Origin of the sequence: Mesorhizobium sp. WSM3868, from assembly GCF_002294785.1 — a bacterium.
GTDB lineage: Bacteria > Pseudomonadota > Alphaproteobacteria > Rhizobiales > Rhizobiaceae > Mesorhizobium.
The window spans coordinates 54,026-110,456 of sequence record NZ_NSGB01000002.1 but is presented as its reverse complement, the minus strand read 5'-3'; the positions used below and the strand labels follow the sequence as shown (position 1 = coordinate 110,456).

Genomic DNA, 56,431 nt, shown 5'->3' with positions numbered 1-56,431 from the left:
CCACTGGAGAGGGGACCCGACCTGATGACGTTGCGACCGCTGCCCGACAGGAAGCCGTTCCTGACCGCCGCGCTTGCCCTGGTGACCTTAGCCGGGCTGGCGGCGGCCGCGATCTCGGCCGAACCGCGCGCAAAAGACCTGTTCGGCGCCAAGAAGCTGCCGGCGGTGGCGCAAGCGCAATCGTTCGGCTTTTATTCAAGAGGCTGCTTCACCGGCGCCGTCGCCTTGCCGGTGGACGGGCCGAGTTGGGAGGTGATGCGCCCCTCGCGAAACCGCCGCTGGGGCCATCCGGCGATGATTGCGCTGATCGAGAAGCTCGCGCGAGACGCCCAGGGGGATGGCTGGCCGGGGCTGCTGGTCGGCGATGTCTCGCAGCCGCGCGGCGGTCCGATGACGACCGGCCACGCCTCGCATCAGATCGGCCTCGATGCCGATATCTGGCTGACGCCGATGCCGCGGCGGCCGCTGACCATGGCGCAGCGCGAGAGCATGAGCGCGACGCTGATGGTCGACGAGAAGACGCATCTGGTGAAGGACGCGCTGTGGACGCCGGCGCATACGCGGCTTTTGAAGCGTGCGGCGAGCTACCCGGAGGTCGAGCGCATTCTGGTCAATCCGGGCATCAAGAAGAAGCTTTGCGACACGGTCACCGGCGATCGCTTCTGGCTGCGCAAGATCCGGCCGTTCTGGGGCCATGACTATCATTTCCACATGCGCATCGGCTGCCAGGCGGGCTCGCCCGGCTGCAAGGCGCAGGAGGCGACGCCGGCCGATGACGGCTGCGGCAAACCGCTTGCCTGGTGGTTCACCGAGGAGCCGTGGCGGCCCAACAAGAACCCGGATGCGCCGAAAGCGCGCGATCTGATGACGATGGCCAATTTGCCGAAGGAGTGCCAGGCGGTGCTTGCAGCGCCGGACGCGCCTTCTCTGGAAGCCGTTACCTATCAGGGCGGCGGCGCGGCAGCGGTGGCGGCGGCCAAATCGAAAGCGACCGAGACGGCGGAGACGATCTCCAGCGATGCGGCGACGCTGCCGGCGGCGGCGAGTTCCTTTGCGCCGACGCCCAAAATCGGCATTCCAGTGCCACGGCCAAGGCCGGGGAACTGAGGGCCGCGCCACGGCGTCCAGATTGTCGAGGCCGGCGGCGTCCCTCATCCGCCTGGCTGCCGCAATGCGGGCTTTCTTCTTGCGAAGCTGGCGATTGGCGAAACCATTGGCGACAGTGCCCCTCTCCCCGTCACTGACGGGGAGAGGATGCCGACAGGCAGGTGAGGAGCGGCGCCGACGCTCGAGATAGGGACCGAAGCCGCTTTCCCTTTGCAGGACCATGCGCTAGTCAGCGACGGAGCGGGAACGAACGGGACAAAAAAGCATGGTTGGCGAAGACGATACAGCGCTGCGGTTTCCGGTCCTGATCGGTGATATCGGCGGCACCAATGCGCGTTTCTCGATCGTGCTCGACGCCAATTCGGAAGCGACCGAGCCGCAAATCGTCCAGACGGCCAATTTCAAGACCATCGACGAGGCGATCCAGGCGGCGGTGCTCGACCGCTCGTCGATCCAGCCGCATTCGGCGGTGCTGGCGGTGGCCGGGCCGGTCGACGGCGACGAGATCCGACTGACCAACTGCCCCTGGGTGGTTAAGCCGCACCAGATGTTTGCCAATCTGGGCTTGAGCGAGATCGTCGTGCTCAACGATTTCGAGGCGCAGGCGCTGGCGGTGGTGGCGCTGGGCGAAGAGCATATGGAAAAGATCGGCGGCGGGACGCCGGAGCCGAATGCCGGCCGGGTCGTGCTCGGCCCGGGGACGGGGCTCGGCGTCGCGGGGCTGATCTACGCGCTTCGCCGCTGGATACCGGTGCCGGGCGAGGGCGGGCATATGGATATCGGCCCGCGCACGCCGCGCGACTTCGAAGTGTTTCCGCATATCGAAAAGCTCGAGGGTCGCATCTCCGGCGAGCAGATCCTGTGCGGCCGCGGACTGGTCAATGTCTATCGCGCGGTGGCCAGGGCCGACGCAAAGCCGACGTCTTTCACGACGCCGGCGGAGGTTACGGCGGCCGCGCTCGCCAAATCCGATCCGGTGGCACAGGAAGCGCTGGAACTGTTCGTCACCTGCCTGGGCCGCACCGCGGGCGATCTCGCGCTGGTGTTCATGAGCCGCGGCGGCGTGTTCCTGACCGGCGGCATCGCGCAAAAAATCGTGCCGGCATTGAAAGCCGGCAATTTCCGCGCCGCGTTCGAGGACAAGGCGCCGCACAGCGCGCTGATGCGCACGATGCCGGTCTATGTCATCACCCACCCGCTGGCGGCGCTTCTCGGGCTGGCCGCCTATGCCAGAACTCCGTCGCTGTTCGGCGTTCAGACCGCCGGACGGCACTGGCGGGCATGAGCGCGCCCGGGTGCGGGATGGCAATCGGCCGCGACGAAGTTTCGCCATAGGCAAGCCGTAGCCGGAGCGATAAGAGGGTGCCGAAATGCTCCCTGACCTTTGACGAGAACCCACGAAGCGCTGCCGATTTGACATTTCAAAATCCAAACAAGCTAAAGGCCCGGCCCGGCGAGGTCACGGCGGTACTGCGCCGTATCATCGCCGAGAACGGCTATGACCATCGCTGGTCCTACGCGATCGTCATCGTCTGCTCGTTATTGGTTTCCGGCGCGACCGCCTTCTCGGCCTGGGTCATGGCGCCGATGGTCAATCAGATATTCTACGAGCGGAGCAGCGACGCCGTCTGGTGGATTTGCGCCGGCTTCATGGGCGCCTTCCTCGTGCGCGGCTTCGCCGGCTACGGCCAGGCGGTGATGCTGGCCACGATCGGCAACAATCTGGTCGCCCGCTACCAGAAGCGCAGCTTCGACCAACTGATGAAGCTCGGCGTCAATTTCTTCAACGACACGCGCTCGGGTCGACTGGCGGCGCAGCTGGACGAGAATATCGGCGGCATCCGCGACCTGCTGTCGCTGACATTGATTTCGATCACTCGCGACGCAGTGACGCTCGTCGGCCTGGTCGGCCTCATGGTCTACCAGGATCCGGTGTTGTCGCTGAGCTCGCTGCTGATCGGGCCGCCGCTGATCTGGGCCGTCGTCTACATCACGCGCCGGGTGCGCAAGATCAATCGGGAATCCGTGCTGATCAATTCTCGGCTGAGCGGGTCGGTGCAGGAGGCCACCCAAGGCATCGCCATCGTCAAGGCCTTCACCCTGGAGGACGAGCTGGCGCGCCGCATCGGCATCATGGCCGACACGGCCGAACAGCGCAGCAACAAGATCGCCCGCGTCTCGGAACGGCTGTCGCCGATTTCGGACATGCTGGCCGGCCTCGCCGTGACCGCCGTCATCGCTTATTCCGGCTATCGGGCATTGTATCTCGGTCAGCCGCCGGGCGCGGTCTTTTCCTTCATCACCGCGCTGATCTTGGCCTATGATCCGGCGCGGCGGCTGGCGCGCATGCAGGTGGCGATGGAACGCGCGCTGGTCAACGCGCGCATGATCTATGAATTGCTCGACCTCGAGCCGAAACAAAGCGACGCGCCCGACGCCGCCGAAGCGAAGATCATTTCCGGCGAAGTGACCTTCAACAATGTGACGTTCGGCTATAGCGCCGACATGCCGGTGCTGAGGGATCTGAGCTTTACCGCCGCCGCCGGCAAGGTGACGGCGATCGTCGGCGCTTCGGGCGCCGGCAAGTCGACGCTGGTGGCGCTCTTGCAGCGCTTCTATGACGTCGACGAGGGCAGCATCGAGGTGGACGGCCAGGACATCTCGAAGGTGACGAAGCGGTCGCTGCGCCAATCGATCGCCTATGTCTCGCAGGCGCCGTATCTCTTCGAAGGCACGATCCGCGACAACATTCGCTACGGCCGGCTCTCGGCCACCGATGCGGAGATCGAGCAGGCGGCGAAACAGGCCGCCGCCGACGAGTTCATCCGCCAGCAGCCGCAAGGCTACGACACGCCGGTCGGCGAAGGCGGCTCAACGCTTTCCGGCGGCCAGCGCCAGCGCGTCTCGATCGCCCGCGCAATCGTGCGCCAAGCGCCGATCCTGCTGCTCGACGAGGCGACCTCGGCGCTCGACAACGAGGCCGAAGCGCGCGTCCAGGAAGCGCTCACCCATGTCATGGAAGGCCGCACCACCATCGTCATCGCGCATCGGCTGTCGACCGTGGTCAATGCCGACCGCATCATCGTGCTGGAAGAGGGGCGGCTGGTCGAGGAAGGCACACACGCCTCGTTGATGGCCGACCCCCACAGCGTCTATGCCCGCTTCCACCGGGTGCAGGGCAAGAAGGGGCTGGGGCTTGTCGATGACGCCAAGCCGACCCAAACTCCTCTGCCGCGCACGCGCGCGAAGAAGACCGTCGGGAGAAGCGCATGAGCGAAACGGGCGATATGGGCCTGGTGGTGGTGGGCGCCGCCGGCCGGATGGGTCAGACGCTGATCCGTGCCATCCACTCCATTCCCGGCGCGCGGGTTGCCGGTGCCGTCGAGCGGCCGGACTCGCCGCATCTCGGCAAGGATGCCGGCGAGCTCGCCGGCATCGGCACCATCAATGTACCGATCGCCGACGACCCGCTGCCGGCCTTCGCCAAGGCCGACGGCGTGCTCGATTTCACGGCCCCCGGCGCAACCGTCGAATTCGCCGGCTATGCCGCGCAGGCGCGCATCGTCCATGTCATCGGCACGACCGGCTGTTCGGCCGATGACGATGCGAAGATCGCCGCGGCGGCGCGCCACGCGACCATCATCAAATCCGGCAATATGAGCCTCGGCGTCAATCTTTTGGCGGTGCTGGTGGAGCAGGCGGCGCGCGCGCTCGATGCGCAGGATTTCGACATCGAGATCCTGGAGATGCACCACAGGCACAAGGTCGACGCGCCGTCCGGCACGGCGCTGCTGCTCGGCGAAGCGGCGGCCAAGGGCCGAGAGATCGCGCTCAATGTCAACAGCGTGCGTGTGCGCGACGGCCATACCGGCGTCCGCAAGGCCGGCACGATCGGCTTCGCCAGCTTGCGCGGCGGGTCGGTGGTCGGCGAGCACAGCGTGATCCTGGCCGGCACCGGCGAGCGCATCACGCTCGCCCACCAGGCCGAGGACCGGGCGATCTTTGCCCGCGGCGCGGTCAAGGCGGCGCTCTGGGGCCGAGGCAAGAAGCCGGGCCTCTATTCCATGCGAGACGTGCTCGGCCTGGGCTGAGGCGGTTCTTTCTGCTTTTCTTCCACAATTCCGGGCTGAAAACCGCTACACACTTTTCCTGGAATTGCTCAAATCCAACCACGTATCAGGAGCAAACATGTCGGGAACTCTCGTGCTCGTGCGCCACGGCCAGAGCGAATGGAACCTGAAGAACCTGTTCACCGGCTGGCGCGATGTCGACCTCACCGACCAGGGCAATGCGGAGGCGCTTGCCGCCGGCGAGAAGCTCAACGCGCGCGGGCTGAAATTCGACATCGCTTACACCTCGGCGCTGAAGCGGGCGCAGAAGACCTGCCAGCACATTCTCGACGTGGTCGGCCAAAGCAAGCTCGAGACCGTCCGCGACCAGGCGCTCAACGAACGCGACTATGGCGATCTCTCCGGCCTCAACAAGGATGACGCGCGCAAGAAGTGGGGCGAGGAGCAGGTGCACATCTGGCGCCGCTCCTACGACGTATCGCCGCCCGGTGGCGAAAGCCTGAAGGACACCGGCGCGCGTGTCTGGCCCTATTACCTGCACGACGTGCAGCCGCATGTGCTGCGCGGCGAGACGGTGCTGGTCGCCGCGCACGGCAATTCGCTGCGGGCGCTGATCATGGCGCTGGACGGCAAGTCGGGCGAAGAGATCGTCAAGCTGGAGCTCGGCACCGGCGTGCCGGTGATCTACAAGCTCAACGCCGATTCCACCGTGGCAAAGAAGGAAGTGCTGGAGGGGTGAGGGATTCCATTGTTCCGGCCCCGCTCGGAACGGGTGGCCGTCTCGGGACAACCGCTTCAGGCTGGAATTCCGTCTCGCCGTTAAAGACCAGCGTCGGCGCCGCCCCTCACCTGCCTGCCGGCATCCTCTCCCCGTATAGTGACGGGGAGAGGGAAACTCCGGCCGCCGATTTCGCCAATCGCCAGCGTCTCAAGAGGACGCCAACGCCGCGGCCAGCCCCTTCTCCCCGTCCTATACGGGGAGAAGTGCCCGGCAGGGCGATGAGGGGCGGGGGCGACGCCGACAATTGCCGTCCGTGCCTGAAATGAACCCCAGCTGCCCTCTGGTCAGTCTTGAGCTCCTCGAAAAAACCGCGTTGACACGCTTCGTTTGCCCGCTTACATGAGCGCCCACCAGCCCAGATGGCGGAATTGGTAGACGCGCACGGTTCAGGTCCGTGTTCCGCAAGGAGTGGAGGTTCGAGTCCTCTTCTGGGCACCAAATTCCCGTTTCAGACGATCTGACGCGATGAGCAAAAAAGCCCGGATTTTCCGGGCTTTTTTGTGCTCTGCAACTCGTCTCGAGTTGAACCGTTTCTATCTTGTCGGTTAAGCCGAGGTTCCGTGATGCCCGCGCCGTTCAAGGAGTGGAAGGTTCTGCCGCATGGCAGGCTCTCTCCTGTCGACGACGATATTCTGACGGTGACGGGCGACATACCGATGCCGGTCGGCAACCTGAAACGGCGCATGACCGTGGTGCGATTGCGCGACGGACGGCTCGTCATCTTCAGCGCCATCGCGCTCGATGACGAACAGATGCGCGCGATCGAGGCCTTCGGCCAGCCGGCCTTCCTGATCGTCCCTAACGACCATCACCGGCTCGATGCAAAGCCATGGAAAGATCGCTATCCCACGCTTCAGGTGATTGCACCGGCGGGCGCGCGCAACAGCGTCGAGAAGGCGGTGCATGTCGATGCGGCACGCGGCGACTTTGGCGATCCCGACGTCAAGCTCGTCACCGTCCCCGGAACCCGTGATCGCGAGGCGGCGTTGCAAATCGACGGACCGAACGGCACGACGCTGGTTCTCAATGATATCGTCGGCAACATCCGCGACGCGTCCGGCTTTGCAGGCTGGGCATTGCGCATGATGGGATTTGCCGGTGATGAGCCGCGTATACCCTGGCCGGTCAAGCTGACGATGGTCGGCGACAAGGCGGCACTCGCAGCGCAATTGAGACGATGGGCTGACCTGCCGGCGCTCAAGCGCATCCTTGTCTCGCATGGCTCCGTCATCACCGATGATCCGCAGGGGGCGCTGCGCAAGCTGGCGAGGTCGCTCGGATAGCTGACAGCGTAGCGGCCGCCTGCCCTTCCGGCCAGTCGCTGAACAAACCGCTTCAAACCCGCTGCCGCGGACGCTACGGTCCGGTCATGGCCCCCTCCGTCAGCCCGACGATCGCCGCCCGCCGCGACCAGATGTTCCCGGTGCTCGCCGATGCGGACATCGAGCGCATGCGCCGCTTCGGCGTGCCAAGAGCCTACGGCGCCGGCGAGCATATCGTGACGGCCGGCATGGTCTCGCCCGGATTGGTCGTCATCCTGTCGGGCAAGGTCGACATCACGCAGGCCGGCGGTCTTGGCCCGCGCGAGGCGATCATCACCTATGGTCCGGGCAATTTCATCGGCGAGCTGGCGCAGCTTTCGAGCCGGCCGTCGCTCATCAATGCCGAGGCGACCGAGCCGGTCGAAGCCATCGTCATCCCCTCGCAGCGGCTGCGCGATCTGATGGTGCAGGAGGCGAACCTTGGCGAGCGCGTCATGCGCGCGCTGATCCTGCGCCGTGTCGGCCTGCTCGAGAGCGGCACCAGCGGGCCGATCGTCATCGGCCGTCCCGGCAATGGGGATGTGCTGCGGCTGCAGGGTTTCCTCACCCGCAGCGGCCTGCCGCACCGCGCGCTCGATTCCGACACCGATCCATGCGCCAAGACGCTGATCGAGCGTTTTCATGTCGATCCGCACCATCTGCCGATCGTGCTCTGTCCCAACGGCAAGCTGCTGCACAATCCCGGCGAAAGCGATCTCGCCCGCTGCATCGGGCTGCTGCGGCCGCTCGACACCGGCAAGATCTACGACGTTGCCATAGTCGGCGCAGGGCCGGCAGGATTGGCGGCCGCGGTCTATGCGGCCTCCGAGGGGCTGTCGACCGTCGTGCTCGACTGCCGCGCCTTCGGCGGGCAGGCGGGGGCATCCTCGCGCATCGAGAACTATCTCGGCTTTCCGACCGGCATTACGGGCATGGCGCTGATGGCGCGCGCCTACAACCAGGCGCAGAAGTTCGGGGTCGAGATGGTGATCCCCGATGAAGCCAAATTGCTCGGCGCCTCCGACAACATCGCCGGCTACCGGCTGGACGTTGGCGACGGCGAGATCCTGCGCGCGCGCACGGTGGTGATCGCCAGCGGCGCGCGCTACCGCCGCCTCGACATCGCCAATATCGCGCAGTTCGAGGGCGCGTCCGTGCATTACTGGGCCTCGCCGATCGAAGCACGGCTCTGCCGGGACCAGGAAGTGGCGCTGGTCGGCGCCGGCAACTCGGCCGGCCAGGCGGCCGTCTATCTCGCCAGCCAGGTGCGCAAGGTGACGCTGTTGGCGCGGCGCGACAGCCTCGACGCCACCATGTCGCGCTATCTGGTCGAGCGGATCGTGGCGCAGCCGAACATCGAGGTGCTGACGGAAACCGAGGTTGAGGCGCTCGACGGCCATGACGGCAACCTCGACCAGCTGTGCTGGCGCAACCGGGTCACCGGCGTGGCGACGACGCGCGCCATCCGCCACCTCTTCCTGTTCATCGGCGCCGACCCGAACACCGACTGGCTGGCGCGCTGCGACGTGGCGCTCGACGCCAGGGGTTTCGTGCGCACCGGACCGGATGTGGCGCCGGGACACGGCCCGATGGAGACGAGCCGCAGCGGCGTGTTCGCCATCGGCGATGTGCGCTGCGGCTCGACCAAGCGTGTCGCAGCCGCCGTCGGTGAAGGCGCTCAGGTGGTGGCGGCGCTGCATGCCCATCTTGCGCGGAACGGCGGGCGTGCTGCTCAGCCCGAAAGGAGACCGTGATGGACGAATGCAGGCATACGGACGACATCAAGGATGTGGTGCCGAGCGCCCTCGGCTGCGAGGAATGCCTGAAGAGCGGCTCCTGCTGGGTGCATCTCAGACTCTGCCGCACCTGCGGCCATGTCGGCTGCTGCGACGACTCGCCCAACCGCCACGCCACCAAGCATTTCCACGCCACTCAGCATCCGGTCATCGAAGGCTACGATCCGCCCGAAGGCTGGGGCTGGTGCTATGTCGACGAGGTGTTCATCGACCTCGGCGACCGCACGACGGCGCAGAACGGCCCGATCCCGCGCTTTGTCTAGCGTGCACGGAATACCGTGAGCCTCTTGCCGGGTCGCTTACTTCACCGAGCTGGTGACGGTCCTGTCGATGGCGTCGTGATCGCGGTCGTTGCCGGCAAGCGCGCCGATGATCAGCAGGCTGACGATGATCGGGACGAACAGGATCGCCACACGCGCCTGCACGTAGAAGATGGCGCGCCATTCATTGCGCTTTTCGGGGCTGTCGTTCATCGCGCTCACTCTGTCCTGCCTCCCGAGGGCAGGACATAGTAGCGAAGCGTTAAGCAACCTTTTCCGCAAACGTTAACCGGCGATTTCGAACCGGCCAATCTGCCAATCGGATCAGGCAATCGGCAGCGCGAACAGCCGGCCGCCGGCCGGCACGACGTCATCGATGCCGGCGAGCCGCAGGCAGTGCCAGGCCATGGCGTGGTTGGACGAGGTGACGGGAATGCCGATGCGTTGCTCCAGTTCCGCCACCGCCTCGGCGACGCGCAGGCTGGTGCAGGAGATGAAGATCGCTTCCACGCCGGGCGCCGCCGCCATGCGCTCGGCCGCGGCCTCGATCGAGGCGAGCGAGATGCGGGCCGCCTCGCGGTCGTCGCGCCGGTCGAAAGTGGCGACGGCGGCGATATCGAGGCTGCGTCCGGTGAAATAGATGACGAGACCCTGGTTGATCTCGGGGGCATAAGGCGTCAGCAGGCCGATGCCCTTGGCGCCGAGCGCCTTGAAGGCGGCAAGCGCGCCCGTCACCGGCGTGGTGCAGGCGACGCCCGGCCGCGCCTTCCTGATCTCGGCGAAGACGGCTTCCTCGCCGAGCGTCATGGTGGCCGAGGTGCAGCCGAAGCCGACGACGTCGAGCGGAATGCTGGGCAGGATGAGGTCGACGGTCGGCGCGATGCGCGGGCCGATGGCGCGCAGCGTGTCGGGGGTGATGTCGTTGTCGTTGAAGAGGCGGGCCTCGTAGAAGGCGACGCCCGGAATGCGCACCAACGCGCGGAACTCATGCTCCAGCGTCTGGTCGGTGGCGAGGATCGCAAGCCCGATCGCCGCGCGCGAGGCAAGGCCGCCGTCGAGTTCGGACGGAAGCACGCCCAGATCGACCGGCTTGGGATCGACGGGCTTGGGATCGACCGGTCCCGAAGATTGAGGGCGGGTAGCAGCCGCGCTGATGGACATGGCATTCCCTTTCTTGGGCGATCGCTCCGGGATCATGCTCTCAATTCAAAAGACCGTCCATCGAGATGGCCGGCTTGCGGCCGGCGATCAGGTCGGCGGTGATGCGCGCCGAGCCATGCGACATGGTCCAGCCGATATGGCCGTGCCCGGTGTTGAGATAGAGATTGCCGAGGCGGCGGCGCCCGAATTCGGGCAGATTGTTCGGCGTCATCGGCCTCAAGCCCGCCCACATCTCGGCGCGGTCATAGTCGGCGCCCTCGGGATAAAGCTCCTGCGTCACGCCCTTCATGAAGGCGAAATCGGCCGGCCTGTGGCTGATGTCGTAGCCGGCGAATTCGGCCGTGGCGGTGACGCGCAGCCGGTCGCCGAAGCGCGACACGGCGACCAGATTGTGCTCGTCGATCGCCGCGATGGCCGGCGGCCGAGGCCGGTTGCCGATCGGAATGGTCAGCGAATAACCCTTGATCGGGTAGATCGGCAGGTTGATCCCGACGGTCTTCGCGATCAGCGGGCTGTAGGAGCCGAGCGCCAGCACATAGGCGTCGCCCTTGACGCTGCCCTTGTCGGTCAGCACCTGGGTGACGCCATCGCCCGAGGTCTCGATGCCGATGATGGTCGTGCCGGTGCGGATTTCGCCGCCGCGCTCGACGATCTTCGCGGCAAGCGCCCGGGTGAACTTCGCCGGGTCGCCGGTCTCGTCGGTCGGGCAATGGATGCCGCCGGCGATCTTTTCCCGCGCGGAAGCCAGCGACGGGTCGAGCGCGACGATGGCGTGGCGGTCGAGCACCTTGATCAGCTGGCCGTCTGATTCCAGCAGCCGCATGTGCTCGACGCCTTTATCGAGCGCCTGCTGGCTGCGATAGAAATAGAGGATGCCGCGATCGTTGCGGTCGTAGTCGATCTGCTCGTGGGCAATCACCTCGTGCAGCACGCTCTGCGAATATACGGCAAGCCGATGCTTGAGCAGCGTGTTGCGCCTGGCCTTCTCGGCCGTGCATTCCATGAGGAACAGCCACGACCAGCTGTAAAGCCTCGGATCGGCCGACAGCTTGAAGCGCAGCGCCTGATCCTTCAGCACCAGCGATTTCAACAGGATTAATGGCGCCCTGGGCGACGACCAGACGAAGGAATGTCCCGGCGCAATCATGCCGGCATTGCCCCAGCTGGTCTCGGCGGCGACTTGGCTCTGGCGCTCGAGGACGACCACCTCGTGCCCGTCCTTCTGCAGCTGATAGGCGGTGGTGACGCCGACAACGCCGCCACCCAACACGATCACGCGCATCACGCCTCCGGAGATCGCATGTTGTTAGGCAGTTTAGTCGGTGGATTGCGGTCTGCAATGGCACAGGCACCGAGATGTCGGCGGGACAGCGCCCCTCTCTGGCCTGCCGGCCATCTCCCCCACGAGGGGGGAGATCAGATGTCACGGCGGCTTTCGCAAATTACCGGCGTTGCAGGAAGGGTGAGGCGATGAAACAGCCAATCTCCCCCCTCGTGGGGGAGATGTCCGGCAGGACAGAGGGAGGCGCGAAGGATCACAACGATTGATCCTCGAAGGCACTCACCCCCGCAACGCCTGCTCCAGATCCGCGATCAGATCATCGCCATCCTCGATACCGGCCGACAGGCGCACCAGCGAGTCGGTGATGCCGATCGCGCCGCGCTTCTCCGCCGGGATCGAGCCGTGCGTCATCAGCGCCGGATGCTCGATCAGGCTTTCGACGCCGCCGAGGCTTTCGGCGAGCGTGAAAAGCTGCGTGCGTTCGAGGAAGCGTTTTGTGCCGGCAAGGTCGCGGTCGAGATCGACGGAGATCATGCCGCCGAAGGCGTGCATCTGGCGCTTGGCGATCTCGTATTGCGGGTGGCTGGCGAGGCCGGGATAGACGACGCGGCGCACGTCCTTGCGGGCTTCCAGCCACTGCGCGATCTTCAGGCCGTTGGCGGAATGGCGCTCCATCCGAAGCGCCAGCGTCTTGATGCCGCGCAGCGCCAGAAAACTGTCGAACGGGCCGGAAATGGCGCCGATGGCGTTCTGCAGGAATTTCAGCCGATCGGCCAAATCCTTGTTGTCGCCGACGACCGCCACGCCGCCGACCATGTCGGAATGGCCGTTCAAGTATTTCGTCGTCGAGTGGACGACGATGTCGATGCCGAGCTCCAGCGGCCGCTGGATGTAGGGGCTGGCAAAGGTGTTGTCGGCGACAGTCAGCAGGCCTTTGCGCCTGGCCAGCGCCGCCAGGCCTTCGAGGTCGACGACGCGCAGCAACGGATTGGTCGGCGTCTCAACCCAGAGCAGCTTTGTCTCCGGGCGGATCGCTCTCTCGACGGCGGCGGGATCGGTGAAATCGGCGAAGCTGACCTGCAGACCGGCGGAACGCTTGCGCACCCGCTCCATGAGCCGGAACGAGCCGCCATAGATGTCGTCGGTGGCCACCACATGGGCGCCGGCGTCGAAAAGCTCCAGCACAGTGGCTATCGCGGCCAGGCCTGAGGCGAAGGCGAAGGCCGCGGTGCCGCTTTCGAGATCGGCGACGGCGCGTTCGAAGGCGAAGCGCGTCGGGTTCTGGCTGCGGGCATACTCAAAACCCTTGTGCACGCCGGGCGACTGCTGGCCATAGGTGGAGGTGGCGTAGATCGGCACCATCACCGCGCCGGTCAGCGGATCGTGGCTCTGGCCGCCATGGATGGTGCGGGTGGAAAAGGCCAAGCGGTTCTTGCCGTTCGAAGTCATTTTGCGCGGCGCCTCAGATGGTTGATCAGGTCGATACGGGTTATCAGGCCGATGAATTCGTCGCCGTCGAAGACGATGGCGACCTCGTTGCGGTCGAAAACGGGCAGCAGTGCATCGAGCGCCTGGCTGGCCTGCAGCGTGTGCAGGTTCGAGGTCATGGCCGTGCGCACCGGCGCGTTGAAGCGATCCCAGCGGCCGTCATAGGGGCCGTCGACCTTGGCCAGGATATCGCTCTCGTCGACGATGCCGACGAGCTTGCCGTCCTCCAGCACCGGGAGCTGCGAGACATCGGAGCGGCGCATGCGGCCATAGGCGTTGAGCAAGGTTTCCTCGGGGCCAACGGTCACGATGTCACCAGTGCGCGGCGAGCGCATGACGAGGTCGCGCAGGTCGCCGTGCTGCTCCTGGTCGGCCAAGCCCTGCTCGGCGAGCCAGATGTCGTCGAAGACCTTCGACAGATATTTGTTGCCGCTGTCGCAGACCAGGGTGACCACGCGTTTGGCCGTCGTCTGATCGCGGCAGTAGCGCAGTGCCGCCGACAGAAGCGTGCCGGACGACGAGCCGGCCAGGATGCCTTCCTTGGACAGCAGGTCGCGCACCGCCAGCATGCTCTGCTTGTCCGGAATGGAATAGGCTTTCTTGACCAGCGACAGATCGGCATTGGGCGGCACGAAATCCTCGCCGATGCCTTCGACGGTCCAGCTGCCGGCTTCTGTCATCTTGCCGGTCTTGATCAACGGCGCCAGCACCGAGCCGACCGGATCGGCAAGCACCATTTCGGTCTTCGGCGAATGCTTCGCGAAAAAGCGGCCGACACCGGTGAGCGTGCCGCCGGAACCGACGCCGACCACCACCGCGTCGACATCGCCTTCGAGTTGCGAAAAGATTTCCGGGCCGGTGGTGCTTTCGTGCGCCAGCGGATTGGCGGGATTGGCGAACTGGTTGGCATAGAAAGCGCCGGGAATTTCGGCGGCGATCTTCTCGGCCATGTCCTGGTAATATTCGGGGTGGCCCTTGCCGACATCGGAGCGGGTCATGCGCACCTCGGCGCCTAAAGCGCGCAGATGCTGAATCTTCTCGCGCGACATCTTGTCGGGCACGACGAGGATGATGCGGTAGCCCTTGGGAATGCCGACCTGGGCGAGGCCGAGGCCGGTGTTGCCGGCGGTGGCCTCGACGATGGTGCCGCCGCGCTTCAGCCTGCCATCCTTCTCGGCGGCCGCGATCATCGACAGCGCGATGCGGTCCTTGATCGAGCCGCCGGGGTTCTGGCTCTCGAGCTTGATGAACAGCCGGCATTTGCCGGTGTCGAATTTGGTGAGCTCGACCACCGGCGTCTGGCCGATCAGGTCGAGGACCGAGGCGTAAGGCGGACGCAACCGCGACAGGGCGCTTTCCGCGCCGTCCGGCGCCGCTTTCCTGTGCACGCTCATCTCGGACCCTCCATGGGAAGCAGTTCCGACGGGATCGGCCGTCACCAGTCTGCGCATGATGGCTGCCGAACTCCATGCCGGGTTCGCAGATCACACGCCTTTGTCTTTTCCAGCCCTTTTCATCCGGAAAGAAGATAGATCGTGCCATTCCGGCGACGAGTGGCGGAATGGAATTTCACGGACCGGCGCAGCACCGCCTCTCAATGTTGAAAGCCGGCGGGACAGCGCCCCCCTCTGTCCTGCCGGACATCTCCCCCGCAAGGGGGGAGATTGGAGCTCGACCCTTGGCGCCCTTGCTTGCAAATGTTGGCGATTGGCGAAAGCCGACGCGACATCTCCCCACCTGTGGGGGAGATGGCCGGCAGGCCAGAGGGGGGCGCCGTAGAGCGCCGACCTCAGCAGAAATTTCACCCCAGCAACTGCTTGCTGAGCTTCGCGCGTTGCGCGCGGATGTCGGGATGGCGTCGATCTCGAAGAGGTGCCCGGCGTCAGCGGTCCGACGGCGGGAGTCTGCGCGCGTCGCTTCGACCGTCCAACCGGACGCGCGGCGCCATCTTGCCGGTCGGATCAAACGCGCGGGCGGTTTGCCCAACGGAGGCCGATCAGCGCCAGTAAATTCCTGATCAGTCGCATCGGCGAAATCCCCGCGCAAAGTCGATCCTTCACCGGAACGCGCGCGCAGTAAAGGAGTAGAAGGAAGCGAAGCAATCGCTCCCGCTTTTACTTGCGCCCCGAGGGCCGCTCCTACTCGGGACTTCCTGCAAAACCGGGTCGGTCTGCATGTAGAATACGGCGGCGCTCGCGGGAGATGTCATGACAAACTGTTTCGCGGCGACTCCAATCGTGTGCCTTTGCCATGGAACCGCCAGACGCTTGCCGCATTTCATGCCTCATTCGGCACTTACGGCGGGTTGTCTATAACGGAGCCCACCCCTAAAAGATGAATAGAACCAACCGCACCGCGCTTGTCGCGGCAACGATCGCGGCTGGCCTGATGGCTGGCGCCTCTTCCGCCTCTTCAGCCGCCGCACAATGCGGCCGCGCTTCCTGGTACGCGCTGCATTCCAGAACCGCCTCCGGCGAGCGCATGAACCCCGCCGCGCTGACTGCGGCGCACCGCAGCTTGCCGTTCGGCACCAAGCTCAGGGTCACCAACAAGAACAACGGCCGCAGCGTCGTCGTGCGCATCAACGATCGCGGCCCGTTCGTCCGGGGCCGCGTGCTCGACCTCTCCCGCGGCGCCGCCACCCAGCTCGGCTTCATCGGCTCGGGCCACACCGCAGTCTGCATGGCGCGCGTTTAAGATGTCGGTGTCCGGCAAGAGGGAGCCGGACATATTTCCTACACATTGCGGCAGCGCACAGTGAGCCGGCTCCGCCATACGTGGCGAGTTTTCAACAGTTTGGACCAAAGCAGCATTCGTCACTCCAATTGACGTATTGCATCGCAACAATATCTTGTTAACCTCACTGCGAGACATTCAAGGCTCGGCGCTGCTCGTCGGCCCTTTGGTCGTCAGGCAGCAGCGGGGTTCTTGATGTTCTACCAGCTCTACGAACTGAACCATGCGGCGCTGCAGCCCGCCCGCCTTTACGCAGATGCGGTGCGGTTTTTCTATTCCAACCCGCTCAATCCGGTTTCGCATACGGCGCTCGGCCGTTCCGTCGCGGCAGCCGCGGAACTCTTCGAGCGCACGACGCGCCGCTACGGCAAGCCTGAATTCGGCCTGACCAAGGCGGTGGTCGACTGGAAGAGCGTCGACGTCGCCGAACGAACCGTGTGGTCGAAGCCGTTCTGCAACCTCGTCCGCTTCGAGCGCCAGCTTCCCGCGGGCCGCAAGCCAGATCCGAAGCTCCTGATCGTGGCGCCGATGTCCGGCCATTATGCAACGCTGCTGCGCGGCACGGTCGAGGCGATGCTTCCGCACGCCGACGTGCACATCACCGACTGGGTCGACGCCCGCATGGTGCCGCTGTCGCAGGGCAGCTTCGATCTCGACGACTATATCGACTATGTCATCGAGATGTTCCACGCGCTTGGTCCCGATACCCATGTGATGGCAGTCTGCCAGCCCTCGGTGCCGGTGCTGGCGGCGGTGGCGCTGATGGAAAAGCGCGGCGACCCCTTCGTGCCGTCAACCATGACGCTGATGGGCGGGCCGATCGACACCCGCCGCAATCCGACCGCGGTCAATCTGCTCGCCGGGGAAAAGGGCACCGACTGGTTTCGCGAGAACGTCATCATGCAGGCGCCCTGGCCGGTGCCTGGATTCGGCCGCGATGTCTATCCCGGCTTCCTGCAGCTTTCGGGCTTCATGAGCATGAATCTCGATCGCCACATCATCGCCCACAAGGACTTCTTCATGCACCTTGTGAAAAACGACGGCGACAGCGCCGAGAAGCACCGTGACTTCTACGACGAATATCTGGCGGTGATGGACCTGACGGCGGAGTTCTACCTGCAGACGGTCGACACGGTGTTCGTGCGCCACGCCTTGCCGAAGGGCGAGATGACGCATCGCGGCGAGGCCGTCGATCCCCAGGCGATCCGCAATGTCGCGCTGTTCACCGTCGAGGGCGAGAACGACGACATTTCCGGGCTCGGCCAGACCCAGGCCGCGCATGAGCTTTGCGTGAACATCCCGGCCGACCGTCAAGCCCACTACATGCAGCCGGCCGTTGGCCATTACGGCGTCTTCAACGGCTCGCGGTTCCGGTCGGAGATCGTGCCGCGCATTCTGGACTTCATCTCCAGCTACGGCCGCCAGACCCGCCTGGCGGCGAAGCCGAAGCTGGTCCGTTCCGCCAAGAGCTGAGCGGGAAGCGGACGCAACTCGGCGCCGCTCAAAGCGCGTGACCTTTCCGTGCAACCAATGTTCAGGGCTGACCGGCGACGGGCGAGTTCTTGAGTCGTCCCAGGCCGCTGTTGCCAAACTGCCGCTATGCGGGCCTGGCGGGTAACCATGCCACCAAACTAGCCGTTGTCTTCAATTGACACGGACTGTAAATCCCCCTTAACGTTTCGTTAATAAACAAGGGCGGACCCCGGGGGACAATGACTTCCTCACCGATGGCGCGGATGCTGCGTTTGTGTGCAGTCGCAGGGCTGGCGATCTCGGCCCACTGGGCGGTTCCGGCATGGGCTGCCGGCGCCATGGCCACCGGCGGCCTGACCTCGCAGCCGATCGGACATTATGATTTCTGCAAGACGCATCCGAGCGAATGCAACATTCGCCCGGCCAATCTCGCGCCGGCCAAGCTGACCGATGCTCTGTGGCGCAAGCTGATCAACGTGACCGCCAAGGTCAACGCCGCCGTCAAGCCGATGAGCGATCTCGACAATTACGGCAAGGACGAGGTCTGGACCTATCCGGACAACGGCTTTGGCGACTGCGAGGACTATGTGCTGGAGAAGCGGCGCCAGCTCTACCGCATGGGCATCTCGCTTGCGGATCTCTTGATCACCGTAGTGCGCAAGCCCGACGGCGAAGGCCATTCCGTGCTGACGGTGCGCACCGACAAGGGTGACTACATCCTCGACAATTTGACCGACAAGGTCCAAGCCTGGGACGAGACCGGCTACCGTTATCTCAAGCGCCAGGCGATCGACAACACCGGCCGCTGGGTGTCGATCCGCGATGGCCAACAGCTGCTGGTCGGCTCGGTGCAGTAGATCTCCGGAACTACCTTCTCAGCGCCGCACGAATCGACGCGCTGAGGCGGCGCAGCTCCGCCTCGTCCAGCTTCTCGATGCTCTCGGCCAGAAGATTAGCCAGCTCGGTCGCGGCCGGCGACAGGCCCGACGTATCGATCCTGACCCGTGGATGCGAGGTTTCGGCGAGGCGGGCAAGATCCTCGGCATCGTCCCAGATGATGTTGAAATAGCCGATGATCTTCTGGATCAGCGTCCAGGTCGGCGCGCCGCGGCGGCCATGCTCGAGCGCCGACAGATAGGCGGCGCTGACGCCGATGGCCTGCGCCATCGCCTTCTGGCTGACGCCGCGCTCGGCGCGCAGCGCCCTCAGCCTCTCGCCGAACGGGGTCACTGTTGCGTCCTCATGGCCGGCGTCCTCATGCGCGCGTCCGCCTGAGCCGCACATAGAGCGCGCCCGAGCCGCCATGGTTGCGGGCGGCGTGATCGTGGCTCGAAACCAGATGCCGGAAAGCCGGGGTCGACAGCCAGTGCGGCACCGAGCGGCGCAGGATGCCGTCGCCGCCGGACGATGAGCCCTTGCCGGTGATGACCAGCACATAGCGGATGCCGCCGGCATGGGCGCGGTGCAGGAAGGTGAGGAGCAGCGAATAGGCCTCGTCCTGCGTCATGCCGTGCAGATCGACGCGGCCCTCGATCGGCAGCCGGCCTTTTTTCAGTTTCTCGTGGGTCTGGTCGTCAAGCGAATGCGCGACGTGCTGCGGCTTCGGCTTCGCGGCAGCGGTGGGAACGCCATTGGCCGCCGTGGGCGCCGGCGCCGGCGTCGGCTCGACAATATCGGGAATCTCGACCGCGGCCTTGCCTTTGAGGGGCCGCGTCGTGCGCGCCACCAGGTTCCAGAGGATGCGATCGTCGTCGCTCAGCGTGTCGTGGCGGCGGTTCACGCGTGCCCCCTGTCGACCAGCCCGCGCGGGACCAGCGCATAAAAGTCGGCCGCGTTGCGCACGACGCCGGCGATCTCGCCCGCGGCATCGCCCGAGCCGGCGAAGAGATCGCCTCGCGCCGCTCCGGTGATGGCCGAGCCGGTGTCCTGCGCGATCATCAGCCGCCGGAACGGTTTTCCGCCGAAAGCGGTGAGCGTTGGCGCAACGATATGGAAGGGCGTGCCGAAGGTGTGCAGCAGCCGGTCGACGGCGACCGAGCGGCCGGGCGTCAATGGCACCTTGGCGGCGGCAATGGGACCGAGCTCCGGGTCGTCGACCGGCGCCTCACGAAAAAAGATGTAGGAGCGGTTCTGCCAGAGGATCTCGTCGACCCGCTCAGGATGCGCCTTGAACCAGGCGCGGATCGACTGCATCGTCACTTTTTCCAGCGGGATTTCGCCGGTCTCGCTCAAGATCCTGCCCGGCCCAGTGAAGCGCTGGCCGGATTTTGCGGCATAGGTGACGCGGCAGAGCCGACCATCGGCCATCTTCAGCCGCGCCGCTCCCTGCACATGGATGAAGAAGGCATCGACCTTGTCGGCGAGCCAGGCAATCTCGAGGCTCCGCCCGGACAGCGCGCCGCGCTCGATGGCGCCGCGATCGAAATATTCGACCGGACCTGTCGTCGTCGCGCGCGCGAAGGCGAGATAGGGATCCATTCCGAGGGGCCGATTTTTATCGTCGATGTCGACCAGATCGGCGGGACGGGAGAGCAGCGGCACCGTGAACCGCTCCGTCCTCACCGGCGAGGCCTCGACCTCCGGCTCGTAGAAGCCGGTGACGAGGCCGGCGCCGCCGCTTTCGGCCGCCACCAAAGCGGGAGCGAAATGGCGCTCGAAGTAGGACCGCGCCTCCGACCGATTCGCCGGCGAAACGGAGCGCGCCTCAGTGTAGGCCCCGGCGAAAGCGGCGAACGCGACGCCGAGCGAACCGGTTCGGTAAGGCTTGGTCAGGACGTGGAAAGCCGAACGTTTGAACGCCGCGAAGGCGGCGAGGTGATCATCCTCGTCCCAGCCGGGCAGGTCGCCGAAGGACTTTTCTTTGAATGCCGAAGACAGCGACATGACAGCCGCCACCTAGAGCCGGATGATTTCAGGCCGGATCGACCTGAAATCTGAATCCGGCTCCATATTAAAGAGATGGAGCATGATGTCGTCCGAAAACCGCTCCACACTTTTCGGCATCATGCTCTAGGTCAATCTTCTTCTTCCGTGGCGACCAGCTTCCAGTTCGGATCGCGCGATCGGGTATCGCGGAAGAAGGTCCAGACGTCCTTGACTTCGGCGACTTTTTCCGGATCGCCGTCGATGACGGCGCCGACCTTGTCGCGGGTCGCCGAGATCAGCTCGCTGACGATGCGCAGCGTGATATGCGCCTCGGTGCCCTTCATCTCGGCGGCGACGACATCGACCTTGTCGATGCCGACGAAGGAAGACTGGATCTTTTCCGCTTTCGCCTCGCGCTCGCCGATCGCGGCGACGAAGCTGTCATAGACCTCGCGTGACAACAGGTTCTTCAGCGTTTTGCGGTCGCCGTCGGCAAAGGCCATGACGATCATCTCGTAGGCCATCTTGGCGCCGTCGATAAAGGTCTTCGGATCGAAGGACGGATCGTTGTCCTTGATCGCGCGCAGGCCCTTGTTGAGATCGCTGTCCGGCTTGGCGAAAGCGTCGATCGCGGCATAGGTCTCCGCCGCCGGTTCCCCCGGTATGCGCTTGCGCGGCAGCGACACCACATTCTCGGACTTCTGCGCCGCGTCCTGCTCGCGCGTGCGGCTTGCCGAATAAGGATCGAAGGGCGGGCGTTCGTTTCCGGTGCGACGGCCCAGCACGTTGCGAAGCTGGAAGAAGATCACAACCGCCGCAATCAAAAAGAAAATCGTGCCGAAGTCGAAGAAACCCATATCTTCCGCCAATTCGATCCCTGTCCAGGCCGGACCACCAGAGCCCCTAGAATGGCGGCGGTCGCATAGCGTTCATTACCCAAAGCATATAGAACGGCGGGCGCAATCATTCAAATCAAAGCCAGCCATACCTATCTAAAGGTCCTAGTGCCAGCGGCGATTTCCCGCGAGGCCCGCAAAAGAAGAAAGCGACCGGTCTCAATTTGCGCATTTCGTTCATTCCCCTGTTCCTGCTCCTGCTGCCGCTTCTGGAGATCGCCGGCTTCGTCATCGTCGGCCGCGAAGTCGGCGCTTTGGCGACGATCGGGCTCGTCATCCTCTCCACCATTGCCGGCAGCCTCCTGCTTCGGCACCAGGGATTCGGCGTGATGGCGCGGGTGCGGACGGAAATGGATGCCGGGCGCGATCCAAGCCGCCAACTCGCGCATGGCGCGATGATCGTGCTGGCGGCACTCCTGCTCATCATTCCGGGCTTCATCACCGACATTATTGCCATCCTGCTGCTCCTGCCGCCGGTGCGCGATCTTGCCTGGCGCCTGCTCAAGAACCGCATCGTGATGGCGACCAGCTTCAGCAGCGGCTTTTCGGCCCGCCGCCGCGACAGGGTCATCGATCTCGATGACAGCGACTTTTCGCGCCAGGACGACTACAAGCGCGGGCCGGATCACAATTCCCCTTGGCGGCGGCTGAAAGACGACTAGCTCTCTTCAGGGTCCGCTCGAATAGCTGTCTCATGCGCGCCGTCGCCCCGAAACGGCTGCGCAGTTTCAGGCGGCGCGCAAAACTTGTCTTGTCCTGCCGAGCATGATAGCGAACCCCCGATTTCAATCCGGTCAGCAATGCTGCCCAGGCAAAAGGACAAAGGCTAATGGCCAGCAATGATGATGCCGCGGCAGCCGCCGCCAACGGCAACGGCAAACAGGAACAGCCCTCGCTCAACGTGCTTGCGCAATATGTGAAGGACCTGTCGTTCGAAAGCCCCGGCGCGCCGAATTCGCTGCGCGGCCGCGACAAGGCCCCTGGCATCGCCATCAATGTCAACGTCAACGCCAACCCGCTTTCGGACAAGCAGTTCGACGTCAATCTCACATTGAATGCCAAGGCCTCCTTCGACCAGGAAGTGCTGTTCAACGTCGAATTGGTCTATGGCGGCGTCTTCGCCATCAGCGGCTTCCCGCAGGAGCACATGCTGCCGATCCTGTTCATCGAATGCCCGCGGCTGCTCTTCCCCTTCGCCCGCCAGATCATCGCGGACGCCACCCGCAACGGCGGCTTCCCGCCGCTGATGCTCGACCCGATCGATTTCGCGCAGATGTTCCAGCAGCGCATCGCCGAGGACCAGGCCGCAAGCAAGGTCCAGGTGAGCTGAGGAGACTCACCACCCCTCGTATCGAGAGCCCGGCTTCGCGCCGGGCTTTTTCGCTAAGGGTTGCTCGGGTCAAGCTCGGACATGACGAAGGGATGGGCGGCTCGGCTAATCGCGTCGGTTCAGGGAGCGCCCCCCGCTCAACCCGCAGACGCCACCTTCAGCCACAACGCCTTTTCGCCGAGCGTGCCGACAAGCCCGGCATGTGCCGCCCGATCCGCCTCGGTGAGGCGCGGCGGCAGCGCGATCGGCCTTGCGCCGATCGAGATATCGATATCGGCGACTTCGCCGCTGCCGTTCATCTGCACGGCCACGGTTTCCAGAACCAGCGCCGCCTGTTTGCCGCCGATGAGCTCGATATAGACTTCGGCCAGCAATTCGGAGTCGAGAAGCGCCCCGTGCTTGGTGCGGCGGGTATTGTCGATGCCGTAGCGGCGGCAGAGCGCGTCCAGCGAGTTCGGACCCATCGGATGCTTGCGGCGCGCGATCGCCAGCGTGTCGACGATGCGGCCGGGATCGATGGCCGGATGACCGAGCCGGCTGTATTCGAGGTTGAGGAAGCCAAGGTCGAAAGTGGCGTTGTGGGCGATCAGCTTGGCACCGTCGGTGAAGGCCAGCCATTCCTCGGCGATTTCGGCGAAGGTCGGCTTGCCGGCCAGATCCGCCGCGCTGATGCCGTGCACGGCCTGCGCCTCGGCGTGAATGGCGCGGCCTTGCGGATTGATGAACTTGTGGAAGGTGCGGCCGGTCGGGAAACGGTTGACCAGCTCGACGCCGCCGAGCTCGATGATGCGGTCGTCGCGCAAATCGAGGCCGGTGGTTTCGGTGTCGAAGATGATCTCACGCATTCGAATCAGTCCGCTCTAAAGAGCAGAATCACAAACCGGAACAAAATGGCAATGGGGACTGCTGACGGCGGCCGTCAGGAAGCGTTTTTGCCGGACTTATCCCCGGTCAATTCGCTGACGATGGCTGCCACCGCCGCACGTGCGGCATCATAACCCTGGCCGGTGTCGACGATGAAATCCGCCTGACGGCGTTTCTCGGCGTCAGGCACCTGCTTGGCGAGGATGGAAGCGAATTTTTCTTCGCTCATGCCGGGTCTGGCGAGCACGCGGGCGCGCTGGATCTCGGCCGGCGCGGTGACGACCACGACCTTGTCGACCCGGTTGCGGCCGCCGGTCTCGAACAGCAACGGGATGTCGAGCACCGCAATCGGCGCCCCGGCCGCACGATGGCGGGCCAAAAAGGCGTCGGCGTCGGCCCGCACCAGCGGGTGGATGATCGCCTCCAGCTTTTTCAGCGCGGCGGAATCGCCCAGCACTGTCTCGGCGAGCCTTACACGATCCACCACGCCCGCTTTTGTCGTGCCGGGAAAGGCTCGTTCGACCAGGGGTGCTGCCTTGCCGGCATAGAGGCGATGCACGGTCTCGTCGGAATCATGCACCGGAACGCCGGCCTCGGCGAACATCTTTGCCGTGGTCGACTTGCCCATGCCGATCGATCCGGTGAGGCCGAGCACGATCATGTCAATGCGCTTCGATGTCGGCGACGATCATGCGCCGCAATTGCGGCGTCACCTGCGGCCGCTTGCCGAACCAGCGCTCGAAGCCGGGCACGGCCTGGTGCAGCAGCATGCCGAGGCCATCGACGGTCTTCAGGCCGCGCGCCCTGGCGGCAGCTAGCAGCGGTGTCTCCAGCGGCACATAGACGATGTCGGTGACGATGGCGTGGCCAGGCAGACCGGCCGGATCGGCGGCGAGGATCTCGTTGCCATGCATGCCGAGCGCGGTGGTGTTGATGAGCAGGCCAGCGTCGGAAAGCAATTCGCCGACCGCGCCGGCGCCATGCGCCGAAACCCCGGCGCCAAACCGGTCGGCGAGTTCCTCAGCCCTTGCCAGCGTACGGTTGACGATGCGGATGTCGTTGATACCCCGGTCCTTCAGCGCGTGGACGACGGCGCGGGAGGCGCCGCCCGCGCCCAGCACCACGGCCGGACCATTCGCCGCCCAGCCGGGGGCATGTTCATCGAGATTGCCGGCAAAGCCGAGAGCGTCGGTATTGCCGCCCCACAGCACGCCGTCTTCCAGCCACAGCGTGTTGACCGCGCCGATGGCTTCGGCGGCCTCGTCGCGGCGCGCGACCAAGGCGAAGGCTGCTTCCTTGTGCGGGATGGTGACATTGCCGCCGCGATAGCCATTCTCGTCCAGCGATTTCAGGAATGCTGCGAAATCCTCCGGCCGAACGTCAATAGCCTGGTAGCTGCCGTCGATGCCGTATTCCTCCAGCCAGTGGCGGTGGATCTTCGGCGAGCGCGAATGCGCGATCGGGTGGCCGGTGACGAAGGCCCGCTTCTCAACCATCGATCGCTCCCAATGCGCGCAGCTCCTTCAGCACCGGCAACAGCGGCAGGCCGACGATGGTGAAATAGTCGCCCTCGATCTTCTCGAAGAGTTGGATGCCCTCGCCCTCGATCTGGTAGGCGCCGACACTCGCCAGCGCCTTGGCGCCGACGCGCGCCAGGTGGCGGCCGATGAAGGCGGGATCGAGCTTGCGCATGGTGAGGCTGGCGATGCCGACATGCCGCCACAGCACTTCGCCATCTCGGCAGAGGACGACGGCGCTGTTCAGCTGATGGGTCTTGCCTGACAAGGCCAGGAGATGCCTCCGCGCGCCTTCCATATCGGCCGGCTTGTGGAAAATTTCGTCGCCAAGCGACAGCGTCTGGTCGCAACCGAGCACCAGCGCGCCCGGCCGGCGCTCGCTGACCTCGGTCGCCTTGGCTTCGGCAAGGATCGAAGCGACATCTTCGGGAGAGACACCGCTGTCCTGCAAGGGCGCCTCGAGCGCGCGCTCGTCGACATCTGCCGGCACCGCCTCGATGTCGAGCCCGGCATTGATAAGCATTGCCTTGCGGAACGGGCTGCCCGAAGCGAGGACGATTTTGCCGGCCATACTGGTTCACCAACGGTTGCGATCCGTCCAGCGCCCCTCATCCGTCTCGGCGCTATGCGCCGAGCCACCTTCTCTCAGGACGGAATGCTCACTGATATCGCCTGCCCTAGCGCGTCTTGCCCCGCAGGGCAACGATCGCCGCCGCGGTTTCCTCGATCGAGCGCCGGCTGACGTCGATCATCGGCCAGCCATGCCTGGTGCAGAGCTGACGCGCGTAGGCGAGCTCCTCGGCGATGGCGGCGCGGTCGACATAGTCGGTCGGCACGTAGTTGTTGCTGTTGCCGAGGATGCGGTTCTGGCGAACATGCGAGATGCGCTCGGCCGTGGCAACGAGGCCGACGATCAGCGGCGTCCTGGCGTTAATCAGGCTTTCCGGCAGCGGCACGCCGAGCACGATCGGAATGTTGGCGGTCTTGATGCCGCGATTGGCGAGATAGATGCTCGTCGGCGTCTTGGAGGTGCGCGAGATGCCGATCAGCACGACATCGGCATCGTCCATGTTGGCCGGCAACTGGCCGTCGTCATGCTCCATGGTGAAGTTCAGCGCATCGATGCGGCGGAAATATTCGGCGTCGAGCACATGCTGGGCGCCGACGCGCCGGCCGGCCGGCGTGCCGAGATAGGACTGGAAGACGCTGAGCACGGGCTCCAGCACCGAAACGCAAGGCAGGCCCATGGCGGCGCAGCGCTCGTCGATGCTGCGCGCGAGCTTCTGGTCGACCACGGTGTAGAGAATGATGCCGGGCTCCTCCTCGATATCCTCGAACACCTTGGCGACCTGCTTTTCCGTGCGGATCAGCGGATAGATGTGCTCGATGGCGCGTGCGTCCTTGTATTGGGCGGAGGCGGCGCGGCCTGCCGCCAGCAGCGTCTCGCCGGTAGCGTCGGAAATCAGATGCAGATGGAAGAAGCTCTGGGGTTTGTTCACAAGAGTTGGTTCCAGACTGTGGGCAGATGTGGACAAGGTTGGACAGAAAGGTCGTGACGTCGAAGGCGACTGTATCAGATGCCACCTTGTCCACAATTCGCCCCGCTGTAGGCTTTGTCGGGGCGCTGGGGACAAAACCGGGGATCAACTTTTCTTGGCCGATATCATCCACAGCTCGAGGTCCGCAGCAGAAAAGCCAAGCCGCTGACTCGAAAGCCTGAATCCGGTTCGTCCCCAGATCCCTCCAAATTGAGAAAGCGGCTGCGCGACAATATGCTGACTGGCCTTTTCGAGCGGCAGGCGGGACAGGTCGCAACCACCACAACCAACAGACTCTTAGAATCAGAAGACTCTTTTAAAATAGATATTTGATTTAAGAGACCTGGAGAGGGCGAGCACTGGATGGCTGGGAAACGGATCATGCTGGACGTCCTCAAGGGCGAGACGGTTTCACCGCCGCCGCTCTGGATGATGCGTCAGGCAGGGCGTTATCTGCCGGAGTATCGCGAGACCCGGAAGCGGGCCGGTTCTTTCCTCGATCTCTGCTACGATCCGGATCTTGCCGTCGAGGTGACGCTGCAGCCGATCGAGCGCTTCGGCTTCGATGCTTCGATCCTGTTTTCCGATATCCTGGTTGTGCCCGATGCGCTGGGACGAGATGTCCGCTTCGAAGAGGGACACGGGCCGATCCTCAAGCCGATTGCGGCGGCCGAAATCGAGGCCCTGGACGGCCAAACGTTTCACGTGAATCTCGAACCGGTCTACGAAACGGTCCGCCGTCTGCGTGAGAAGCTTCCGGTGGAAACGACCTTGATCGGCTTCTGCGGCGCGCCGTGGACGGTGGCGACCTATATGATTGCCGGCCACGGCACGCCGGATCAGGGACCGGCCAGGCTTTTTGCCTATCGCGAGCCGGAGGCCCTTGCGCGGCTCCTGAAGATACTGGCCGATCATTCGGCCGCCTATCTCATCCGCCAGATCGAGGCCGGCGCCGATGTGGTGCAGATTTTCGACTCCTGGTCGGGTGTTCTCGATGAAGCGTCCTTTGAGGCGTTTTGCATCGAGCCCGTTGCGGAGATTGTCCGGCAAGTGAAGGCCGCGCGTCCGGATGTTCCGGTGATCGGGTTCCCCAAGGGCGCCGGCGAGCGCTATCGCGATTACAGGAAGAAGACCGGGATCACCGGGCTCGGTCTCGACTGGACCGTGCCGCTGTCGATGGCAAAGGAATTGCAAAGCGAAGGCGCGGTGCAGGGCAATCTCGATCCGCTTCGCCTGGTTGCCGGCGGCAGGGCGCTGGCCGACGGCGTCGACGCCATCCTTCGCACGCTGGGCAACGGGCCGCTGATCTTCAATCTCGGCCACGGCATCACGCCGGAAACGCCTGTGGCACATGTCGAGGCCATGGTGAAAATGGTGCGGAGCCATCGATGACAGAGACGACCAACGAGAACAGCGCCGGCCAGGCGATGAAGCGCATGTTGATCGGCATCGTTCTGCTGGTCGTCCTGACCGCCCTGCTCTTCCTTGTGGCGCCGGACAGCTTCTATCCCTGGGCGAAGGCAATCCATGTGATTGCCGTCATCGCCTGGATGGCCGGGATGCTCTATCTGCCTCGGCTTTTCGTCTATCATGTCGACGCCGAGAAAGGCTCCGTGCAGTCCGAGACCTTCAAGGTGATGGAGGGCCGGCTGCTGCGCGCCATCATCAACCCGGCGATGACCGTGACCTGGGTGTTCGGGCTTTGGCTCGCCTGGAAGGGCTTCGGTTTCCAGGGCGGCTGGCTGCACGCCAAGATCCTCGCCGCGCTGCTGCTTTCGGGTCTGCACGGCTATCTCGCCGGCGCGGTGAGAAAATTTGCCGAGGACAAGAACGAAAAGCCGGCGAGGCACTGGCGGATCGTCAATGAACTCCCCACATTGCTGATGATCGTCATCGTCATCCTGGTCATCGTGAAGCCGTTCTGAGGCTTCCCCACACCCGGCAAAAGGCGGCTTGCTCTTTCAGGCGACCGACGATAAAAGACGGGTCTTCCTTCCCGTCATGCGCCGCCCCTTTCTCGCTTTCGGCCGCGCCCGGCATTTGTCGCATCCAGCCGATTTTTTCTCCCCAAAGCCTACCCAGAGTCCATCTAATGCAAGAAATGAAACTCGCAGAGTTCAAGAATAAGAAGCCGCCGGAGCTGATCGCTTACGCCGAATCGCTCGAGGTGGAGAACGCCAGCGTCATGCGTAAGCAGGAGCTGATGTTCGCGATCCTGAAAAAGCTCGCCATCCAGGACGTCGAGATCATCGGCGAAGGCGTGGTCGAGGTACTGCAGGACGGTTTCGGCTTCCTGCGCTCGGCCAACGCCAATTACCTGCCGGGTCCCGACGATATCTATATTTCACCGTCGCAGATCAGGCGCTTTTCGCTGAAGACCGGCGATACGGTCGAAGGGCCGATCCGCAGCCCGAAAGAGGGCGAGCGTTATTTCGCGCTGCTCAAGGTCAACACCATCAATTTCGATGATCCGGAGAAGATCCGGCACAAGATCCACTTCGACAACCTGACGCCGCTCTACCCGACCTCGCGGCTGAAGATGGAGGTCGACAATCCCCCGACCAAAGACATCTCGCCGCGTGTGATCGACCTGGTGGCGCCGATCGGCAAGGGCCAGCGAGCGCTGATCAACGCTCAGCCGCGCACCGGTAAGACGGTGCTGTTGCAGAACATCGCGCACTCGATCACCGCCAACCATCCGGAATGCTACCTGATCGTTCTTCTGATCGACGAGCGTCCGGAGGAAGTCACCGACATGCAGCGCTCGGTCAAGGGCGAAGTCATTTCCTCGACCTTCGACGAACCGGCGGCGCGCCATGTGCAGGTCGCCGAAATGGTGATCGAGAAGGCCAAGCGCCTGGTCGAGCATGGGCGCGATGTCGTCATCCTGCTCGATTCCATCACCCGCCTGGGCCGCGCCTACAACACCGTGGTGCCGTCATCCGGCAAGGTGTTGACCGGCGGTGTCGACGCCAACGCGCTGCAGCGTCCGAAGCGCTTCTTCGGCGCCGCCCGCAACATTGAGGAAGGCGGGTCGCTGACCATCATCGCCACCGCGCTGATCGACACCGGCAGCCGCATGGACGAAGTCATCTTCGAAGAGTTCAAGGGAACCGGTAACTGTGAAATTCAGCTCGACCGCAAGGTGGCCGACAAGCGCATCTACCCGGCGATCGACATCCTCAAGTCCGGGACCCGCAAGGAGGACCTTCTGGTGCCGCGTTCGGATCTGCAGAAGATCTTCGTGCTGCGCCGGATCCTTGCGCCGATGGGAACGACCGATGCGATCGAATTCCTCATCGACAAGCTCAAGCAGACCAAGACCAACGCGGATTTCTTCGATTCGATGAATACCTGATCGGGCGCCGAGGGACCGGTCCTTTCTTCGGCATACAAGGCGGAGCAAGGAGCGAGGCGACGCTGCGCAGAACCCTAAGTCCATGCCGTTGTTTTTTGAGCTTTGCGGCGGTGCAGAATTCCGCACCGCCGCATTCGTCGGAAGCGCCGCGACATAGATCCTGGGTCAAGCCGAGGAGAAGAAGCTGTTTATTCCCGCCGCAACAGCTTCTCCAACTCGCCCGCATCCGTAACCGCCGGCAGGCATGTCTGTCCGCTGCAGAACCAGGCTCCCGGCTTGTCCGTCGGCGGCAGCACGCCGCCCGGCAAAAGCGGTTGATTCGCTTCCGTACCGATGGGCAGTACGAAATCGACCCGGCGTGGATCGGAACTTCGATTCGCCACCGGAACAAGGCTTGAGGAATCAAGCTTGTCTATGATGACGAGCTTCAGCGGTTCGAGTGCCAGGGCGCAGGCGTTGATGATGCCGGCCTGGCCGTAGGCTTGCTGCGCGGCGCGACCCATGGCGTGTTCGGCTGTCGTCCATGCCTTTGCCCAAAGATCGGGATCGCCGGTAAGGGAGGAGAGCCGGACCAGCGCCTCGACGATCTGGCCGGTGGCGGAGGGGATTGCCTCATCGACATCGCCGCGGATACGGATCGGCACATCGACGCTGTCGGACGCCGTCAGATAATAGCCGGTCTTTTCAGGATCCTGATGCCAGCGGTCGAGCCGATCGATGAACTGCCGGGCATGGTCCATATAGGCAGAACTGCCGGTTGCCTCGAACAGCGCGATCGCCGCGCTGGTCATGGCGGCATAGTCGCTCGACAGCGCCGGGAAAAGCTTCTTGTCGCCGAGCATCGAATGCGGCAGGCGGCCGTCCTTGCTGGCTCCGACGATGTGAGCGAAGGCCTTGACGGCGGCGTCCACCCAGTCGGCTCGTCCGAAGGAGCGGCCCGCTTCCGCGAGGGCCGCAATCATCAATCCGTTCCAATCGGTAAGCGCCTTGCCGTCGCGGCCGGGCCTGACGCGATTTTCTCTGGCAGCTAGCAATTTCGCCTTCAGTGATGCGAGCTGAGCGTCATCGCTGATCCCCTGGCGCTGCTGCGCGTCGCTCTGGCGGATGATGGGCTTGCCTTCCCAGCCATGCGGAGCGGCGAGCTCGAAATATTGGAAGAAGCGAGCGGAATCAGCACCGAGTGCGGCTTCAACCTCTTCACCGCTCCAGGTGTAGAACAACCCCTCCTCGCCTTCGCTGTCGGCATCGAGACTGGCGGCAAAGGCGCCCGCCTCGACGCGCATTTCCCGCAGCAGCCAGGCCACAGTTTCCTCGATTCGCTTCCGAAACAACTCATTGCCTGTTGCTGCAAAGGCCCAATTGCACATGCGGATGAGCTGGGCGTTGTCGTAAAGCATCTTCTCGAAATGCGGGACCAGCCATTCGGCATCGGTCGAGTAACGGCTGAGACCGCCGCCGACATGGTCGTAGATGCCGCCGGCGAGCATTTTTTCCAGGCTGATGAGCACGGCGTCGCGATGGGCGGTCTGGCCCTCGCGCAGCCAGGACAGCCACAGACTGTGCATGAAGGGCGCGTTGGGGAATTTCGGCGCGCCGCGCAAGCCGCCGAGATCGCGGTCGATCATGCCCTCGATGCGGCCGGCAAAATCGGCAAGCGTGCCGCGGTCGAGCACCGCCTTTCCCTTCGCGCCGGCCAGCCGCTGCTCGACATGGGTGGTCAGCGCGTCGGCGCTTTGGCCAAGGCTCTCCTGCTTCTCGCGCCAGGCCTTGTCGACCGCCTCCAGCACCTGGACAAAGCCCGGCCGTCCATAGCGCGCGTCGCGCGGAAAATAGGTGCCGCCCCAGAAAGGCTTGCCATCGGGCGTGAGGAACATGGTCAGCGGCCAGCCGCCCTGCTCGCCCATGGCATGGAGTGCCGCCATGTAGATCTGGTCGATATCCGGGCGCTCCTCGCGATCGACCTTGATATTGACGAAGAGGCGGTTCATGACGGCGGCGACGGCATCGTTCTCGAAGCTTTCATGGGCCATGACATGGCACCAGTGGCAGGCGGCATAGCCGATGGACAGCAGGATCGGCCGTCCGAGTTCCTTCGCCTCGGCAAGGGCGTCCGGCGACCAGCCCCGCCAATGCACGGGATTTTCGCTGTGCTGCTGCAGATAGGGGCTGGCCTCTTCGGCAAGCAGGTTTCGCGCGGGCAAGGTCACAATGAGCGGCTCGGCTTCGTTGATGAGCAGGCAATTCCGGGAAAGCTACGGCTGACGTCCGGAACGGCGCCTGAAAGAAGATACCTAGGGTGGTTCGGCAGGTCGGGCAAATGGCAACCTGGAAGGATTCTATCGTAGCGCTTTCGAGCGGTCGCCTGCCCGCCGGCATCGCCGTAATTCGCATCTCCGGCCCCAAGACTCGATTCGTACTCGAAACGATTGCCGGCGGCGGTATTAAGGATCGCTTTACCACGTCGCGCAAGCTGATGGCACCGGACGGTTCGGTCATCGATCACGGGCTTGTCGTGTTCTTTCCCGGACCTAGCAGCTTCACCGGCGAGGACGTTGGCGAGTTCCATGTACACGGCAGCCGCGCCGTTGCGGCAAAAATGCTGGAAACGCTCACCGGCTTTGCCGGCGTCAGACATGCCGAGCCTGGCGAATTCACGCGGCGCGCCTTTCTCAACGGCAAGCTCGATCTGGTCGAGACCGAGGCGCTGGCGGACCTTGTCAATGCCGAGACGGAGGCGCAGCGGCGCTTTGCCGTGCGTAACGCCGAGGGCGCGCAGAGCGGGCTCTATTCGGGGTGGCGCCGGCGGTTGATCCATGCTCGAGCAATGATCGAGGCGGAAATCGACTTCGCTGACGAGGAGGATGTGCCGGGTTCGGTCTCGAAGGCGGTCTGGACCGATGTGGCGACGATGGCCGACGAGATCGAACGCCACATTCAGGGGTTCAAGGCGGCCGAGATCATTCGCGATGGCTTCGAGGTGGTCATCCTCGGCGCGCCGAATGCCGGCAAGTCGAGTCTGTTCAACGCCCTGGCCCAACGCGAGGCGGCAATCGTCACCGACGAGCCGGGCACCACGCGCGACCTGCTGGAGGTGGTGCTGGACCTCCACGGGATGAGAGTTCGGGTCGTCGATACGGCAGGCCTGCGCGAGGCCGCCGGCAAGGTGGAGACGATCGGCATCGAACGAGCGCGCGCGAAAGCGGGTGGCGCCGACCTGGTTTTGCTGCTGGAGGACATGGTCGATCCACAGCCCGTCGGCGCGGTTCCGACAGGTGTTCCGCTCCTGAGGATCGGGACCAAAGCCGATCTCATGGGAGCGCGTAGAGGGCCCTATGATTTGGCCATCTCTTCCAAGGAAGGTACCGGAATTTCGGAACTGCTGGGCGAGATTGCGGGTCGTGCCGCTGCCGCAGTCGGAGGGGCCGGTGACATCTTGCCGTCGAGGCTCCGCCATGTCGAGTTGCTGAAGGAGGCGAAGGATTTTCTCTCGGCGGCGCTGTCGGGGCAAAGCCTAGAGCTGCGTGCGGAAGAGTTGCGGGTGGCCACGGACCGGCTTGGGCGTATTATCGGCGCCGTCGATGTCGAGGATATGCTCGACGTCATCTTTTCGCAGTTCTGCATCGGCAAGTGATTCACGTGAAACGCGGGGCGGTTGCGGGCGCGGGATGATTCACGTGAAACAGCGACAGGATGTGGGCGGATGGGTGTTTCACGTGAAACGAGTCCGACTCCAGACGCGTGGCGTGCTAATAAATCAAGGGCCAAACGGCGCTGCCCCTCATTGCCTGCCTCGTAGAAGGCGAGGACGGCTGGCCACTAAACCAACAGCGCTGATTCGCAGCGCTTGAGAAGTGAAAAATTGTCCGTGGGATAAGCGCCTCCCTTCTACGCGGGACGAGGTCGGACAGGCAGACCACCGGCACGCAGCCCCATCCCCGGCGATCACCTCCGCAACGGACTGCATCCTTGACAGCGGAGGCTGGCGGGGACATGTGTCAAAGCATCTCTGAAACGGATTCTTGCAATGACCAATCACTATGATGTGGTGGTGGTGGGCGGCGGCCATGCCGGATGCGAAGCGGCGGGCGCGGCTGCGCGCGCCGGCGCCACGACGGCGCTGGTGACGCTGCGCGTCGAGACGATCGGCGTCATGTCCTGCAATCCGGCCATCGGCGGCCTCGGCAAGGGTCATCTCGTGCGCGAGATCGACGCCATGGACGGGTTGATGGGCCGCATTGCGGACGCTGCCGGCATCCAATTCCGCCTGCTGAACCGCCGCAAGGGCCCGGCGGTGCGCGGGCCGCGGACCCAGGCCGACCGCAAGCTCTATCGTCTTGCCATGCGGGCGGCGATCGGCGAGCAGGCCAATCTCGACGTGGTAGAAGGCGAAGTCCTGGACTTCGAGATCGAGGACGGTCGGGTTGCGGCCGTGCTGGTCTCCGGTGACAGGCGGCTCGCCTGCGGCGCCGTGGTACAGACGACCGGTACATTCCTGCGCGGGCTGATCCATATCGGCGAGAAGAAGATAGTGGCCGGCCGGATGAATGAGCAGGCGAGCCATGGGCTCTCTGCGACGATGACGCGTGCCGGTTTCAAGCTCGGGCGGCTGAAGACCGGGACGCCCCCTCGCCTCGACGGCGGCACCATCGATTGGGCGTCGCTGGAAAGCCAGGCCGCGGACGATCACCCGGTGCCGTTCTCGCTGATGACAGACCGCATCGCGAACCCGCAGATCAAATGCGGTATCACTCGCACAACGCAAGCGACACATGAGTTGATTCGCCTCAATTTGAAGCGTTCGGCGATGTATTCCGGCTCGATCGAAGGCGTGGGGCCGCGCTACTGTCCCTCGATCGAGGACAAGATCGTCAAGTTCGGCGACCGCGAGGGTCACCAGATCTTCCTCGAGCCGGAGGGCCTCGACGACGACACCGTCTATCCGAACGGCATCTCGACCTCGCTGCCGGAAGAGGTGCAGCTCGACATGTTGAAGACGATCCCCGGGCTGAAACGGGCGACGATGCTGCAGCCGGGATACGCCATCGAGTATGACCACGTCGACCCGCGCGAGCTCAAGCCGACGCTGGAGACGAAGCGCGTCGCCGGGCTTTTTCTGGCGGGGCAGATTAACGGCACCACGGGCTACGAAGAAGCCGGCGCGCAAGGCCTGCTTGCCGGCATCAACGCCGCGCGCAGGGCATCGTCAAGCGAGCCGGTCGTGCTCAGCCGCACCGAAGCCTATATCGGCGTGATGATCGACGACCTCACCAGCCGCGGCATTGCCGAGCCCTATCGCATGTTCACTTCGCGGGCGGAGTTCCGGCTTTCGCTGCGCGCCGACAATGCAGACGAGCGGCTGACGCCGCTGGCCGACCGCTTGGGGATCGTCTCCTCCGAGCGGATGCAACGTTTCGGCGCGATCAGTGTGAAGCTCGACGCTGCCCGCGCGCTGGCAAAGTCGATCGCCTTCACGCCGAATGAAGCCGCGCGGCATGGACTGGAGATCAACCGGGACGGCGTTCGGCGTTCCGCCTACGACCTTCTCGCCTATCCCGGCGTCGATATGGTCTGGTTGACGCGGATCGAGCCACGGTTTGGCGAACTCGACCCCAACACGGCAGAGCGGCTTGAGACCGAGGCGAAATATTCCGTCTATCTCGAGCGCCAACAGGCTGACGTGGCGCAGATCAGGCACGAGGAATCGCGGCTCATTCCGGAGACCATCGACTTCGCGGACGTGCCAGGCCTTTCCAATGAGCTGAAGCAGAAGATGAAGGCACGCCGGCCGCGCTCGATTGCCGACGCGCAGCGCATGGAAGGGATGACGCCAGCGGCACTGGCGATCATTGTCGCGCATGTTCGCAATGCCGAGCTGGCTGCACGAAGGTCGGTCGCGTGAGTGGCGATGCCTGGGCGGACCTGCAGAAGGCAGCGGGTCCGGTTTCACGTGAAACATTCGAGCGGCTGCAGGCCTTCGAGCGGCATTTTCAAAAATGGAACCGCAGCATCAATCTGGCGGCGCCATCGACGTTAGACGACGTCTGGCGCCGCCACATCCTCGACAGCGCCCAGCTTGCGCGCATCGCGCCGACCGCACTGCGCTGGGTCGACCTCGGCTCGGGCGGTGGCTTTCCCGGATTGGTACTCGGTTTTCTGCTTGCAGAGCGGCCGGGCGCCACGATCGATCTGGTTGAAAGCAACCGCAAGAAGGCGTCGTTCCTGCAATCGGTCGTCGGCCAATTCGGCCTGCCGGCGCGCGTGCTGGCGCGACGCATCGATGATAGCTATCCACTTGTTTCTGCACCGGAAGTCGTTACCGCGCGGGCATTGACGGCGCTTCCGGACCTGCTCGATCTTGCCGCGCCCTGGCTGACCAAGGGCGCGCGTTCGCTTTTTCACAAAGGCCGGGATTACCGGGCCGAAGTGGAAGAAAGCGCTCACCGCTGGACCTTCGATCTGGTAGAACATCCAAGCATGACCGACGCTCATGGCGTCATTCTGGAAATCACCGATCTGCACCCGGCGACCCCGCAATGAATCACTGGCATCGACCCATGAAAACTGGACCGCGTATCATCACCGTTGCCAACCAGAAGGGTGGCGTCGGCAAGACGACCACGGCGATCAATCTGGCGACGGCGCTGGCCGCAATCGGCGAGCGCGTGCTGATCGTCGACCTCGATCCGCAGGGCAATGCCAGCACCGGGCTCGGCATCGAACGCAAGGATCGCACCGTCTCGTCCTATGACGTGCTGACCGGCGAACTCGAGCTTGAGGCGGCTGCGGTGCCGACGGCGGTGCCGGGCTTGTCCATCGTGCCCTCAACCCTCGATCTGCTCGGCATCGAAATGGAGATCGCCTCGGCGCCAGACCGGGTGCTGCGCCTGCGCAATGCGCTGCGTGCGGCAGCCGCGCGCGCGGCGCCGTTCGGTTATGTGCTGATCGACTGCCCGCCTTCGCTCAATCTTTTGACTTTGAATTCAATGGCGGCGGCCGATTCCGTTCTGGTGCCGCTGCAATGCGAGTTCTTCGCACTGGAAGGCCTTAGCCAATTGCTCGAAACGGTCGAGCAGGTCCGCGGCACGATCAATCCGGACCTCACCATCCAGGGCATCGTGCTCACCATGTTCGATGGCCGCAACAACCTCGCCAACCAGGTGGTGCAGGATGTGCGCGCGCATATGGGCGACAAAGTCTACGAGACGATCATCCCGCGCAACGTGCGCGTTTCCGAAGCACCGTCCTACGGCAAGCCGGCAATCCTTTACGATCTCAAATGTTCCGGCAGCCAGGCTTATCTGCAGCTTGCCTCGGAAGTGATCCGCCGCGAGCGCAAGCTGCGCGCCGCCTGAATAGCCCAGGCAATTTCCAATAGCCGATTCGATTCCGAAACGATCTGGACAGAAGAATGAGTGAAGACCAATCGAGAAAAAGACTGGGCCGCGGCCTGGCCGCGCTGATCGGCGAGATCGATCGTCCCGTCGCGCCCGAAAAGCCGAGCGCGGTCGCGGCGGATGGCAAGGTGCCGATCGAGTTCGTCAGCCCGAACCCGAAGAACCCGCGCCGGCATTTCGGCGACGCCGAACTCACCGACCTCGCCCAGTCGATCCGCGAGCATGGCGTGGTGCAGCCGGTGGTGGCGCGGCCTTCGCCGTCGCAGCCCGGCCGCTATGAGATCATCGCCGGCGAGCGGCGCTGGCGCGCCGCGCAGCGCGCGGGGCTGACCGAGATCCCGCTCATCGTGCGCGATGTCAACGACCGTACCGCGCTGGAGCTGGCGATCATCGAGAACGTGCAGCGCGCCGATCTCAACCCGGTCGAAGAAGCGCAAGGCTATCAGCAGCTGATCGACGAGCATGGCTACACGCAGGCCGATCTCGGCCAGGTGATCGGCAAGAGCCGCAGCCATGTCGCCAACACGCTGAGGCTCCTTAAGCTGCCTGACGTCATCCGCGACATGCTGGTCGACGGCGCGTTGTCGGCCGGCCATGCCCGCACGCTGGTCACGGCCGGCGATCCGGCGGGGCTCGCCAAGCGGATCGTCGAGGAAGGGCTTTCGGTGCGCCAGGCCGAGGCGTTGGCGCAAATGCCCGCCGGACCGACACCGGCCAAAGTAAGGTCTGCGCCGAGCCCGCCGGAAAAGGATCCCGACACGCTGGCCTTGGAAAAGTTGATGACAGACACAATCGGCATGATCGTCTCGATCGAGCATAAAGCCAAGGGCGGGACGCTCCGGGTCGACTACCGCTCGCTGGATCAGCTCGACGAGTTGTGCCGGCGGCTGAAGGATGAGCGATAAGTTGCTGATTAGGTGGAATTAGCCGACTAATAAAGTTCTCGCTTAAGATTAGATCTAGGCTGATATATTGGTGATAGGCACACCAGGGCCGGCCGCTGCGCCGGCCTCTTCTTTTTTGCGGCGCCCGCGATAGGCGAAAGCCGAAGGCGCCGGCCAATCGCCTCACAAGGGGAGGTTGGCTGATCGCCTACCTCTGCGCCAATCTCGCGCTTTCCACCGCGATGCCGAGCAGCGCCTGACGAGCCAGCGCCTCCGACAGATCGGGCCGCTTGCGCGTCTGCAGCACAGCCGTCTGCAGCCGGTTCAGCGCGCGGCCGAGGGCTTCGCTGTTCCAGCGCTCGAGCGTCTTCTCCACCAGCTTGCGGCGCGAGAAGAAGACCGGTGGACGCGCTCCCGCCACGACCGAGGCGGCATTGCGGCCGCCCGATTCCATCTGGCCGCGCATGACCTGAATCGCCTGCAATTGCCGCATCGCCGAGGACAGCACCAGGAAAGGATGGCCGCCGGACGCACAATGCCGGGTGAAGGCAATGTCGAAATCTCCGACCTTGCCGTCGAGCATCGCGTCGACCGCGCCGTCGAAGGAGGCGCCGGAGACATCGCCGGACAAGGCGTTGACGTCGTCGAGGTCGATCTCCTTCTTGCCATGGGCGTAGAGCACCAGCTTGTCGATCTCGCCGCGCGAGGCCAGACGGTCGCCGCCGAGATTGCGGCGCAGCGCCTGGCGGGCGTCGAGCGTCATCGACATGCCGGCCTTGCGCAGCTCGTCGTCGATCACCGTGTCGAGATCGCGGGCCTCGTCGGCATAGCAGGGCAAGGCGATGGCGTTGCCGGCTGCCTCGACGATGGCCCGCAGGCCAGTGCCCTTCTTCAGGTCGCCCGCCTCGATGAGGATGAGAGCATCCGGCGCCGGCTCCGCCGTCAGCGCCTTGATGTCGTCGGCCAGCGCCTTCTGGCCACTGGCGTTGCGGACCCAAAGCAGCCGCCGCTCGGAAAACATCGGCACGGTGCGCGCCTCGTCGAGCAGACGGCCTTCGTCGCGGTCGACTTCCGCGCCATCCAGCTTGACCACTGAGAAAGGATCGTCGAGCGGCAGCCCGGTCTTCGACGCGAAGGTCTTGGCCCGCTCGGCGACAAGGCCGCGATCGGGGCCGTAAAGGAGGACAATTGCCATGGCCGGGTCCGGCCGCGCCAGCCACGAATCGACCTCGTATCCCTTCTTCTGTGCCATGCGGGGTGAGTTAGCATGAGGCGGAGACGGAGTGAACGGAGAAGCGGCCGGCCTCTCTTCGTCATCCGCGGGCTTGACCCGAGGATCCATGCCGTGACTTTTGCCGGGGAGCGCCGGGGTGCAGAATATTCTCCAACCGCCGCAACGCGTCAACGTCGCGGCATGGATTCCAGGGTCTGCGTGCGTCGCTCCGCTCCTTGCTCCGCCCTGGAATGACGACCCTGAAGCAGAGTCTGTCACGCCCCTCTGCCCTGCTGAGCAACTCCCCACGAGGGTGGAGATTAGCTGCGTCGGCCGGCGCGCATGCCTTGATTGTCTTTTGTGGCGGCAAACGCTCCGCAAACTTCCGCCAAATTGCGCGACGCTTGCAAACATCGACAAGAAATTTCGGCGCCATATCTGCATCTTGTCGGCCATGTGCCGCATCGGCTCGACGAGACTGATGACCGGGAGGTCGGCCGCCATCTCGCCCGATGAAATGGCGGCGCGGATGTGCAAGTATCGCACCGGCAACATTGGAGGACGAAGGTCATGGCCGATGCTGGAATGTTGCGCTTTCATGTCCCCGAGCCCGAGGTTCGACCCGGCGGCACGCCCGACTTCTCGAATGTGACCATTCCCAAGGCCGGTTCGGTGCCGCGGCCGGAGGTGGATGTCGATCCGCGCACCATCCGCGACATGGCCTTCTCCATCATCCGCGTGCTTAACCGCGCCGGCGAAGCGGTCGGGCCATGGGCCGGGCTGCTCACCGACGAGGAACTGCTCGAAGGCCTGCGCCATATGATGACGCTCAGGTCCTTCGATGCGCGCATGCAGATGGCGCAGCGCCAGGGCAAGACCTCTTTCTACATGCAGCATCTGGGCGAAGAGGCGGTGAGCTGCGCCTTCCGCAAGGCACTGCAGCCAGGCGACATGAATTTCCCGACCTATCGGCAGGCCGGCCTGCTCATCGCCGACGGCTATCCGATGGTTGCGATGATGAACCAGATCTATTCCAACGAGGCCGATCCGCTGAAGGGCCGGCAGCTGCCGATCATGTACTCCTCGAAGGAGCACGGCTTCTTCTCGATCTCCGGCAATCTCGCGACGCAGTACATCCAGGCGGTCGGCTGGGCGATGGCCTCGGCGATCTCCAACGATTCCCGCATCGCCGCGGCCTGGATCGGCGACGGCTCGACCGCGGAGTCCGATTTCCATGCGGCGCTGGTCTTCGCCTCGACCTACAAGGCGCCGGTCGTGCTCAATGTCGTCAACAACCAGTGGGCCATCTCCACCTTCCAGGGCATTGCCCGCGGCGGCTCCGGCACTTTCGCCGCGCGCGGTCTCGGCTTCGGCATCCCGTCGCTGCGCGTCGACGGCAACGACTATCTCGCCGTCCATGCGGTAGCCAAATGGGCGATCGAGCGGGCGCGTCGCAATCTCGGGCCGACGCTGGTCGAATATGTCACCTACCGCGTCGGCGCGCATTCGAGCTCGGACGATCCGTCGGCCTACCGGCCGAAGGCGGAATCCGACGCCTGGCCGCTCGGCGACCCGATCATCCGGCTGAAGAACCATCTCATCCACAAGCAAGTCTGGACGGAACAGCGCCACATCCAGGCGGAAGCCGAGATCCTCGAAACCGTGATCGCGGCGCAGAAGGAAGCCGAAAGCCACGGCACGCTGCATGCCGGCGGCAAGCCGTCGACGCGCGACATGTTCGAAGGCGTCTATGCCGAGACGCCGCCGCATCTCAGGCGCCAACGCCAGCAGGCGGGGGTCTGATCGATGCCCAGACGCACCATGATCGAGGCGATCCGCGACGCCATGGATGTCTCGATGGCGCGCGACGAGCGCGTCATCGTCTATGGCGAGGATGTCGGCTTCTTCGGCGGCGTGTTCCGCTGCACGCAGGGTCTGCAGGCCAAATACGGCAAGAACCGCTGCTTCGATGCGCCGATCAGCGAATCCGGCATTGTCGGCTCGGCCATCGGCATGGCCGCCTATGGGCTGAGGCCCTGCGTCGAGGTGCAGTTCGCCGACTATGTCTATCCGGCCTACGACCAGATCGTCTCGGAGGCAGCGCGGCTGCGCTACCGCTCCAACAACGATTTCACCTGCCCGATCGTCGTCAGGATGCCGACCGGCGGTGGCATCTTCGGCGGCCAGACGCACAGCCAGAGCCCGGAAGCGCTGTTCACGCATGTCTCGGGCCTCAAGACGGTGGTGCCGTCCAACCCGCATGACGCCAAGGGGCTATTGATCGCCGCGATCGAGGATCCGGACCCGGTCATCTTCCTGGAACCGAAGCGGCTCTACAACGGCCCCTTCGACGGCCATCACGACAACCCGGTGACGCCATGGTCGAAGCACGAGCTCGGCGAGGTGGCGGATGGCCATTACACCATACCGCTCGGCAAGGCGGCGATCCGCCGGCAAGGCTCGGCGGTCACCGTGCTCGCCTACGGCACCATGGTCTATGTCGCGCAGGCCGCGGCCGCGGAAACCGGCATCGATGCCGAAATCATCGACCTCAGGACGCTCCTGCCGCTCGATCTCGATGCGATCGTCGCCTCGGTGAAGAAGACCGGGCGCTGCGTCGTCGTGCATGAGGCGACTTTGACCTCCGGCTTCGGCGCCGAGCTCGCGGCGCTGGTGCAGGAGAACTGCTTCTACCATCTGGAGGCGCCGGTGGCGCGGGTCGCCGGCTGGGACACGCCCTATCCGCATGCGCAGGAGTGGGAATATTTCCCCGGTCCCGCGCGGGTCGGGCGCGCGCTCGTCGAGACCATGGAAGCCTGAGGGGGAGGCGGACGATGGGCGAATATGTCATCAAGCTTCCCGATGTCGGCGAAGGCGTCGCCGAGGCCGAGCTTGTCGAATGGCATGTCAAGATCGGCGACCTGGTGCGCGAGGATGCGGTGCTGGCGGCCGTCATGACCGACAAGGCGACGGTCGAGATTCCCTCGCCCGTCGATGGCGAGATCCTCTGGCTCGGCGCCGAGATCGGCGACACGGTGGCGATCGGCTCGCCGATCGTGCGGCTCAAAATCGCCGGCGAAGGCAACGTGAAAGCAGGCAGCGGTGCCAAGGCCGCGCCGAAGGCAGAAGCGCCCGCCGACCCCGTGGAGGCAAAGTCCCAACCGGTGTCGGACGCCCCGAAAGCGGCGCCGAAACCGGCACAGGTCCCGGCTCAGCCTTCCGTAGCGGCACCGAAGGCTGGGCGCCTAGCGTCCGTCATCGGCGCGCCGCGCGCGGAAGGCGAAAAGCCGCTGGCTTCCCCTGCCGTCCGACTGCGCGCCAAGGAAGCCGGCATCGATCTGCGCCAGGTTGCGGGCAGCGGTCCGGCCGGGCGCATCAGCCATGAGGACTTCGAGGCCTTCCTGGCGCGCGGCCCGCAGCTTGCGCGCGCGACCGGCCTTGCCCGCAAGGAGGGCGTCGAGGACATCAAGGTCGTCGGGCTGCGGCGCAAGATCGCCGAGAAGATGGCGCTGGCAAAGTCGCACATTCCCCATATCACCTATGTCGAGGAGGTCGACGTCACGGCGCTGGAAGAACTGCGCGCCGCGCTCAACAAAGAGAAGCGGCAAGACCGGCCGAAGCTGACGCTGCTGCCGTTCCTGATGCGGGCAATGGTCAAGGCGATCGCCGACCAGCCGAACCTCAACGCGCTGTTCGACGACGAGGCCGGCGTTATCCACCAGCACGCGGGCATCCATGTCGGCATCGCCGCCCAGACACCGACCGGGCTCGTCGTCCCGGTGGTCAAGCACGCCGAGGCCCGCGACCTCTGGGAAAGCGCGGCCGAGATCAACCGGCTTGCCGACGCGGCCAAGTCCGGCACGGCGACGCGCGATGAGCTTTCCGGCTCGACCATCACCATCACCTCGCTCGGGGCGATGGGCGGCGTGGCGACCACGCCGGTCATCAATTATCCGGAAGTGGCAATCGTCGGCGTCAACAAGATCATGGTGCGGCCGGTGTGGGACGGCACGCAGTTCATCCCGCGCAAGATGATGAACCTGTCGTCCAGCTTCGACCATCGCGTCATCGACGGCTGGGATGCCGCGGTGTTTGTGCAGCGGATCAAGACGTTGCTTGAGACGCCGGCGCTGATCTTCGTGGATTAGTCGTATGGATACGGACGACGTTGTCCCCTCGTCATCCTCGGGCTTGACCCGAGGATCCATGCCGCGACCTCGCCCGAAGGGCGCGGCGGACCAGAATTCTGGACCGTTGCAACGCCTTCACGTCACGGCATGGATCCTGGGGTCTACGCGCGTCGCTACGCTCCTTGCTCCGCCCCAGGATGACGAGATTCCAAGGATATCGGCCAATCGCCACGGTCTGCGTTCGCCAGGCCCTAACCCTCTGCCAAAATCCCCGTGCTCAGCAACGAGAAGCCCATGAAAGAGATCTCCTGCAAGCTGCTCGTCATCGGCGCCGGTCCGGGCGGCTATGTCTGCGCCATCCGCGCCGGGCAACTCGGCGTCGACACGGTGATCGTCGAGTTCGGCAAGCCGGGCGGCACCTGCCTCAATGTCGGCTGCATCCCGTCCAAGGCGCTCATTCACGCGGCGGAAGAGTTCGAAAAGATCGCGAACATGGCCGGCGGCAAGGGGCCGCTCGGCATCGCGGTCGCCCGGCCGACGCTCGACCTGAGCAAAACGGTCGCATGGAAGGACGGTATCGTTAGCCGGCTGAACAGCGGGGTCGTTGGGCTGCTGAAGAAAGCCAAGGTCAAGACAGTGCAGGGCTGGGCGACGTTCCGTGACGGCAAGACCGTCGAGGTCGAGACCGAGACGGGAAGCCAGGTGATCCGCGCCGAGGCGGTGGTGATCGCCAGCGGCTCGGTGCCGGTCGAACTGCCGTTCCTGCCGTTCGGCGGCCCGGTGATCTCGTCGACGGACGCGCTGGCGTTGAGCGAGGTGCCGAATAAGCTCGCCGTGGTCGGCGGCGGCTATATCGGGCTGGAGCTTGGCATGGCCTTCGCAAAAATGGGCGCCAAGGTCACCGTGGTCGAAGCCTTGCCGCGCGTGCTGGCGCAATATGACGCCGAACTGACCCGGCCGGTGGTGAAGCGGCTCGGCGAGCTCGGCATCGAGGTGATGCTGGGCGCCAAGGCCAAGGGGGTGTCGACCAAGGGCGACGCGCTGCTGGTCGAAACGGCCGACGGCAAGAACGCCAAGGTCGCCGCCGACAAGAGCCTTGTCACCGTCGGGCGCAAGCCGCTCACCGAGGGCTGGGGGCTGGAGCAGATCGACCTCGACATGGCCGGCAAATTCATCCGCATCGACGAGCAGTGCCGCACCTCGATGCGCGGCATCTTCGCCATCGGCGACGTCACCGGCGAGCCGATGCTGGCGCACCGGGCGATGGCGCAGGGCGAGATGGTGGCCGAGATCGTCGCCGGCCACAAAAGAAGCTGGGACAAGCGCGCGATCCCGGCGATCTGCTTCACCGATCCCGAGCTGGTCACCGCCGGCCTGTCGCCGGACGAGGCGAAGGCGCTCGCCGGCGAGATCAAGATCGGACATTTTCCGTTCGCAGCCAACGGCCGCGCCATGACCAAGCAAGGCGAGGATGGGTTCGTGCGCATCGTCGCCCGCGCGGACAATCATCTGGTGCTGGGCATCCAGGCGGTCGGGCAGGGCGTTTCGGAACTGGCCGCGGCCTTTGGCTTGGCGCTCGAAATGGGCGCGCGGCTTGAAGACATCGCCGGCACCATTCATGCGCATCCGACCCAGGGCGAGGGCTTCCAGGAAGCGGCGCTGAAGGCGCTCGGGCACGCGCTGCATGTTTAGAGGGAGCGTGATCTCCCCTCTTGAGGGGGAGATGGCCGACAGGCCAGAGGGGGTCGCCGCGCGTGAAGCGCCGACTTCCCTCTTTGGCTTCTACATGCGCTGCACTGGCTAAGAGGACCCCTCTGTCGCCTTCGGCGACATCTCCCCCTCAAGGGGGGAGATCACACAGCTCAGCCCGCCAGGCGGCTCGCCGTCTCGTGCTGGGCGTAGGCTCGGCCGAAGCGATTGGCCAGAAATGCGTCGAGCGCGATGTCTTCCTGCCGGACGAAACCTTTCGCCGGCAGCGTGCCGTCGGCTAGCATGTCGAGCACGGCGCAGATGCCGGAGGCGGTGGTGATCTGGATGGCGCTGCGCACGACGGAACCGACGCGGTGCGAATAGATCTTGTTGGCGTAGGTCTCCTGCAGCAGGCGGCCGTTCCTGCGGCCCGAGACGGTGACGAAGACGATGACGACATCCTGCAGCGTCGCCGGCAGGGCGCTCTCGAAAATGTCCTTCAGCACGTCGCGGCGGTGGCGCAGCCCGAGGTCGTTGAGCAGCGCCTTCATGATGGCGGCATGACCGGGATAGCGGATGGTGCGGTAGTTCAGCGTCCGCACCTTGCCTTTCAGCGTCTCGGCCAGAGTGCCGAGACCGCCGGAGGTGTTGAACGCCTCATAGGTGACGCCGTCGAGCGAGAATTCCTCGCGCTCCTCCAGCGGCGGCACCTCGACCAGCTCGCCCTCGACGATCGCCTCGCAAGGCTCGCAATATTCGTTGATGACGCCGTCGGTGCTCCAGGTGAGATTGTAGTTCAACGCATTCGACGGATATTGCGGCAGCGCGCCGACGCGCATGCGCACGCTTTCGAGCGTGTCGAAGCGGCTGGCCAGATCGTTGGCGACGATCGAGATGAAGCCCGGCGCCAGGCCGCATTGCGGGATGAAGGCGCTCTTGCCCTCACGCGCCAGCTCCTTGACCCGACGGGTGCTGGCGACGTCCTCGGTGAGGTCGAGATAATGCACGCCCGCCTTCGCCGCAGCCTCGGCGATGCGGGTGGTGAGGTGGAAGGGCGCGGCGCTCAGCACGGCGAATTTGCCGGCAAGCGCTGCCTCAAGCGCGCCGGGCAGGGCGATGTCGAGTTCCTTGCTCTCGACGCCGGCCGGCAATTCGGCTGCGGCGAGCTGGGCCGCCGAGCGGTCGACCACCGTGACGCGGTAGTCGCCCGTGGTGGTAAGCATTTCAGCGATGGTCGAGCCGATCTTGCCGGCGCCGACGACAACAATGTTTTTCATGACGATACCCCTGCCAGTTCGAGTTGGCAGGAATCATCGCAGCTTGCCTGTCGAAAGGAAGCTCGGAATCTGGCAAAGTGAAGCTGAATATAGTGCAATTTGCCGAAGGGTTTCGTCGAAATGATCAGTGAAGCTGAACAGGCCCTGCTGACGCTGCTGCGCGCCAACGCGCGCGCCTCCACCGCCGAGCTGGCGAGAAAGCTCGGCGTGTCGCGCACCACGGTGCAGAGCCGGATCGAGCGGCTGGAGCAGCGCGGCATCATCGCAGGCTACGGCGTCAGGCTGTCGCCCGACTATGAGCAGGGTCTGGTCAAGGCGCATGTGCTGCTCACCGTCACGCCGAAACTCGCCGACAAGGTGGTGCGTAGCCTGGAGGCAATGCCGCCGGTCCGGACGGTGCATTCGGTGAGCGGCAATTTCGACATGATCGTCATCGTCGACGCGCCGTCGATCCGCGATCTCGACGCGCTGCTCGACCAGATCGGGGCAATGGAGGGAGTGGAGCGGACGTCGTCGTCGATCATCTTGTCGACGCGGGTTGATCGGTGAGGGCAGCGAAACTGGTGATCTCCCCCTTGCGGGGCAGGCCAGAGGGGGTCGCCTCGCGTGGAGCGCCAACCTCCATCTGCCGCAGCAGGCCGAGCCCAGTCGGACCGACCCCCTCTGGCGCTACGCCCTCCGTCTCTCCGGCCCGTTGTCCAGCCACTCCAGATCGTCCGGCGACAGCGCAATATCCAGCGCCTTGAGGCTGTCCTCCAGCTCATCCAGCGTGCGCGGGCCGATCAGGGGAACGGACGGGAAGGGCTGCGCCAGGACATAGGCGAGCGCGACATGGATCGGGCTTTTGCCGAGCCTGCTTGCAAGTTCGATGGCGCGGTCGCGGCGGCCGAAGTTCTTTTCTGAGTACCAGACCCGCACCAGCTCTTCATTGTCGGTGCGGTCGCGGCCAGCGCGGTCGGTGAAGAAGCCGCGGCCCTGGCTCGACCAGGCGAAGTTGGGCATCTGCCGCGCCGTCAGCCAAGCTTTCCAATCGTCGGTGGAAGAGGTGATGCAGCCGGCCCAGATCGGCTCCAGCATCTCGGCCAGCGAAAAATTGTTGGAAAGCGCGCCGGGCTTCTGCTTGCCGGTGCGTTCGGCATAGGCGATCGCCGCGTCCATACGCTCCATCGTCCAGTTGGAGCCGCCGAACAGGCCGCGGATGCGGCCGGCCTTGACCTCGCGGTCCATGGCATCGACGAACTCGCCGACCGGCACGTCCGGATTGTCGCGATGCATGAAATAGATGTCGACATGGTCGGTCTGCAGCCGGTCGAGCGACTGGGCAAGCTGCTTGCCGATCACGTCGGGGTAGCAGAGCGGCGTGTGCGCGCCCTTGGCGATGATGACCGACTGCTGGCGCACGCCGCGATTGCTCAGCCATTGCCCAAGCAGCGTCTCGGTGTAGCCGGCGCCATAGACGAAGCCGGTGTCGAACAGGTTGCCGCCGGCCTCGAAATAGGCGTCGAGCAGGATCGAGCCCGAGGAGAAGGTGCGGAAATCCTCGAAGCCGAGCGCCAGGCGTGAGACGGGCTTCGATAGGCCCGGGATCGCGCGTTTGCCGATGGCTGTGCCGTTGGCGCCGAGCGGCCGGCCGGAGACGGTGTTGACGCGCTTAGCCGGCTTTTCGATCTCGTATTCCAGCCCAACGGCGGCGCGCCATTTGTCGAGAACGCGCAACGTGCCCAGGCTGTCGGCCCAGCCCATGCCCGGCCAGGCGAATTCCTGGCGGCCGGCCAGGATCGCCTCGCCGGCGGCGTCAACCTCGAAGGAATAGAGGTGGCGGGTCTCGTTGACACTGATCACCTCGCGCGTGCCGCCGGACCGGATCAGTTCGATCCGGCCCGGTCCGACATCGCGGTTGCCACCGGCGAACCAGAAGTCGGGCACCTCGATTTGGCCGTTGGTGCCGAAAATGCGCAGGACATTGTCCTGGTTGAGCGAGATGCTGCAGGAAACCTCGGCGACGATGCCGCCGGGGAAATGGAGCACCGCCGAGGCCCATTCATCGACGCCGGACTGGCCGAGATGGCCCGCACCTACGACCTTGTCCGGCTCGAGGAAAGGTTTTCCCGCCGCGGCGCCGGCAATCAGCCGCGCCATCGAGACCGGATAGCCGCCGACGTCGAGGATGCCGCCGCCGGCCAGCTCGTTGGCGTAGAGCCGGTGCTCCGGCATGAAGCCCGGCATGGCGAAGCCGAAGCTCGACTTGATCATGCGGACCTCGCCGATAGCGCCCGATTTGATCAGCTCGACCAGCTGCAGCGTCTGCGGATGCAGCCGGTACATGAACGCTTCGCCCAGGAAGGTGCCCGCTTTTCGCGCCGCATGCATCATGGCGTCGGCCTCGAAGGCGGTGAGCGCCAGCGGCTTTTCGCACAGCACATGCTTGCCGGCTTCTGCCGCCTTGATCGCCCATTCGGCATGGCCTGGATGCGGGATCGAAATATAGACCGCATCGACGTCCTCGTCGGCAAGCAGCGCGTCATAGCCGTCGAGCATGCGCGCGCCCGGAAAAGCCTCGGCAAGACCCGGCTTGCCGGGGTCGCGGGCGCCGAGCGCGACCAGTTCGCCGGTGCGCGACTGCGCCAGGCCGCCGGCAAAGGATTTGGCGATGCTGCCGGGTCCTAGAATGCCCCAGCGAATTTTTCCGAATGTCATGTCGAATTCTCCATGCGGTCGCCGCCACGCCTTCGCGATCGGGCAGAAAGGAAAGTCAGCGAATCCTGGCGCCTGTCTTGCCGAAGAGCAGCGAGCGCTCGGCCTTGATCGAGACGGTGAAGTGGTCGCTGCCGGCGCGCTGGCGCCTGGCCTCGCGCTCGATGATCAGCTCCTCCGGCCCGGCATCGGCGTAGACATAGCTGACCGAGCCCAGATGCTCGGCGACGTCGGCCTTCACCGGAATGTCGCAGTCGCCCTCGCCGGCCTCGAAGAAATGCTCCGGCCTGACGCCGAGCACGACTTCCGCGCCGGGCGCCGGCAAGGGGCCGCAGAGCGGCTTGCGCAGCCTGGCGCCGCCATGATTGACGAGCTCGATGGTCGCGGCGCTGTTGGACAAATCGACGACCTTCGCCGCGATGAAATTCATTTTCGGGGAACCGATGAAGCCGGCGACGAAACGGTTGGCCGGATCGTCGTAAAGGTCGAGCGGGGCGCCGATCTGCTCGACATTGCCGGCCTTGAGCACGACGATGCGGTCGGCGAGCGTCATCGCCTCGGTCTGGTCGTGCGTCACATAGATCATGGTGACACCGAGCTCCTTGTGCAGGCGCGAGATCTCGACACGCATCTGCACCCGCAGCTCGGCGTCGAGATTCGAAAGCGGCTCGTCGAACAGGAACACCTGCGGCTCGCGCACGATGGCGCGGCCGATGGCGACGCGCTGGCGCTGGCCGCCGGACAATTGCTTCGGCCGGCGCTGCATCAGCTCGTCTATGCAAAGGATTTCGGCGGCGCGCTTGACCCGCCGTTCGGTGTCGGCCTTCGGATTGCCGTTCATGCGCAGGCCGAAGCTTAGATTCTGCTCCACCGTCATGTGCGGATAGAGCGCGTAAGACTGGAACACCATGGCGATGCCGCGGTCGGCCGGCTCGACATCGTTCACCACCTTGCCGCCGATGGCGATCTCGCCGCCGCTGATGTCCTCCAGTCCGGCGACCATGCGAAGAAGCGTGGACTTGCCGCATCCCGACGGGCCGACGAAGACGACGAACTCGCCATCGGCAATGTCGATATTGGCGCCATGGACGACCTCGAAGGTGCCGAAACGCTTGACGACATTGGTGAGGGTGACGGCGGCCATCTCGTTCCTATCCTATTTGACCGCGCCGGCGGCGATGCCGGCGATGAAATGGCGCTGCAGCAGCACGAAGACGATCAGCATCGGCACGGTCAGCATGACGGCGCCGGCCATGATGCCGCCCCAGGACACCTTGGTCAGGCCGATCAGGGTGCCGAGCGCCACCGGCGCCGTCATCGCGCCGGGCTGGCTGTTGATCAAAAGCGGCCAGAGATAGTTATTCCACGAGGCGAGGAAGAGAATGATGGCGAGGGCCGCCAGCATCGGCCGCGCCAAAGGCAGCGCCACGAACAGAAAGATGCGCCATTCCTTCACGCCTTCGACCCTCGCCGCGTCGAACAGCTCGGCCGGCATCATCGAAAAGGCCTGGCGCATGAAGAGCACGCCGAGCGAATTGAACAGCGGCGGCACGATCAGCGCGATCCAGGTGTTGGCGAGCTGGAAGTCGCGCGCCACCATGATGAATTGCGGGATCAGCACCACGGCGTAGGGAAGCGTGATGGTGCCGAAGATGATCGCCACCACCACGCCCTTGCCGAGGAAGTCGTAGCGCGCCAGCGCCCAGCCGGCCATCGAGGTCAGCAGTACCGAGAGAAAGGTGTAGGTCACCGCCACCGAGACCGAGATGCCGATCGCGCCGACGAAATTGGTGTCGCGCTGCAGATTGTTGAAATTGTCGAGGAAGCTGTCATGCGGCAGAAGCTCGATGCCGGGGCTGAAGATGCCGTTGTCGGGCATGGTGGAGAACACCACCATCATCCACAGCGGGAACAGCCAGATCAGCGCCAGCGGCGTCAGGACGAGATGCAGCAGGATGCTGCGCCCAAGCCGCCTTTGCGAGCGCGAGGTCATTTCGGCTCCCTCGTCAGCCAGAGCTGCACCAAAGTGATGGCGATGGCGAGGCCCGCCATGGTGTAGGCGATCGCCGAGGCATAGCCGAAATTGAGCGAGCGGAAGCCCTGGCGGTATAGCAAGAGGCCAAGGGTTTCGGTGCCGCCGCCCGGCCCGCCGCGTTCGGTGATCAGGAATGGTTCGGTGAACAGCTGCATGGTGCCGATGATCGACAGCACGGCGCAAAAGACGATGACCGGCTTCAACAGCGGCAGGGTGATGTAAAAGAACTGCTTCAGCTTGCTGACGCGGTCGAGTGTCGCCGCCTCGTAGACGTCATCGGGAATGGATTGCAGGCCGGCAAGAATGATGATGGCGTTGTAGCCGGCCCAGCGCCAGGTCACCGCGATCATGATCAGCGCCATGGCCGGCGTGACGTTGGAGAACCAGTCGATCTTCTCCAGGCCGACGCTGTTCAAGAGCTTGTTGACGATGCCGAAATCGAGGCTGAACATCAGCCGGAACACCGCCGAATAGGCGACCTCGCCGACCACGACCGGGGCGAAGAACGCAAAGCGATAGAGGCCGCGCGCCTTGAGCAGCGGCGAATTCAGAAGCACCGCCATCACGACCGCCAGCGAGATCATCACCGGCACCTGGATGACGAGAATCAGCAGCGTGTTCTTCAGCGCGTTGAAGAAGGCGGGGTCGCCGATCAGGCGGCCCCAGTTGAAGGCCGGCGCGAAGCGCCACGGCACGGTGCGGGTCGCCTGGAAGGAGATCAGGAAGGAGCTGATGATCGGCCAGATCCAGAAGATGGCGAAGATCAGGAGATAAGGCGTGAGGAAGCGATACGCGGTGGCGTTGCGGTAGCGCATCGTGTTCCTCCTCCTTCCAGTTTCGGGTCGCGCCTTCCTAGCGGGCGCGGTGTTGATCATGTGTTGAATTGCTGGAGCAGTGCCAATGGTCGATGCAGGCGCTGCCCTGTCTTGCCTTCTCCCCTTGTGGGAGAAGGTGGCCGCGAAGCGGCCGGATGAGGGGTGTTCCAGCTTGGCGACGACGGCAATCCGTCCAACACCCCTCATCCGTCTTGGCGCTACGCGCCAATCCACCTTCTCCCACAAGGGGAGAAGGAAAAGCGACGCTCACTTGACCGGCAGGCCCGTCGCAGAGGCGATCTGGCTGGCGGCGTCGTCGAGCGCGGCCTTGGCATCGGGATAGCCGCCGGCAAGATACTTGGTCTGCACGGCCCGCACGATGATCTCAGCATCGCTCTGGAACTGCGTGCCGCGGCTCGGCACGACCTTCGGCAGCGTGGCGAGGATATCCTTCCAGACCGCCTGGCCGCCCCAATAGGGCTGGCCCTGCGCGACGTAAGGATCGTCGAGCGCGGAAATCAGCGACGGCACCAGGCCGAAATCCTTCAGCATGGTGATCTGGCCTTCATTGGTCTCCAGCGTGTATTTCAGGTAGGCATAGGCCGCTTCCTTGTTCTTGCTGGCCGAGGTGATGGCCAAAGAGGAGCCGCCGAGATTGGCGGCGCGCGGGCCGTCGGCGGTCAGGCTCGGCATCAGGTAGACGCCCCATTTGCCGCTTTCCTTCGGCGATTCGGTGCGTATCGTGCCCTCATACCAGCCGCCATAGACCTGGGTGGCGACCGTGCCGGCGGTGTTGTTGGTGATCTTGGTCGACCAGTCGGCCGACGAAACGATGCCGGCGTCCTTCATTTCCTTGACCTTGGTCATGGCGTCGACGCATTTCGGCTGGTTGACCGTGATCGACTGGCCGTCCTCGGCGAAATAGGCGCATCCCTGCTCGTTGGAGATCATGCGGAAGAATTCGGTATCGCCGTTGAAGTCGGCGTTGGTCATTATGACGCCGGGGTTGGCGGCCTGGATCTTCTTGCCGGCGGCGATGAAATCATCCCAGGTCTTGATCGATGCGGGGTCGACACCGGCCTTCTCGTAAAAGTCGCGGCGGTAGAAGACGGCGACCGGGCCGGAATCCCAGGGCATGGCATAGGCCTTGTCGCCGACTTCGAGCTCAGTGCGCTTGAAATCGGGGAATTTCTTCTGGTCTTCCGCGCTGTAGCCCAGCGTGTGCAGGTCGACGAAGCAGTCCGGGAACTGGCTCCAATAGTTCTCGGCCTCGCCGTTCTCGATCGAGACGATGTCGGGCAGGCCGACGCCACCGGCGGCGCAGCCGGCGATCGACTTGTCATAGGTCGGTTGGTTGCCGAGGTCCTGAACGGTGACCTTGATGTCGGGGTACTTCTTGTTGAAGCCCGCGACGGTGGCCTTCAGCGACGAAGCGGCGATGTTCCAGCTCCAGATCGTGAGTTCGCCGGATTGCGCCAAAGCGGGGCCGGAGCCCAGGGCAAGCAAAAGCGCGGCGCAGGTCAGTGTGGTGCGCATTGAAATCCTCCCATTTCGTTTGCTCTCTCACCGTGAGCCTGGCTAGATTATGCGGCGCGGAAGGCTTGTCCCCGACAAAGGGAATAAGAAATTGGCGGAAAGTAAGATGCCGGAGCGTCCGTTCTACCAGCCAGGCGCGAGCAGCGTCGAAGGCCTGCCGCTGGCCTTGCAGATGTTCCACAACCAGCCGTTGGTGATGCTGAAGCCGCATTGGCACGCCCAGGTCGAGGTCAACTTCATCGTGCGCGGCAGTGTGCATTACCGCATGGCCGAGCATGAGATCGCGCTGTCGACCGGCGACATGTGCCTGTTCTGGGGCGGGCTGCCGCACCAGATGGATGATCTCACGGACGACGCGATCTATGCCGGCGCGCATCTGCCGCTGGTGCATTTCTTCAGGCTGCATCTGCCGGCCGATGTCCGGCATCGGCTGATGACGGGCGCGACGCTGGTGACGAATGCCACCGACCAGTCCGACAACGACAATTTCAAGCGCTGGAACGAGTATGCGCGCTCGGGCGATGCGGCCAAGGCCGAACACGCCGTCAACGAGCTGCTCTTGCGGTTGGAGCGGGTGCGCTTCGAGCCGTACCGGCTGGTGCCGGCAACCGCGTCCGGCCACGGGGCCGGCAGCGCCTTCGACCAGCAGTCCTCGCGCAATGTCGGGCGCATGTGCGATTTCATCGCCGAGAATTTCCTCTACGACATCGACTGCGTGAACATCGCGGCGGCGGCCGACATCCATCCGAAATACGCCATGAGCCTGTTCAAGAAATCGACCGGCATGACGCTCAACGAATATGTCAATCTGCTGCGACTGAGCTACGCGCAGGCGCTTTTGATGCATGAGGGCGCCAATGTGCTGAAGGTCGCCATGGACTCGGGCTTCGGCTCGCTCAGCGCCTTCAACAAGTCGTTCCGCAAGCTTGCCGGCATGTCGCCCTCCGACTTCCGCAGGGCGGGCGTGCGCTGAACCCACCCGTCAGGCGGCGGGCTCCGTCACCGCAGGGAAGTCGACGATGACGGCGAGCCCTGGATCATTGTCCTCCAGCGTGATCGACGCGCCATGCAGGTCGGCGACCGCCTTGACGAGGCTCAAGCCGAGGCCGCTGCCCGGCGTCGTGCGGCTGGAATCCAGCCGGTAGAGCCGCTGGAAGACCTTTTCGCGCTCGCCGGCCGGAATGCCGGGCCCATCGTCACGGACATGGACGAGGACACGGTCGCCCTGCTTTGTCACCGACAGCTCGATCGCTGTGCCCGGCGGACAATGCCTGAGCGCGTTCTCGACCACGTTGGCGAGCATCTGCATCAGCAGGTCGCGGTCCCCGTGGACGTACCATTTCGCCTCCGGAACGAGCGTCGTCGACAAAGATTTTTCGTCGTCCTCGGCGACGTCGGCATAGACCTCGCCGATGGTGTCGACGACGCTGCCGACGTCGAGATCGACGAAGCGCGCCTTGCGCGCGCCGGCCTCGATCTGGGCGATGCGCAGCAGCGCATCGAAGGTGTCGTTGATCTGCCGGCTTTCGCTGCGCGCGTCGGCCAGCTCGGCCGAAACGGTCTCGCCGGAGGCGGTCTTGTCGGCAGCCTGCTCCAGGATCATCTGCAGGCGGTTGAGCGGCGTCTTCAGGTCGTGCGCGATGTTGGCGCTCACCTCCCGCATGCCGTCGACCAGGGCCGACAAGCGGTCGAGCGCTGCGTTCACCTGGATGGAAACGGCGTCGATGTCGTCGCCATTGCCGGTCAACGGGATGCGCGCGTCGAGCCGTCCGTGCGAGACGTCGACCATGGTGGCGGCAATGCCGTCGAGCCGCCGCTGGACGCGCGAGGCGAGCAGGGCGCCGCCGGCAATGGCGAGCCCGGTGATGACCAGCGTGCCCCAGCCAAAGCTCATCAGCACGATGGTCTTCAACTCGTCCGTCTCGGCGAGCGAGAAGGCGACCGTCAGATTGTTGCCGCCGACCTCGCCGGTATAGGCGCGGTACATCGTGTCGGGCGGCACGCCCGGCAATCTGGCGGCGAACATCGAAAAACCGTCGGGCAGGCCGGAAGCGGTGAAATTGCCTGCCAGACGGTTGCCGGCGGGGTCGGTCAGCGAGAAAAGCTGGTCCTTGTCGGGGCTGAGGTCGGCGTTGTTGTTGACCGAGGCGACAAGATCTTCCTTGTCGTTGGCGGCATAGGTCAGGGCAACGACCGAATAGGTCTCCTTGATGGATTTATCGAGACGTCTCGCCAGATCGGCGCTCATCAGCTGGTAGACGACCGCCCCGGACAGGATGAAGGCGAGCACGAAAAGGAAGGCAAAGGTCAGTGCCAGGCGGAACGGCGTGCTGCGCAGCAGGCTTGGGCGTGCGTCCTTCATCGTTTCAGGCGGGGTTCGGCCAGAACAGCCATAGCAAGGCCAGGGCCGCCACGATCCAGACGGCAATCATGAAGATCAGACCGGCCAGGCTGACCGGCTTGGTGCTGCGCGTGGCGGTGTCGCGGAATTCCCGCATGAGCCCGGCCGGAACCAGCTTTACCGCAAGCAGGATGCCGAGCGGAACGATCACAAGATCGTCCAGATAGCCGATGATCGGAATGAAATCCGGAATGAGGTCGACGGGGCTCAGCGCATAGGCCGCGACCGCGCCGGCCACGACCTTCGCGTACCACGGGACGCGTGGATCGCGGGCGGCAAGCCAGAGCGCCACGACATCGCGCTTCATGCGAAGCGCCCATTGCCTTGCGGAGTCCAGCATCGCCATGTCGCCTATATACGGAGAGCCGGCTGGAGGCGCGAGATGCGATCAGGCATGGATCGTCAACCCTGCGCGTGCAGGCTGTAGCCGGTGTTGCGCACGGTATGGATGAGCGGCACGTCGAACGGCCTGTCGACCTTGGCCCTGAGCCGGCTGATATGGGTCTCGACGACGCTGGTCTTGGGGTCGAAATGGAAGTC

At 64.5% G+C, this 56,431-nt stretch carries 52 protein-coding genes and 1 tRNA gene (1 of these 53 only partly in view); 28 read left to right on the top strand and 25 right to left on the bottom strand.

Going from position 1 to position 56,431, the window contains the following annotated elements; all coding sequences use genetic code 11:
• Window positions 1-24: 24 nt before the first annotated feature.
• The 9 genes from mepA to CK221_RS03680 all read left to right on the top strand — a co-directional run bounded on the left by mepA (window position 25) and on the right by CK221_RS03680 (window position 9,318).
• Window positions 25-1,107, top strand: a complete 1,083-nt coding sequence (mepA, locus tag CK221_RS03725; RefSeq protein WP_179295071.1) for a penicillin-insensitive murein endopeptidase — start codon at window positions 25-27, stop codon at window positions 1,105-1,107.
• Window positions 1,108-1,372: 265 nt separating this feature from the next.
• Complete coding sequence (locus CK221_RS03720) at window positions 1,373-2,392, top strand: glucokinase (protein ID WP_095776772.1); 1,020 nt, start codon at window positions 1,373-1,375, stop codon at window positions 2,390-2,392.
• 128 nt (window positions 2,393-2,520) lie between these two features.
• Window positions 2,521-4,380 (top strand): ABC transporter ATP-binding protein, encoded by a 1,860-nt coding sequence (locus CK221_RS03715; protein ID WP_095776771.1) that lies wholly within the window; start codon window positions 2,521-2,523, stop codon window positions 4,378-4,380.
• Entirely contained in the window at window positions 4,377-5,198 is an 822-nt protein-coding gene (gene dapB / locus CK221_RS03710) for a 4-hydroxy-tetrahydrodipicolinate reductase (RefSeq protein ID WP_095776770.1), read from the top strand. The genes CK221_RS03715 and dapB overlap by 4 nt, the downstream gene beginning before the upstream one ends.
• Before the next feature lie 97 nt (window positions 5,199-5,295).
• Window positions 5,296-5,916, top strand: coding sequence for a 2,3-bisphosphoglycerate-dependent phosphoglycerate mutase (locus CK221_RS03705; protein ID WP_095776769.1), 621 nt, complete (start codon window positions 5,296-5,298; stop codon window positions 5,914-5,916).
• Between the two features lie 395 nt (window positions 5,917-6,311).
• Window positions 6,312-6,396, top strand: a tRNA-Leu gene (locus CK221_RS03695).
• A 125-nt stretch (window positions 6,397-6,521) separates the two neighbouring features.
• The gene (locus CK221_RS03690; RefSeq protein WP_095776768.1) at window positions 6,522-7,241 is read left to right on the top strand and encodes a hypothetical protein; all 720 of its coding nucleotides are present in this window, start codon (window positions 6,522-6,524) and stop codon (window positions 7,239-7,241) included.
• Window positions 7,242-7,327: 86 nt separating this feature from the next.
• Complete coding sequence (locus CK221_RS03685) at window positions 7,328-9,013, top strand: cyclic nucleotide-binding domain-containing thioredoxin-disulfide reductase (protein WP_095776767.1); 1,686 nt, start codon at window positions 7,328-7,330, stop codon at window positions 9,011-9,013.
• Window positions 9,013-9,318, top strand: coding sequence for a UBP-type zinc finger domain-containing protein (locus CK221_RS03680; protein WP_095776766.1), 306 nt, complete (start codon window positions 9,013-9,015; stop codon window positions 9,316-9,318). The genes CK221_RS03685 and CK221_RS03680 overlap by 1 nt, the downstream gene beginning before the upstream one ends.
• A 36-nt stretch (window positions 9,319-9,354) precedes the next feature.
• Here CK221_RS03680 and CK221_RS03675 read toward each other — a convergent pair whose 3' ends face one another.
• From CK221_RS03675 to CK221_RS03650, 5 genes are all read right to left on the bottom strand, one after another.
• Window positions 9,355-9,537 (bottom strand): hypothetical protein, encoded by a 183-nt coding sequence (locus CK221_RS03675; RefSeq protein WP_128371184.1) that lies wholly within the window; start codon window positions 9,535-9,537, stop codon window positions 9,355-9,357.
• 102 nt (window positions 9,538-9,639) lie between these two features.
• Window positions 9,640-10,476, bottom strand: coding sequence for an aspartate/glutamate racemase family protein (locus tag CK221_RS03670; protein ID WP_095777071.1), 837 nt, complete (start codon window positions 10,474-10,476; stop codon window positions 9,640-9,642).
• A gap of 40 nt (window positions 10,477-10,516) precedes the next feature.
• Window positions 10,517-11,758 (bottom strand): D-amino acid dehydrogenase, encoded by a 1,242-nt coding sequence (locus CK221_RS03665; RefSeq protein ID WP_095776764.1) that lies wholly within the window; start codon window positions 11,756-11,758, stop codon window positions 10,517-10,519.
• Window positions 11,759-12,037: 279 nt separating this feature from the next.
• The gene (locus CK221_RS03655; RefSeq protein ID WP_095776762.1) at window positions 12,038-13,207 is read right to left on the bottom strand and encodes a PLP-dependent aspartate aminotransferase family protein; all 1,170 of its coding nucleotides are present in this window, start codon (window positions 13,205-13,207) and stop codon (window positions 12,038-12,040) included.
• Window positions 13,204-14,640, bottom strand: coding sequence for a pyridoxal-phosphate dependent enzyme (locus CK221_RS03650; RefSeq protein ID WP_095776761.1), 1,437 nt, complete (start codon window positions 14,638-14,640; stop codon window positions 13,204-13,206). Before CK221_RS03650 ends, CK221_RS03655 begins: the two co-directional genes overlap by 4 nt.
• Window positions 14,641-15,580: 940 nt before the next feature.
• Here CK221_RS03650 and CK221_RS03640 point away from each other — a divergent pair.
• The 3 genes from CK221_RS03640 (at window position 15,581) to CK221_RS03630 (ending at window position 18,312) form a co-directional block, all read left to right on the top strand.
• Window positions 15,581-15,943, top strand: a complete 363-nt coding sequence (locus CK221_RS03640) for a septal ring lytic transglycosylase RlpA family protein (protein ID WP_095776760.1) — start codon at window positions 15,581-15,583, stop codon at window positions 15,941-15,943.
• Between the two features lie 234 nt (window positions 15,944-16,177).
• Window positions 16,178-17,455 (top strand): polyhydroxyalkanoate depolymerase, encoded by a 1,278-nt coding sequence (locus CK221_RS03635; RefSeq protein ID WP_066991457.1) that lies wholly within the window; start codon window positions 16,178-16,180, stop codon window positions 17,453-17,455.
• 239 nt (window positions 17,456-17,694) lie between these two features.
• The gene (locus CK221_RS03630; RefSeq protein WP_066991460.1) at window positions 17,695-18,312 is read left to right on the top strand and encodes a transglutaminase-like cysteine peptidase; all 618 of its coding nucleotides are present in this window, start codon (window positions 17,695-17,697) and stop codon (window positions 18,310-18,312) included.
• Window positions 18,313-18,322: 10 nt separating this feature from the next.
• On the opposite strand, the gene CK221_RS03625 is transcribed toward CK221_RS03630, so the two are convergent.
• The 4 genes from CK221_RS03625 to CK221_RS03610 form a co-directional block, all read right to left on the bottom strand.
• The gene (locus tag CK221_RS03625; RefSeq protein WP_066991880.1) at window positions 18,323-18,685 is read right to left on the bottom strand and encodes a helix-turn-helix transcriptional regulator; all 363 of its coding nucleotides are present in this window, start codon (window positions 18,683-18,685) and stop codon (window positions 18,323-18,325) included.
• Window positions 18,686-18,710: 25 nt separating this feature from the next.
• Window positions 18,711-19,235, bottom strand: coding sequence for a Smr/MutS family protein (locus CK221_RS03620; RefSeq protein ID WP_066991463.1), 525 nt, complete (start codon window positions 19,233-19,235; stop codon window positions 18,711-18,713).
• A complete protein-coding gene (locus CK221_RS03615) occupies window positions 19,232-20,338 on the bottom strand; it encodes a murein transglycosylase A (protein ID WP_095777069.1) in 1,107 nt (368 codons plus the stop codon). Before CK221_RS03615 ends, CK221_RS03620 begins: the two co-directional genes overlap by 4 nt.
• A 131-nt stretch (window positions 20,339-20,469) precedes the next feature.
• A complete protein-coding gene (locus CK221_RS03610) occupies window positions 20,470-21,177 on the bottom strand; it encodes a Tim44/TimA family putative adaptor protein (protein ID WP_095776759.1) in 708 nt (235 codons plus the stop codon).
• 203 nt (window positions 21,178-21,380) lie between these two features.
• Here CK221_RS03610 and CK221_RS03605 point away from each other — a divergent pair, with 203 nt between their 5' ends.
• Both CK221_RS03605 and secB read left to right on the top strand, forming a co-directional pair.
• On the top strand, window positions 21,381-21,878 hold the full coding sequence (locus tag CK221_RS03605; protein WP_066991469.1) for an FxsA family protein: 498 nt from the start codon (window positions 21,381-21,383) through the stop codon (window positions 21,876-21,878).
• A gap of 167 nt (window positions 21,879-22,045) precedes the next feature.
• Window positions 22,046-22,546, top strand: coding sequence for a protein-export chaperone SecB (gene secB, locus CK221_RS03600; RefSeq protein ID WP_067323500.1), 501 nt, complete (start codon window positions 22,046-22,048; stop codon window positions 22,544-22,546).
• Between the two features lie 137 nt (window positions 22,547-22,683).
• Here the strand turns inward: secB and dnaQ are convergent, their stop codons facing one another.
• The 5 genes from dnaQ to CK221_RS03575 form a co-directional block, all read right to left on the bottom strand.
• Window positions 22,684-23,391, bottom strand: coding sequence for a DNA polymerase III subunit epsilon (dnaQ, locus tag CK221_RS03595; protein ID WP_067323502.1), 708 nt, complete (start codon window positions 23,389-23,391; stop codon window positions 22,684-22,686).
• A gap of 74 nt (window positions 23,392-23,465) precedes the next feature.
• Window positions 23,466-24,071 carry a dephospho-CoA kinase gene (gene coaE, locus CK221_RS03590; protein WP_095776758.1) on the bottom strand — a complete coding sequence of 202 codons (606 nt, stop codon included), beginning with the start codon at window positions 24,069-24,071 and terminating at the stop codon, window positions 23,466-23,468.
• 1 nt (window position 24,072) lies between these two features.
• Window positions 24,073-24,906: a shikimate dehydrogenase gene (locus CK221_RS03585; RefSeq protein WP_095776757.1), complete on the bottom strand. Its 834-nt coding sequence runs from the start codon at window positions 24,904-24,906 to the stop codon at window positions 24,073-24,075.
• Window positions 24,899-25,498 carry a Maf-like protein gene (locus CK221_RS03580; RefSeq protein WP_095776756.1) on the bottom strand — a complete coding sequence of 200 codons (600 nt, stop codon included), beginning with the start codon at window positions 25,496-25,498 and terminating at the stop codon, window positions 24,899-24,901. The genes CK221_RS03585 and CK221_RS03580 overlap by 8 nt, the downstream gene beginning before the upstream one ends.
• A gap of 106 nt (window positions 25,499-25,604) precedes the next feature.
• Window positions 25,605-26,426 (bottom strand): pyruvate, water dikinase regulatory protein, encoded by an 822-nt coding sequence (locus tag CK221_RS03575; protein ID WP_067323508.1) that lies wholly within the window; start codon window positions 26,424-26,426, stop codon window positions 25,605-25,607.
• A gap of 402 nt (window positions 26,427-26,828) precedes the next feature.
• Between CK221_RS03575 and hemE the strand changes: the two genes are divergently transcribed.
• From hemE to rho, 3 genes are all read left to right on the top strand, one after another.
• Window positions 26,829-27,857, top strand: coding sequence for a uroporphyrinogen decarboxylase (gene hemE / locus CK221_RS03570; protein WP_066991489.1), 1,029 nt, complete (start codon window positions 26,829-26,831; stop codon window positions 27,855-27,857).
• Entirely contained in the window at window positions 27,854-28,390 is a 537-nt protein-coding gene (gene hemJ, locus CK221_RS03565; RefSeq protein ID WP_095776755.1) for a protoporphyrinogen oxidase HemJ, read from the top strand. Before hemE ends, hemJ begins: the two co-directional genes overlap by 4 nt.
• A 167-nt stretch (window positions 28,391-28,557) precedes the next feature.
• Window positions 28,558-29,823, top strand: a complete 1,266-nt coding sequence (gene rho, locus CK221_RS03560) for a transcription termination factor Rho (protein WP_082953824.1) — start codon at window positions 28,558-28,560, stop codon at window positions 29,821-29,823.
• Between the two features lie 188 nt (window positions 29,824-30,011).
• On the opposite strand, the gene CK221_RS03555 is transcribed toward rho, so the two are convergent.
• Complete coding sequence (locus tag CK221_RS03555) at window positions 30,012-32,030, bottom strand: thioredoxin domain-containing protein (RefSeq protein ID WP_095776754.1); 2,019 nt, start codon at window positions 32,028-32,030, stop codon at window positions 30,012-30,014.
• A gap of 110 nt (window positions 32,031-32,140) precedes the next feature.
• Here CK221_RS03555 and mnmE point away from each other — a divergent pair, with 110 nt between their 5' ends.
• From mnmE to CK221_RS03530, 5 genes are all read left to right on the top strand, one after another.
• A complete protein-coding gene (gene mnmE / locus CK221_RS03550) occupies window positions 32,141-33,454 on the top strand; it encodes a tRNA uridine-5-carboxymethylaminomethyl(34) synthesis GTPase MnmE (RefSeq protein ID WP_095776753.1) in 1,314 nt (437 codons plus the stop codon).
• Between the two features lie 393 nt (window positions 33,455-33,847).
• Window positions 33,848-35,722: a tRNA uridine-5-carboxymethylaminomethyl(34) synthesis enzyme MnmG gene (mnmG, locus tag CK221_RS03545; protein WP_095776752.1), complete on the top strand. Its 1,875-nt coding sequence runs from the start codon at window positions 33,848-33,850 to the stop codon at window positions 35,720-35,722.
• Complete coding sequence (rsmG, locus tag CK221_RS03540; protein WP_095776751.1) at window positions 35,719-36,360, top strand: 16S rRNA (guanine(527)-N(7))-methyltransferase RsmG; 642 nt, start codon at window positions 35,719-35,721, stop codon at window positions 36,358-36,360. The genes mnmG and rsmG overlap by 4 nt, the downstream gene beginning before the upstream one ends.
• Before the next feature lie 17 nt (window positions 36,361-36,377).
• Window positions 36,378-37,175, top strand: a complete 798-nt coding sequence (locus tag CK221_RS03535; protein WP_066991504.1) for a ParA family protein — start codon at window positions 36,378-36,380, stop codon at window positions 37,173-37,175.
• A 56-nt stretch (window positions 37,176-37,231) separates the two neighbouring features.
• Window positions 37,232-38,122 (top strand): ParB/RepB/Spo0J family partition protein, encoded by an 891-nt coding sequence (locus CK221_RS03530; RefSeq protein ID WP_095776750.1) that lies wholly within the window; start codon window positions 37,232-37,234, stop codon window positions 38,120-38,122.
• Window positions 38,123-38,309: 187 nt separating this feature from the next.
• Here the strand turns inward: CK221_RS03530 and holA are convergent, their stop codons facing one another.
• Window positions 38,310-39,353, bottom strand: coding sequence for a DNA polymerase III subunit delta (gene holA / locus CK221_RS03525; protein WP_095776749.1), 1,044 nt, complete (start codon window positions 39,351-39,353; stop codon window positions 38,310-38,312).
• Window positions 39,354-39,884: 531 nt separating this feature from the next.
• Here holA and CK221_RS03520 point away from each other — a divergent pair.
• The 4 genes from CK221_RS03520 (at window position 39,885) to lpdA (ending at window position 45,136) form a co-directional block, all read left to right on the top strand.
• Window positions 39,885-41,117, top strand: coding sequence for a 3-methyl-2-oxobutanoate dehydrogenase (2-methylpropanoyl-transferring) subunit alpha (locus CK221_RS03520; RefSeq protein ID WP_095776748.1), 1,233 nt, complete (start codon window positions 39,885-39,887; stop codon window positions 41,115-41,117).
• A gap of 3 nt (window positions 41,118-41,120) precedes the next feature.
• Window positions 41,121-42,134, top strand: coding sequence for an alpha-ketoacid dehydrogenase subunit beta (locus CK221_RS03515; RefSeq protein ID WP_095776747.1), 1,014 nt, complete (start codon window positions 41,121-41,123; stop codon window positions 42,132-42,134).
• Between the two features lie 14 nt (window positions 42,135-42,148).
• On the top strand, window positions 42,149-43,462 hold the full coding sequence (locus CK221_RS03510; protein WP_095776746.1) for a dihydrolipoamide acetyltransferase family protein: 1,314 nt from the start codon (window positions 42,149-42,151) through the stop codon (window positions 43,460-43,462).
• A gap of 276 nt (window positions 43,463-43,738) precedes the next feature.
• Window positions 43,739-45,136: a dihydrolipoyl dehydrogenase gene (lpdA, locus tag CK221_RS03505; RefSeq protein WP_095777068.1), complete on the top strand. Its 1,398-nt coding sequence runs from the start codon at window positions 43,739-43,741 to the stop codon at window positions 45,134-45,136.
• 170 nt (window positions 45,137-45,306) lie between these two features.
• On the opposite strand, the gene CK221_RS03500 is transcribed toward lpdA, so the two are convergent.
• Complete coding sequence (locus CK221_RS03500) at window positions 45,307-46,410, bottom strand: saccharopine dehydrogenase family protein (protein WP_095776745.1); 1,104 nt, start codon at window positions 46,408-46,410, stop codon at window positions 45,307-45,309.
• Window positions 46,411-46,530: 120 nt separating this feature from the next.
• Between CK221_RS03500 and CK221_RS03495 the strand changes: the two genes are divergently transcribed.
• Window positions 46,531-46,959 (top strand): Lrp/AsnC family transcriptional regulator, encoded by a 429-nt coding sequence (locus CK221_RS03495; RefSeq protein ID WP_066991894.1) that lies wholly within the window; start codon window positions 46,531-46,533, stop codon window positions 46,957-46,959.
• 120 nt (window positions 46,960-47,079) lie between these two features.
• On the opposite strand, the gene CK221_RS03490 is transcribed toward CK221_RS03495, so the two are convergent.
• The 5 genes from CK221_RS03490 to CK221_RS03470 all read right to left on the bottom strand — a co-directional run bounded on the left by CK221_RS03490 (window position 47,080) and on the right by CK221_RS03470 (window position 53,490).
• Window positions 47,080-49,107, bottom strand: coding sequence for an aldo/keto reductase (locus CK221_RS03490; RefSeq protein ID WP_095776744.1), 2,028 nt, complete (start codon window positions 49,105-49,107; stop codon window positions 47,080-47,082).
• Between the two features lie 55 nt (window positions 49,108-49,162).
• Complete coding sequence (ugpC, locus tag CK221_RS03485) at window positions 49,163-50,248, bottom strand: sn-glycerol-3-phosphate ABC transporter ATP-binding protein UgpC (RefSeq protein ID WP_095776743.1); 1,086 nt, start codon at window positions 50,246-50,248, stop codon at window positions 49,163-49,165.
• Window positions 50,249-50,260: 12 nt separating this feature from the next.
• Window positions 50,261-51,097 (bottom strand): carbohydrate ABC transporter permease, encoded by an 837-nt coding sequence (locus CK221_RS03480; protein ID WP_095776742.1) that lies wholly within the window; start codon window positions 51,095-51,097, stop codon window positions 50,261-50,263.
• Window positions 51,094-51,954, bottom strand: a complete 861-nt coding sequence (locus CK221_RS03475; RefSeq protein ID WP_066991535.1) for a sugar ABC transporter permease — start codon at window positions 51,952-51,954, stop codon at window positions 51,094-51,096. The genes CK221_RS03480 and CK221_RS03475 overlap by 4 nt, the downstream gene beginning before the upstream one ends.
• Before the next feature lie 267 nt (window positions 51,955-52,221).
• On the bottom strand, window positions 52,222-53,490 hold the full coding sequence (locus CK221_RS03470) for an ABC transporter substrate-binding protein (protein WP_095776741.1): 1,269 nt from the start codon (window positions 53,488-53,490) through the stop codon (window positions 52,222-52,224).
• A gap of 106 nt (window positions 53,491-53,596) precedes the next feature.
• Between CK221_RS03470 and CK221_RS03465 the strand changes: the two genes are divergently transcribed.
• Window positions 53,597-54,463 carry a helix-turn-helix domain-containing protein gene (locus CK221_RS03465; protein ID WP_095776740.1) on the top strand — a complete coding sequence of 289 codons (867 nt, stop codon included), beginning with the start codon at window positions 53,597-53,599 and terminating at the stop codon, window positions 54,461-54,463.
• A gap of 9 nt (window positions 54,464-54,472) precedes the next feature.
• Here the strand turns inward: CK221_RS03465 and CK221_RS03460 are convergent, their stop codons facing one another.
• The 3 genes in view from CK221_RS03460 to CK221_RS03450 are tightly spaced (at most 56 nt apart) and all read right to left on the bottom strand, a layout consistent with a single transcriptional unit that may run on beyond the window.
• A complete protein-coding gene (locus CK221_RS03460) occupies window positions 54,473-55,852 on the bottom strand; it encodes an ATP-binding protein (protein ID WP_095776739.1) in 1,380 nt (459 codons plus the stop codon).
• 4 nt (window positions 55,853-55,856) lie between these two features.
• A complete protein-coding gene (locus CK221_RS03455) occupies window positions 55,857-56,237 on the bottom strand; it encodes a YkvA family protein (protein ID WP_095776738.1) in 381 nt (126 codons plus the stop codon).
• A 56-nt stretch (window positions 56,238-56,293) separates the two neighbouring features.
• Window positions 56,294-56,431, bottom strand: partial view of a winged helix-turn-helix domain-containing protein gene (locus CK221_RS03450; protein ID WP_066991553.1) — the 3' end only. The gene runs 540 nt beyond the window's last position; the window shows 138 of its 678 coding nt (coding positions 541-678); its start codon lies beyond the right edge, outside the window; the stop codon is at window positions 56,294-56,296.

What these genes read in the sequence shown, in the direction of transcription:
- hemE (WP_066991489.1), top strand. Translation starts at nt 26,829, where the DNA reads ATGGCTGGGAAACGGATCATGCTGGACGTCCTCAAGGGCGAGACGGTT.
- CK221_RS03475 (WP_066991535.1), bottom strand. Translation starts at nt 51,954, where the DNA reads ATGCGCTACCGCAACGCCACCGCGTATCGCTTCCTCACGCCTTATCTC.
- CK221_RS03460 (WP_095776739.1), bottom strand. Translation starts at nt 55,852, where the DNA reads ATGAAGGACGCACGCCCAAGCCTGCTGCGCAGCACGCCGTTCCGCCTG.
- CK221_RS03635 (WP_066991457.1), top strand. Translation starts at nt 16,178, where the DNA reads ATGTTCTACCAGCTCTACGAACTGAACCATGCGGCGCTGCAGCCCGCC.
- coaE (WP_095776758.1), bottom strand. Translation starts at nt 24,071, where the DNA reads ATGATCGTGCTCGGCCTCACCGGATCGATCGGCATGGGCAAGTCGACC.
- CK221_RS03535 (WP_066991504.1), top strand. Translation starts at nt 36,378, where the DNA reads ATGAAAACTGGACCGCGTATCATCACCGTTGCCAACCAGAAGGGTGGC.
- hemJ (WP_095776755.1), top strand. Translation starts at nt 27,854, where the DNA reads ATGACAGAGACGACCAACGAGAACAGCGCCGGCCAGGCGATGAAGCGC.
- CK221_RS03720 (WP_095776772.1), top strand. Translation starts at nt 1,373, where the DNA reads ATGGTTGGCGAAGACGATACAGCGCTGCGGTTTCCGGTCCTGATCGGT.
- CK221_RS03690 (WP_095776768.1), top strand. Translation starts at nt 6,522, where the DNA reads ATGCCCGCGCCGTTCAAGGAGTGGAAGGTTCTGCCGCATGGCAGGCTC.
- CK221_RS03470 (WP_095776741.1), bottom strand. Translation starts at nt 53,490, where the DNA reads ATGCGCACCACACTGACCTGCGCCGCGCTTTTGCTTGCCCTGGGCTCC.
- secB (WP_067323500.1), top strand. Translation starts at nt 22,046, where the DNA reads ATGGCCAGCAATGATGATGCCGCGGCAGCCGCCGCCAACGGCAACGGC.
- CK221_RS03580 (WP_095776756.1), bottom strand. Translation starts at nt 25,498, where the DNA reads ATGGCCGGCAAAATCGTCCTCGCTTCGGGCAGCCCGTTCCGCAAGGCA.
- dnaQ (WP_067323502.1), bottom strand. Translation starts at nt 23,391, where the DNA reads ATGCGTGAGATCATCTTCGACACCGAAACCACCGGCCTCGATTTGCGC.
- CK221_RS03640 (WP_095776760.1), top strand. Translation starts at nt 15,581, where the DNA reads ATGAATAGAACCAACCGCACCGCGCTTGTCGCGGCAACGATCGCGGCT.
- CK221_RS03610 (WP_095776759.1), bottom strand. Translation starts at nt 21,177, where the DNA reads ATGGGTTTCTTCGACTTCGGCACGATTTTCTTTTTGATTGCGGCGGTT.
- CK221_RS03615 (WP_095777069.1), bottom strand. Translation starts at nt 20,338, where the DNA reads ATGTCGCTGTCTTCGGCATTCAAAGAAAAGTCCTTCGGCGACCTGCCC.
- mnmE (WP_095776753.1), top strand. Translation starts at nt 32,141, where the DNA reads ATGGCAACCTGGAAGGATTCTATCGTAGCGCTTTCGAGCGGTCGCCTG.
- CK221_RS03705 (WP_095776769.1), top strand. Translation starts at nt 5,296, where the DNA reads ATGTCGGGAACTCTCGTGCTCGTGCGCCACGGCCAGAGCGAATGGAAC.
- dapB (WP_095776770.1), top strand. Translation starts at nt 4,377, where the DNA reads ATGAGCGAAACGGGCGATATGGGCCTGGTGGTGGTGGGCGCCGCCGGC.
- CK221_RS03500 (WP_095776745.1), bottom strand. Translation starts at nt 46,410, where the DNA reads ATGAAAAACATTGTTGTCGTCGGCGCCGGCAAGATCGGCTCGACCATC.
- CK221_RS03585 (WP_095776757.1), bottom strand. Translation starts at nt 24,906, where the DNA reads ATGGTTGAGAAGCGGGCCTTCGTCACCGGCCACCCGATCGCGCATTCG.
- CK221_RS03655 (WP_095776762.1), bottom strand. Translation starts at nt 13,207, where the DNA reads ATGACTTCGAACGGCAAGAACCGCTTGGCCTTTTCCACCCGCACCATC.
- CK221_RS03670 (WP_095777071.1), bottom strand. Translation starts at nt 10,476, where the DNA reads ATGTCCATCAGCGCGGCTGCTACCCGCCCTCAATCTTCGGGACCGGTC.
- CK221_RS03680 (WP_095776766.1), top strand. Translation starts at nt 9,013, where the DNA reads ATGGACGAATGCAGGCATACGGACGACATCAAGGATGTGGTGCCGAGC.
- CK221_RS03520 (WP_095776748.1), top strand. Translation starts at nt 39,885, where the DNA reads ATGGCCGATGCTGGAATGTTGCGCTTTCATGTCCCCGAGCCCGAGGTT.
- CK221_RS03630 (WP_066991460.1), top strand. Translation starts at nt 17,695, where the DNA reads ATGACTTCCTCACCGATGGCGCGGATGCTGCGTTTGTGTGCAGTCGCA.
- mepA (WP_179295071.1), top strand. Translation starts at nt 25, where the DNA reads ATGACGTTGCGACCGCTGCCCGACAGGAAGCCGTTCCTGACCGCCGCG.
- rho (WP_082953824.1), top strand. Translation starts at nt 28,558, where the DNA reads ATGCAAGAAATGAAACTCGCAGAGTTCAAGAATAAGAAGCCGCCGGAG.
- mnmG (WP_095776752.1), top strand. Translation starts at nt 33,848, where the DNA reads ATGACCAATCACTATGATGTGGTGGTGGTGGGCGGCGGCCATGCCGGA.
- CK221_RS03455 (WP_095776738.1), bottom strand. Translation starts at nt 56,237, where the DNA reads ATGGCGATGCTGGACTCCGCAAGGCAATGGGCGCTTCGCATGAAGCGC.
- CK221_RS03490 (WP_095776744.1), bottom strand. Translation starts at nt 49,107, where the DNA reads ATGACATTCGGAAAAATTCGCTGGGGCATTCTAGGACCCGGCAGCATC.
- CK221_RS03510 (WP_095776746.1), top strand. Translation starts at nt 42,149, where the DNA reads ATGGGCGAATATGTCATCAAGCTTCCCGATGTCGGCGAAGGCGTCGCC.
- CK221_RS03685 (WP_095776767.1), top strand. Translation starts at nt 7,328, where the DNA reads ATGGCCCCCTCCGTCAGCCCGACGATCGCCGCCCGCCGCGACCAGATG.
- ugpC (WP_095776743.1), bottom strand. Translation starts at nt 50,248, where the DNA reads ATGGCCGCCGTCACCCTCACCAATGTCGTCAAGCGTTTCGGCACCTTC.
- CK221_RS03515 (WP_095776747.1), top strand. Translation starts at nt 41,121, where the DNA reads ATGCCCAGACGCACCATGATCGAGGCGATCCGCGACGCCATGGATGTC.
- CK221_RS03495 (WP_066991894.1), top strand. Translation starts at nt 46,531, where the DNA reads ATGATCAGTGAAGCTGAACAGGCCCTGCTGACGCTGCTGCGCGCCAAC.
- CK221_RS03480 (WP_095776742.1), bottom strand. Translation starts at nt 51,097, where the DNA reads ATGACCTCGCGCTCGCAAAGGCGGCTTGGGCGCAGCATCCTGCTGCAT.
- CK221_RS03465 (WP_095776740.1), top strand. Translation starts at nt 53,597, where the DNA reads ATGCCGGAGCGTCCGTTCTACCAGCCAGGCGCGAGCAGCGTCGAAGGC.
- CK221_RS03530 (WP_095776750.1), top strand. Translation starts at nt 37,232, where the DNA reads ATGAGTGAAGACCAATCGAGAAAAAGACTGGGCCGCGGCCTGGCCGCG.
- CK221_RS03665 (WP_095776764.1), bottom strand. Translation starts at nt 11,758, where the DNA reads ATGCGCGTGATCGTGTTGGGTGGCGGCGTTGTCGGCGTCACCACCGCC.
- holA (WP_095776749.1), bottom strand. Translation starts at nt 39,353, where the DNA reads ATGGCACAGAAGAAGGGATACGAGGTCGATTCGTGGCTGGCGCGGCCG.
- lpdA (WP_095777068.1), top strand. Translation starts at nt 43,739, where the DNA reads ATGAAAGAGATCTCCTGCAAGCTGCTCGTCATCGGCGCCGGTCCGGGC.
- CK221_RS03650 (WP_095776761.1), bottom strand. Translation starts at nt 14,640, where the DNA reads ATGAGCGTGCACAGGAAAGCGGCGCCGGACGGCGCGGAAAGCGCCCTG.